Genomic DNA, 43,731 nt, shown 5'->3' with positions numbered 1-43,731 from the left:
ATGGACACCGGCGCGTCGATCGCCCCGTACAACCATTTCGAGCTGGGTCAGCCGATCCTCACCGAGTACGTGTGGGGCCGCCAGGTCGGCGAGAACACCATCAACCCGTAGCCGGCGGCCGCGGTCAGATGCCGGTCCAGGTCTCGTCGAGCTCCTTCGCCACGTCGATCACCTGCGCGGCCTGTGACTGCGGGCTGTCGATCTCGCCGGCGACGTGCGCGGCGATGAAGCGGCGGATCTCGGCGTCGACACCGGCCAGGACGCGCAGCACCTCGCCGCGCATCGACTTCGAGGTCACCCGCACGGCGATGTCGGACGGCCGCGGCTTGTCCACGTCGATGATGAGCAGCAGCGGCTCGGCGGCCTTGGCGACGGCGCGCAGCGAGATCTCGCCGTGGACGGTGAACTTGGGCTTGTCGAGGCGCAGATCGATGGTCATGTCGATGGTGAGCGGGATGCGGATCGCAAAGGTGATCTCGGTGCCGATGTTGCGTCGCACCTTCGGATCGCCGATCTTGACCTTGGCGGTCACCTTGGCGATCTTGCCGGGTCCCTGGGCCATGGGCCCCATGTCGAACGAGTCGCCGGCGATCTCGGCGAACGCCGCGGCGACGCGGTCCTCGGTGACCGCGACCTCGAAGAACCGGCGGCCGAACTCTTCGTAGGTGATGTACTCGTGCGTCTGCATAAGGTCACTACCGTCTCACAACGAAGGGTGAAAGCCGTGGCGGACCGTGTGCTCGACGAACTGGGGTTCTATCTGTTGGCGGGCGCCGGCGGCGACGGGCCCGCCGCGCTGCCGGCGCAGACCCGCCACGGCGAAGCGCTCGGCCTCGGCACGGCCTTCATCTCCGAGCGCTGGAACGTCAAGGAGGCGTCGTCGCTGGTGGGCGCGGCGTGCGCGGTGAGCGAGCGCATGCAGATCGCCACGGCGGCGACGAACCACAACACCCGCCATCCGCTGATCACCGCGTCGTGGGCCACCACCATGCACCGGCTGTCGGGCGGCCGGTTCACGCTGGGCCTGGGCCGCGGAATCGCGGCGATGTACCGGGCGTTCGGGGTGCCCGCGGTCACGACGGCGCAGCTGGAGGACTTCGCGCAGGTGATGCGGCGGCTGTGGCACGGCGAGGTGATCGTCGCCCACGACGGCCCCATCGGCCGCTACGACCTGCTGTTCCTCGACCCCGACTTCGACGAGGACATCCGGCTGGCTGTGGTGGCGTTCGGCCCGCAGACCCTGGCGCTGGGCGGACGGCAGTTCGACGACGTCATCCTGCACACCTATTTCACCCCGGAGACGGTGGTGCGGTGCGTCAAGACCGTCAAGGACGCCGCCGAGCAGGCCGGTCGCGATCCCGCCGACGTGCGGGTGTGGTCCTGTCTCGCCACCGTCGGCGACCACCTGCCCGAAGAGCTGCGGCTCAAGAAGACCGTCGCCAGGCTCGCCACCTACCTGCAGGGCTACGGCGACCTGCTGGTGCGCACCAACGACTGGGATCCGGCTGTGCTGCAACGGTTCCGGGCGGATCCGGTGGTGGCGTCGATCCCCGGCGGCATCGACGCCAAGGCCACTGCCGAGCAGGTCGAGCACATCGCCACGCTGCTGCCCGACGAATGGTTGGCGCCCGCGGCGACCGGCTCGCCGGAGCAGTGCGCGGCCCGCGTCCGCTCCGAACTCGACCACGGCGCCGACGCGGTCATCATGCACGGCGCCACGCCGGCCGAACTGGAGCCCGTCGTGGCGGCGTACCGGGCCGCCGACTGACCGTCAGGCCCGTCGCTGCGCGATCAGGTGGGCGGCGTGGTCGAGGATGCACTGCAGCCCGTATTCGAAGTTGGCGTCGTCGGCCACACCGAGCCGGTGCCCGCGGTGGCTGAGGTCCGCGACGAGCGGTGTGGTGGCGGGATCGATCGGCGACGGTTCGTCGGGAGAGCGGGTGAGCCGGTGCAGGGTGCGGGCCCGCTCGTCGAGCCGGCTGAGCACCACCGAGCCGCGGACGTGCAGCGACACCGCCGAGTAGGTGTCGTAGGCGTCCTCGGGCGACAGCCCCGCCTCGACGAGCCCCGCCACCGCCGCCTCGATGGACCGGACCCCGAGCCGCCGGCCGCTGGCGCTCAGCGCGCCGCGGATCAGCACGAGGTCGGTGAGGATCGCGTTGCTCTTGAAGGTCGAGCGCAGCGCGTGGGCGTGGGCGTGCAGCGACTCCCGCCACTCGGCGGCCGCGACGTGGGGCGCGTCGATGGACACCTGCTGCAGCGCGCGGTCGGCCATGGCGTTGAGCAGGTCGTCCTTGCTGCGGAAGTACCAGTAGATGCTGGTGACGCCCACCGACAGGTGCCGGCCGAGCGCCGGCATGCTGAGGTTGTCGATCGACGTCGTCTGCGCGAGCTCGAACGCTCCGGCGACGATGTCGTCGGGGTTGATCGAGCCCCGCTGCCGGCGTTGCCGTTTGGCCGTGGGTTGCTGTGGGGAGGTTTGCTGCGGGGCGGGTCGCTGCGCCATGGGGCCTCCGTCCGTCGCGGCCGCATGTCGCCCCGCGTGCTGCTGAGACCAGGCACTTTACTCGCCGCGACGACGGGTCGAGCCGCTCACGGTAAGGGGGACGGGAGGGGTCCGGTCGGCGATCGGACGGTCCGCCACGGCGCCGCGGAACACCTGCTGTCGTCCGCCACCATTAGACTGCCGGTCACGAGAGGGAGGCGCACTGTGGGGAGAATCCTTCGGTCCGTGCTGTTGCTGTTGAGCGTCGTGGCGATGAGCTGCGCGGGAACGGCCACCGCCGCGGCGGCGGCGCCGGCGTCGGTCGCGCCGATCGCGTCGGTGTCGCCGTCGGCGGGCGAGTCGGTGGGGGTCGGGCAGCCCATCACCGTCCGCTACGCCGCCCCGGTCGCCGACCGGCCCGCCGCGGAGCGGTCGCTGCGCCTGCCGGCCGCGGCCGGCCCCGGCGAGGTCACCTGGCCCGACAGCCGCACGATGCGCTGGACGCCGCAGCAGTTGTGGCCCGCGCACCACGCGGTCACCTATTCGGTGGGCGGCCTCACCACGAACTTCACCACCCGGTCCGCGGTGGTCGGCGTGGCGGACCTGTCGGCGCACACCTTCACCGTGAGCGTCGACGACCAGGTGCTGCGCGAGATGCCGGCCTCGATGGGCAAGCCCGGGTTCGCCACGCCGATCGGCAACTTCACCGCGCTGGAGAAGCAGAAGTCCGTGGTGATGGACTCCCGCACCATCGGTATCCCGCTGAACTCCCCCAACGGCTACAAGCTGACGGTGCAGGACGCGGTGCGGGTGACGTGGGGTGGGGTGTACGTGCACTCGGCGCCGTGGTCGGTCGGATCGCAGGGTTCGGCCAACGTGAGCCACGGCTGCATCAACCTGAGCCCGGACAACGCGGCCTGGTACTACGACATGGTGAACATCGGCGACCCGATCATCGTCCGCGCCTGACCGGGCCACTGGTGTGTCACGCCACTGCCCGGGATAATTCGTCCCGCAGGTCCGCCGGTTCCGCCGGCGACCCCGACATCGGAGAGTTGCGAACATGACCGCATCGCCGCGCCCCCGTCCGGCCCGCTGGCCGGCGATTTTCGTCGCCGTCCTGGGGCTCTGCGCGGGCTTCCTGGCGCCGAGCGCCGCCGCTGCGCCGATCGGCTCGCCGGGCGCTCCACCGGATGTCGACGCGCTGGTGGCCGCCGTGGCACCCAGCACCGTCGACATCAGCACCAACCTGCGCTACCAGGAGGCGGCGGGCACCGGCACCGGGATCGTGCTGAGCAGCGGCGGGGAGGTGCTCACCAACAACCACGTCGTGGAGGGCGCCACCGATGTCAGTGCCGTGGAGAACGGCACCGGCCGCCGCTTCGGCGTGCAGGTGCTCGGCTACGACCGCAGCCGCGACATCGCGCTGGTGCGGCTGATCGGTGCCGACGGGCTGCGGCCGGCGGCCATCGGTGACTCGGGCGCGGTCGCCCCGGGCGATCCGATCGTGGCGATCGGCAACTCCGACGGCGTCGACGGCACGGTGGCCGCCGCGCCGGGCACCGTCGACGCGCTCAACCAGACCGTCACCGCGTTCTCCGAGCTCAGCGGATACGCCCGCGAGCTGACCGGGCTCATCGAGATCGACGCCGACCTGCGGCCCGGCGACTCGGGCGGTCCGCTGGTGAACGCCGCCGGGCAGGTCATCGGCGTCAACGCCGCCGGCAACGCCAACTTCGAGGTGGGCCGGCGCGGAACGGGATTCGCGATCCCGATCAGCCAGGCGCTGGGCATCGCGAACCAGATCCGCGCCGGGGTTCCGTCCGACACGGTCCACATCGGGCCCACGCCGTTCCTCGGCATCGCCGGCACCGGCCTCGACGACGTCAACGTGCCCGGCGTGCTGGTGCGCGACGTCCTCCCGGACACGCCCGCGGCGGCGCTGGGGCTGCGCGGCGGCGACGTGATCGTCTCCTTCGACAACCAGCCGGTCGACAACCCGACGACGCTGGCCACGCTGATCGACCGGCACGTCCCGGGCGACCGCGTGACCGTCGGCTGGATCGACCCGAGCGGCGCGGCGCGCAGCGGCGACGTGGTGCTGGTCGCCGGGCCGGTCGGCTGAGGCCGGTTCAACCCCGCCAGGACGTCCAGCGCGTCACGCTCACCGCGATCACCGGACCGGTCAGCGAGACCGTTCGGTATTGCGGATACTTCGCCCGCAGGGCGGCATAGCCCGCCGCCAGCCCCGATCCGGCGGCGTGGATGGCGGCGGTGCCGTCGGCGCGCACCCACCACAGCGCCGACCAGTCGTCGTGGTATTCGTCGACCAACAGGCTGACGTGCGGGTTGCGCTCGATGTTCCGCAGCCGCCGCAGCCGCGGTGTCGTCTTGGGTTTGGCGTCGACGGCGGTGTAGACGACGTCGCCGGCGTCGCTGCGCTGCAGGGCGAACACCACCGGCACCAGGTGCGGGGCGTCGGCGCCGCAGGTTGCCAGCCGCGCGACGGGCGCCGCACCGAAGGCGGCCGCGGGATCGTCGGTCGACGCCGGTGCATCCATGGTTTCGACAGTACGAGCGACACGCGGACCGCAATCAGATCGGCTTCTTGGAGATCGGCGGCGAGATCGGCGTGCGCGTCGAGCGCGTGAGCCGCGGCTGGCGCCGACCGCGCCTGCAGACCGTGATCGAGCAGAAGCTGCTCTAACGCACTTCCATGCGGTCGCGCAGCCGGGACAGCGCCCGCGCCAGTAGCCGGGAGACGTGCATCTGGGACACCCCGATCTGGGCGGCGATCTGCGACTGCGTCTGCTGTTCGAAGAAGCGCAGCACCAGGATCCGACGTTCCCGCTCGGGCAGCGATTCGAGCAGCGGCAGCAGCGCCTGCCGGTTCTCGACGTGGTCGAGCCGGACATCCGGTCCGCCGATGCGGTCGGCGATGCCGGGCATGTCGTCGTCATCGCCACCGTTGTTGAAGATCGACGACGCGTTGTACGAGGTGCCCGCGACGAGCCCTTCGATCACCTGCTCGCGCGGCAGCTCGAGTTCGGCGGCGAGTTCGGACGGTGTCGGCGCCCGGCCCAGCCGCTGCGACATCTCGGCGGTCGTCACCCCGATCCGCAGGTGCAGTTCCTTCAACCGGCGCGGCACGGACAGCGACCAGCCGAAGTCGCGGAAGTGGCGGCGGACCTCACCCATGATGGTCGGCACCGCAAAGGACAGGAAGTCAGAGCCGTTGCCGACGTCATAGCGGTTGACGGCGTTCACCAGACCCAGCCGGGCCACCTGCAGCAGGTCCTCGTGCGGTTCGCCGCGGCCGTCGAACCGGCGCGCGATGTGTTCGGCGAGCGGCAGGCACCGCTCGGTGATGCGGTCACGCTGCCGTCGGTACTGCGGCGAATCCGGCGCCAGGCGCTCGAGCTCGCGGAACATGTCCGGGACGTCGGCGTACTCCCCGGAGCGCCGCGCTCGCGGCGGAGTCATCATCGTGGTCATGCGGCCAACCTCACCCGACCCGGTGACGGGTCGACTAGCTGTGCCCCGAGCGCTGTGAACGCACGCGGCTAAGCAGGAGTCGAGCGGACGGCTTCACTCGCGGATGGACAGCTCGCACCCCGCAGCGGCTGTGGCGGGAATCTGCTTACCCTGGTGACCGGCGCGAAGAGGTGCTCATTCGGCCCGGTCCGGTGCGGAGCTCGGAAGCTGCCCTCACTCTAGCCGGTGCGGCCGGTTCATGCAGCTCCCTCCCCAGATCACAGCCGTCCTGCCGATTACGCCTGCAACCCAGCGGGTACCAAGCGCGACATGCCCGAATCGAAGGAGACATCCGAGCTCGACGACGACGGACCGGCACGCCGCACCGCACACGAGCGCGAGGTGGTCGGCGCCGACGCCCCGGACGTCGAGGCATAATCCGCCGATGGCCCGGGTCGATGTCACCGTCACGTCCGATCTGCGCCCGATGGAGGCTTGGGCGATGGCCTCGGACCTGGAGCGGTTCGACGAGTGGATGACGATCTTCGGCGGCTGGCGCAGCCCGCTGCCGGCGCAGATCGAAGAGGGCACCCGTGTGTCGTCGCTCATCAAGGTCAAGGGCTTCCGCAACGTGATCCATTGGGAGGTCACGCGTTTCGAGGTGCCCACCGCCATCGCGATGACGGGTCACGGCCGCGGCGGCGTTCGCATCACGCTGACCATGTTGATCGCCGAGCGGGATCCGGGGACAGAGTTCCACCTGCTGGCCGACTTCTCCGGTGGCCTGCTCAACACGAAGATCGGTGACCTGACCGCCCGCGTCCTCGAATCCGACGTCCGGAAGTCGGTGCGGAACCTGGCGGCGCTGCGCTGACCGCCGCTCAGCGGGCGCGTCGGGTGAGTTCCACCGCGGCCGAACGCAATTCGTCGATCGACGACAGCGCGCGGCCGTAGCCGGCGCGGGTGTACGCGGGGCCGCGCGGTGTGGTGACCCGCAGGTCGAGGCCGTACCGGTCCGCGCCCTCGCACACCGCCGCGGTGGCGTCGGGATAGCCGCCCAGCCGCTGCGCAATCGCCAGCAGCGCACCGGCGTGGTCGTCGTTCAGGTGGGCCACCGCCGGCGCCGCGTGCGGCCGCACCGGGTCGGGTTCGGCGGCCGAATACTGCTCTGCGGTGGCCGATTCCATGCGGCCGTAACCGCCGACCCAGCGGACCCGCTGCACCCGGAGCACCCAGACCGTGAAGTCGCTGTAGTCGACGTAGTACCGCGCGGCGGGTACGGCCGCGACGTGCGCGGCGCGGGCCGCCGCCAGCTCGTCACCCGCCGGCTGCTCGACCACCCCGGCCAGCGTGATGCGCGGGTTCGCCAGCGGATCGGTCGAGGCGCCGGCCGCCACGATCGCGAGGCTGGCGCGCGGATCGGCGGCGAGGTTGCGGCCGTGTTCGGCCAGCTGCGACACACACAGCACCGGAGCACCGCCCAGCAGCCCGTAGGTGACGAACGACGCCCACGGATCACCGGCGCCGGTCAGGCTCGCCAGGGTCGCGGCGTTGGTGGCGGCGGCGATGGTGCGGGCCTCCTCGGCAGCCGAGGGCCGGGACGGGTCCGCGACGTCGGTCAGCGGCGGTGCCATGGTGGGCGCATCGCCCGGATCGCCGTGGTCGCGTGGCATCGCCGCACCTTACCGCTCCGGCGCCGCCGGCCCGTCGCCCTTCTCGAACGACACCTTCACCCGTTCGAAACCCTTGGCCTGCTGCGCTTTCGCGAGCCCGGCGTAGGTGCGGCGGTCGCCGGCGGTGAGATCGACGTCGTCGGTGAACGGTGTGAGCAGCGCCCGCGGATACAGCCGGTTCACGCGAACGGCGTTGAGCTCCGCGGTCAGCACCAGGGACACCGCCACCAGGTACAAAAAGGCCAGCAGGCCCAGCACGAGCGCGAAGATGCTGTTGGTGACCGAGGCGCCGCGCACCACGTTGCCGACGTAGACGGCGCCGAACCACTGCAGCAGCTGCCACACCAGCGCCGCGCACACGGCGCCGGGCAGGATCTCCCGGAACGCGAGCCGGCGCGGCGTCGCCACCCGGAACGCCACCGCGCAGACCGCGGTGTTGATCAGCAGCGCCGCCGCGATCAGCCCCACCTTGGCCGGCGCCACCGCCGACGAGGCCCGTCCCACCGCGGCGAGCAGGGTCGTGCCGAGCAGCGCCGAACCGAGCACCAGCAGCAGCAGCAGGCTGCGCAGCCGTGACCGGATGGGGTCGGGCCGGGAGCTGCGCGGCACCGCCCACACGGTCGCCATCGCGTTCTGTGTGGCCTGTCCGGCGCCCAGGCCGCCGTAGAGCGCCAGCGCGATGCCGATCGCGACGCCGGAGGCCCCGCCGCTGAGCTGGCGGGGCTGACCGAGCTGGCTGCCGATGACCGGGAACTGCGCCAGCGCCGAGTCCAGGATGGCCTCCTGCAGGTCGGGCCGGTCCGCGAGCACCAGTCCGAGCACGGTCGTCAGCAGGAGCAGCAGCGGGAACAGGGACAGGAATGCGTAGTAGGCGATGAGCGCCGCAAGGTAGTAACCCTGGTCGTCGGCGTACTTGTAGACGACCGCGATGACGAACCCGGCCGCGCGGGAGCGGCGTTGGAGCCGATCAAGCCACCCGACCATGCCGCACTCCGCCCGACCTTGTGTGTGCCCGACTCGATGTTCGAGCAGGTGATACCCGACGCGCACCAGCGGTAATCGCCGTGCCGGACAGCGGAAACGCGATGCCGCACCGCGCCACTCGGTTCAGCTCGTGGCGAGTGGGTAGTTTGATCCTGATGGACCCGACGAGAGACCGTGACGCACCCGCCGAGCACGATCCCGCAGCGGGCAGCCATGTCGAGGACGGGGTCGTCGAACACCCGACGGCCGACGACTTCGGGCATGCGCGCATCCTGCCCACCGACCGCACCTGGTACAAGCGTGCCGTTTTCTACGAGGTGCTGGTCCGCGCGTTCTACGACTCGAACTCCGACGGGTCGGGGGATCTGCGCGGCCTGATCGACCGGCTGGACTACCTCAAGTGGCTCGGTGTCGACTGCCTGTGGCTGCCGCCGTTCTACGACTCACCGCTGCGCGACGGCGGCTACGACATCCGCGACTTCTATCGGGTGCTGCCCGAATTCGGCACCGTCGAGGACTTCGTCGCGCTGCTCGACGCGGCCCACCGGCGCGGCATCCGCGTCATCACCGACCTCGTCATGAACCACACCTCGGATTCGCACGAGTGGTTCCAGGAGTCGCGCCGCAACCCCGACGGCCCTTACGGCGACTACTACGTGTGGAGTGACACCAGCCAGAAGTACTCCGACGCGCGGATCATCTTCGTCGACACCGAGGAGTCCAACTGGACCTTCGACCCGGTGCGCAAGCAGTTCTACTGGCACCGGTTCTTCAGCCATCAGCCCGACCTGAACTACGACAACCCCGCGGTTCAGGAAGCGATGATCGACGTGCTGCGCTTCTGGCTGGACCTCGGCATCGACGGCTTCCGGCTCGACGCGGTGCCCTACCTGTTCGAGCGCGAGGGCACCAACTGCGAGAACCTGCCCGAGACGCATGCGTTCCTCAAGCACTGCCGCAAGGTGATCGACGACGAGTATCCCGGCCGCGTGTTGTTGGCCGAGGCCAACCAGTGGCCGGCCGACGTCGTCGAGTACTTCGGCGACCCCGACACCGGCGGCGACGAATGCCACATGGCCTTCCACTTCCCGCTGATGCCGCGCATCTTCATGGCCGTCCGCCGCGAATCCCGGTTCCCGATCTCAGAGATCCTCGCCAACACCCCCAACATCCCGGAGATGGCGCAGTGGGGGATCTTCCTGCGCAACCACGACGAGCTGACGCTGGAGATGGTCACCGACGAAGAGCGCGACTACATGTACGCCGAGTACGCCAAGGATCCGCGGATGAAGGCGAACGTCGGCATCCGGCGGCGGCTCGCGCCGCTGCTGGAGAACGACCGCAACCAGATCGAGCTGTTCACCGCGCTGCTGCTCAGCCTCCCCGGATCGCCGGTGCTGTACTACGGCGACGAGATCGGGATGGGCGACATCATCTGGCTGGGCGACCGCGACGGCGTGCGCACCCCGATGCAGTGGACGCCAGACCGCAACGCCGGGTTCTCCACCGCCACCCCGGGTCGGCTCTACCTGCCGCCCAACCAGGACGCCATCTACGGCTACCAGGCGGTGAACGTCGAAGCGCAGCGCGACATCTCGAACTCGCTGCTGAACTGGACGCGCACCATGCTCGCGGTCCGGCGCCGGCACGACGCCTTTGCGATCGGCGACTTCCGGGAGTTGGGCGGGTCCAACCCGTCGGTGCTGGCCTACCTCCGCGAAGCGGGCAACGACGTGGTGCTCTGCGTCAACAACCTGTCGCGCTTCCCGCAGCCCATCGAGCTGAACCTGCAGCACTGGAGCGGCTACACGCCGGTGGAGCTCACCGGCCACGTCGACTTCCCACGCATCGGACAGCTGCCGTACCTGCTGACGCTCCCCGGGCACGGTTTCTACTGGTTCCGGTTGGATCCGTCGGAGGAGGTGCCGGCATGAGCCTGCCCTTCGCCGAATGGCTTCCGCAGCAACGGTGGTATGCGGGCCGCACCCGCACGTTGACGTCGGCCGAGCCCGCCACCGTCGTACCGCTGCGCGACGACCTCGACCTGTATCTCGTCGACGCCGCGTATGTCGACGGCACCGTCGAGCGCTACCAGGTGCTGGTGCGGTGGGACACCGCGCCCGTCGAGGAGTACAGCACCGTCGCCACCATCGGGACCGACGGGAACCGCACCGGCTACGACGCCCTCTACGACCCGGCCGCGGCGACCTTTCTGCTGTCGCTGATCGATTCCTCCGGCAGCATCGGCGATCTGACGTTCACCAAGGAGCCGGGCGTCGAGCTGCCGCTCGAGGCGATGCCGTGGGTGGCCAGCGCCGAGCAGAGCAACACCAGCGTCATCTTCGAGGAGCGCGCGATCCTCAAAGTGTTCCGCCGCGTCACGGTCGGCGTCAATCCGGACATCGAGCTGAACCGGGTGCTGGGGCGCGCCGGAAACCCGCACGTGGCCAAGCTCTACGGGTCCTATGAGTTGACGGTCGACGGCGAGCCTGCGTCGCTGGGCATGGTGACCGCCTACGCCACCAACAGTGCCGAGGGCTGGGACATGGCGACCGCCAGCGCCCGCGACCTGTTCGCCGAGGGCGACCTGTACGCCGACGAGGTGGGCGGCGACTTCGCCGCCGAGTCCTACCGGCTGGGCGAGGCGGTGGCCTCCGTGCACGCCGAGCTCGCCCGGTCGCTGGGGACCTCGACGGCGCCGTTCCCGGTCGAGGCCATGCTGAACCGGCTGTCGAACGCCGCGGCCACCGTCTCGGAGCTGTCCGAGTACGTGCCCGCGCTCGAGGAGCGGTTCCGGGCGCTCGACGGCCGGGAGATCACCGTCCAGCGCATGCACGGCGACCTGCACCTCGGGCAGGTGCTCCGCACACCCGAACGGTGGTTGCTCATCGACTTCGAGGGCGAGCCCGGACAGCCCCTGGCCGAACGCCGCAAGCCGGACTCGCCGCTGCGCGACGTGGCGGGCGTGCTGCGCTCCTACGAGTACGCGGCCTATCAGCGGCTGGTCGACCAGCCGCCGGAGCAGGAACGGCAGCTCGCCGCCCGGGCGCGGGAATGGGTGCAGCGCAACTGCGAATCCTTCTGCGACGGGTACGCCGCCGGCGCCGACGCCGATCCGCGCGAGTCGTCGGACGTGCTGGCGGCCTACGAGCTGGACAAGGCCGTCTACGAAGCGGCGTACGAGGCGCGCTACCGGCCGAGCTGGCTACGCATCCCGCTGCGGTCCATCGCCAAGCTCGTCGGCTGACACGCCGTCGGGGTCCGGGTCGTCGCGGGTCCACGCCAGGATCGCGGCCGGCGTGGCGCCGCCGATCATCAGCGTGGTGAGCGCGAGCAGGCCGCCGGCGTAGGCCATGTTCTCGTCGGTGCCGTGCGTGATCACCCCGCCGACGATCAGGTAGGCGACGGGCAGCATCGTCAGGTACTGCGTCACGGTCAGCCCGATGGACCGCGCGCTGTTGCGCTGCTGCATCTCGTACTCGTCGAGGGCGGTCGCCGGGGCGTCGGCCTGGCGGGAGACCACCACCTGCAGCATGGTCCACAGTGCGGCGAAGGCGAGGGTGGCCGGCAGCCAGATCAGGGGCGCCCAGCGCAGGCCGGCGGCGGTCAGCACGCCGACGGCGAGCATCACGGCGAAGGTCAGCCCGAGCGCGACGACCAGCGTCCGGCGGCGCCGGCGCGTCCGCCAGCTGGGCAGCCACGTCGACCAGGCGGCCTCCTGCCGCAGGAAGCGCCGGGTGCGGTAGTCCTGGTAGCTCTCGATGACGGTGGCGGATCGACGGTCAGCCATGCGGGGTGCCTCCTTGCGGCGGTCGCCGGTAGTACTCCGTGGACAGCGGTGCGAATTCGGTCCGCGAGAACACCGCCTCGACCGGGAGGTCGAAGACCTCGCAGATGCGCAGCGCCAGGTCGAGGCTGGGGTAGTGGTCGCCGCGCTCCAGTGCGCCGACCGTCTGCGGGTTGACGTCGATGAGCGCGGCGAGCTGCGCGCGACTCATCCGGCGTTCCGCCCGCAGGACGGCGATCCGGTTGAAGATGGGGCGGCTGCCACCCCGGCGGACCGGACTCACCTAATCAAGTGTTGGAAAAACATAACGACTTGTCAAGTTTGATTGCCTGACGGGGGTGTCGGGGACACGACGAAGCTCCCGGCCGCTGCGGCGACCGGGAGCTTCGTGGTGGTGGGCGTCAGACCGTCGGCGCGGCCCCCAGCACACGCTGCAGGTCGGGCTTCATGGCCTGCAGTTGCTGGCCCCAGTAACCCCAGCTGTGCGTGCCGTTGGCGGGGAAGTTGAACACCCCGTTGCGGCCGCCGGCGGCCAGGTAGTTGTCCTTGAAGGTCACGTTGGTGCGCAGCGTGAACCCTTCGAGGAACTGGGCGGCCATCAGGTTGTTGCCCGGCGTGCCGCTGTCGAGCTCCGACGGGGTGCCGGTGCCGCAGTACACCCAGATGCGGGTGTTGTTGGCGACGAGCCGCGGGATGTTGACCATCGGGTCGTTGCGCCGCCAGGCCGGGTCGCTCGACGGGCCCCACATGCTGGTGGCGTTGTAGCCGCCGGCGTCGTTCATCGCCAGCCCGATCAACATCGGCCACCAGCCCTCGGACGGGTTGAGGAAGCCCGACAGCGACGCGGCGTAGACGAACTTCTGCGGGTACCAGGTCGCGAGGGTCAGCGCCGCGCCGCCTGCCATCGAAAGGCCCACGGCCGCATTGCCGTTCGGGTCGACGCCCTTGTTGGCCTGCAGGTAGGCGGGCAGCTCCTGGGTGAGGAAGGTCTCCCACTTGTAGGTGTAGGTCTGACCGTTGCCCTGCGACGGCTGGTACCAGTCGGTGTAGAAGCTCGACTGCCCGCCGACGGGCATCACCGTCGACAGCCCCGAGCCGTAGAACCACTCGAACGCCGGGGTGTTGATGTCCCAGCCGTTGAAGTCGTCCTGGGCGCGCAGGCCGTCGAGCAGATAGACCGCGTGCGGTCCGCCGCCCTGGAACTGCACCTTGATCTCGCGTCCCATCGACGGCGACGGCACCATCAGGTACTCGACGGGCAGGCCGGGCCGCGAGAAGGCGCCGGCCGTCGCGGTTTGGCCCGCGAAACCGATCAGGCCCGGGATCGCGGCCGCTGCGACCGCGGCAACCGCCAGCCGCCTAATCCGCGCCTTTGCCGAACGTCGTAACTTGCCACCGATAGTCACGGTTGTCTCCTCTGTCGCGTCTCGTGAGCCGCACCAGGCGGTCGGTACCACTGCACCAGAAGTGAAGCATGGGGCAGATGTGACTCCAGGGGTGTGCGTGCGCATGTCTGATCGCGGTTCGACAACGGTTGGGCGACGCCGCCGTATCGGCGATCACTGCCCGCGAGCGTGCGCGGAGTGCACGCACTTTGCGGCGCGCCGCCGTACAGACACGCACGCTCGCGGAACCGAGGCGAGGGCTTACCAGCGGTTGGTGAGGCGCATGCGGACGGGACGGCCGTCGGGGTCGTAGAACATCCGGTAGACCGGCGTGGCCCACAGCCGGGTGAAGCGGCGCAGCGACTCCGGCTTGTGGGGCCGCAGCCGGCCGGGCGGCCGCGGTCCGCTGCGGCCGGCGCGGTACCACTCGTCGAGCGCCGCGGCCGACGCGGTGACGGCCTCCACCGCGTCGGCCGGGTCGATCAGCCCGTCGTCGGAGTCGGCGTCGAGGTGCTCGCGCATGAGATGCAGCCGCAGCTCGCGGGCGAACACCCGAGCGCCGTCACCGAGCCCGGCCGGGTCGGCGGGCGGCCGGGCGTCGCGGGTGTTGTCGAGCACGGCACACGAGAGCTCGCTGTCGTGGGTCCAGGATCGGCGGTTGAAATTGTCGCTGCCGACCGACGCCCACACGTCGTCGATGACGCAGACCTTTGCGTGCACGTACACCGGTGTGCCGGAATGATTCTCGACGTCGAAGATGTGCACGCGGCCCGGGTCGGCGCGCCGGCACACCTCGATCGCCTGCTGGCGGCCGACCTGGTTGGGCGGCAGCGACAGCTTGCCGTCGACGTCGGGATACCGCGGCACCACCGCGATCAGGTGCAGCTGCGGGTGTTCGCGCAGCGCGGCCGCGAACAGCTTCGCGACGTCGGTGGACCACAGGTACTGGTCTTCGAGATAGATGAGCCGGCGCGCCCGTCGCACCGCCTTGGTGTAGCCGCGGGCGATGCTGCGCTCGCCGTCGGGTGCGAAGCTGACCTTGCGCCGGGTGTCGGGATAGGTGCGCAGCGGCTGGACGGCGTGCGGTCCGCACTCCGGCGGGTCGGGAGGCTGCGGCGGCAGCGGATCGGGCACCAGGTCGGCGCCGCGGATCTTGTCCTGCAGCCAGGCGATCGGGGAGTTGAGGTCCAGCGACGCCGGGTCCTCCCACCGCTCACGGAACGTCAGATCGAGCGCGCCGACCACCGGCCCCCGCACCGCGAGCTGGACGTCGTGCCACGGCGGGGTGTCGCCGTAGTGCGGCGACATCTGCACAGCCTGCGGATCCCCCTGGTGCGTGGCGTCGTCGCGGCGGCTGTGGCACAGGTCGATCCCGCCGACGAAGGCCACGTCGCGTTCGGGCGCGCTCGGGTGGCGGATCACGACGAGCTTCTGGTGATGCGAGCCGCCGAACTTCACCCGCTGATCGAGCAGCACCTCGCCGCCGGCCGCCTCGATGGCCTCGCCGAGGTGCTGGTTCTCCTGCTCGCTGTAGGCGAACGTGTCGAGATGCGATCGCCACACCAGGCCCTTGACGACGACCCCGCGCGCCGCGGCGCCGCTGAACAGCTCACGGATGGTCGGCCCGTCGGGGCGCAGGCGTTCGTCGGGATCGCCCCGCCAGTCCGTGAAGAAGACGCAGTCGCCGGGCGCGCAGGCCTCGACCTCGTCGACCAGCCGATCGAAATAGGTGGCGCCGTGCACCAGCGGCTCGACGCGATTGCCCGTACGCCACGCCGGGATGTCCGACGCCGGGTTGCCGCGCTCCTCGCCGGTCAGGAACCAGTCGGTGACCTCGGGCGCCGCCATCGCGGCGGGTCAGCGGCGACGACGGCGGTAGACCACCAACCCGATGACGAGGGCGGCGACGGCGACGACCGCGGCCGCCGGGACCGCCGGCTGCTGCTTGGCCCGATGCGAGACCGCCTGCGCCTTGTCGGCGACCTGCTGCTTCTTCTCGTCGACCTTCGCCTGCGCCTGGCCCTTGACGTCCAATTTGGCGCTGAGCGCCTCGACGGTCTGGCCGAGCTCGGCGCGGGTGTTCTCGATGTCGGCCTGGATCGCGTCGACGTCGGCGTCGGGACCCGGCTCGGAGTGTGCGCCGTCAGGTCCGGTCATGTCGCGCCTCCTGTACCTCTTTGATGTCCTGCTTGACGCTTGCCACCGTGCGTTCCGGCGTGGGGGAGGCCTGCTCGACCTCCTTCTTGCTGAACAGCCCGGCGATGCCGGCGATGATGAACAGGACCGCCGCGACGATCAACGCGGCCGCCCACACCGGCACCACTTCCGACAACCCCGCCACCGCGGCGGCGATCAGCGTCGCCAGCCCGAACAGCGACAGCAACCCGGCCGCGCTCAGCAGCCCGGCGCCGACACCGGCGTGCTTCGCCGACTCCGTGAATTCCTTTTGCGCCAACCGCATCTCGTCGCGCACCAGCCGCGACGTCTGCTCCGAGAGCTGGCTCAGCAGCTCACCTACCGACGCCTCGGACGTCGGCTTCGGCTCGATACTCATCTCCGGCAACCTTCCCGCACAGGTCGACTCCAGTCGCTCATGTAGTCGCAGTGCCCGAAGCGCCGACGGGCGAAACATCGCCGGGTCAGCCGCCGCAGCGCCGACCCGGCGGTGGCGCTCAGCTGTCGTTGCTGCGGGCCTCGGCGCCGCTCTGCTCGTCGTCGAACGACTCGTCCTCGAAGGTCCGGCCGACGTATTCGCCGCCGCCGTCGGACTTCCCGTCGCGCGAACCGGCGACCTTGTTGTCCTGGTTGACGTCTGATTCGGACTTCTCGCCGTGGGGATCGCTCATCTGCCCACCTTTCTGTTCGCGCCAGGACTACCCCCGCCGTCGCGGCGCTTAACCCCCGGCGTTGCGCACCCGTCCAGCTTCGCCGACCGCGCCCGTCCGTGGGGCGAGCTGGTATCAATCAACCGTGTCCGATTCGTCCGCCCGGAGCGTGACGCGCCCGCTCGCCGGGGTGCGCGTCGTCGAGATGTCCAGCTTCGTGGCGGTGCCGCTGGCCGGCATGACGCTCGCCCAGCTGGGCGCCGAGGTGGTGCGCGTCGACCCGATCGGCGGCGCCGCCGACTACCGCCGCTGGCCGCTGGCCGACGGCGGCGCGAGCATCTACTGGGCCGGGCTCAACAAGGGCAAGCGCTCGGTGGCCGCGGACCTGCGCTCGCCCGCGGGGCAGCAGCTGGTGCAGCGCCTCATCGTCGCGGCGGGAGTGCTGATCACGAACGTGGCGGGGCGCCCGTGGCATTCCTACGCCGAGCTCTCGGCGCGGCGGCCGGACCTGATCCACCTGGAGGTCACCGGCCGGGCCGACGGCTCCACCGGCGTCGACTACACCGTCAACGCCGGTACGGGCTTTCCGCTGGTGACCGGCCCGGCCGACCTGCGCTCGCCGGTGAACTCGGTGCTGCCGGCGTGGGATGTGTCCTGCGGGCTCTACGCGGCGCTCGGGGTGGCAGCCGCCGTGCGGCACCGCGACGCCACCGGCGAGGGCGCCCAGCTGCGGCTGCCGCTGGAGAACGTCGCGCTCGCCACCGCCAGCACCCTCGGCTTCCTCACCGAGCCGATGATCGCCGGGACGCAGCGGCCGCGGATCGGCAACAGCATCTACGGGCAGTACGGGCAGACGTTCACCAGCAGCGACGGCGTGTACTTCATGGTGGTGGCGCTGATCGGCCGGCACTTCCGTGATCTCACCGACGTCACCGGAACCGCGAAAGCCGTTGCGGCGCTGCAGGAGTCGTTGTGGGCCGACTTCACCGACGAGGGGCAGCGCTACCGCCACCGCGACGCGCTCACCGGGTTGTTCACCGTGTGGTTCAGCGGTCACACCAGCGACGAGATCGGTGATGCGCTGTCGTCGACCTCGGTGCTCTGGGAGCGCTACCGCACCTTCGCCGAGGCCGCGGCCGACGAACGGGTCACCGGCAACCCGATGTTCCGCAGGCTGGCGCAGCCCCGCGTCGGCGAGCATCTGGCAGCAGGGTTGCCGATGTCGGTGGCCGGTGAGTACGCCGCGCCGCAGCCCGCCCCCGCGCTCGGCGACGACACCGTGAGCGTGCTGCGCGACTGGCTGGCGTTGCCCGCGGCCGACGTCGACGGACTGCTCGCGGCGGGCACGGTGGCGGCCGAAGCGTGACGGCGGGGGTGCTGCGGTCGCTGCTCGACGTCATCCCGGGCGGCGGCGGCTCCTGGACCGGACCCGCCTACGGCCCGGCGGGCAAGCGGGCCTACGGCGGTCAGCTCGCGGCGCAGTCGCTGGCGGTGGCGGGCCGGACGGTGGATCCGGCCAAGCGGCCGACCAGCATGCACGTGCAGTTCCTGCGCGGCGGCGACGCCGGCGAACCCGTCGACTATGTCGTCGACGAGGTGTACGACGGGCGCACCGCCGCGACCCGGCGGGTCGGCGCCTATCAGGCCGGCCGGTTGCTCACCGCCACGACGGCGTCGTTCGCCGCGCCGCTGCCGGGCGTCGAACACGGCCACCGCGAGCTCGGCACCGATCCCGATGCGCTGCCGCGCACCGGGCCGCCGGGGCCCGCGCCGTCGATGCCGTCCGACGAGGTCGACATCCGTATCGCCGACACCGGTGCGGGTGGGGCTTTCCGCCGCGCGCTGTGGTGGCGGGTCACGGCACCGCTGCCCGACGATCCGCTGCTGCACGCCTGCCTCGTCGCGTTCGTCACCGACATCTACGGCATCGACCCGGTGCTGCGGGTGCACGGCCACTCGATGGCTGCCCGCACGCATCGCACGGCCACCACCGACGCGGCGATCTGGTTCCACCGGCGCGTCCACGCCGACCGCTGGAACCTGCTCGACGCGACGTCGCCGGCGGCGAGCCAGGGCCGCGGCGTCATGACCGCCGCCCTCGTCGGCGCCGACGGGACCGTCACCGCGACCCTCGTGCAAGAAGGTCTGGTGGCGTCCCGAGAATGAAGCGAAAGATGAACGCGAAAGGAAGCACGCATGCGCACATTCGGATCCGTCTCCGAGCTCACCGCCACCGTCGGTGAGGAGATCGGCGCCAGCGACTGGCGGACGATCACCCAGGAAAGTGTCAACCAGTTCGCCGACGCCACCGGCGACCACCAGTGGATCCACGTCGACCCGGAGCGCGCCGCGAGCGGGCCGTTCGGCACCACCATCGCCCACGGCTTCCTGACGCTGTCGCTGCTGCCGGTGTTGATGCACGACATCTTCACCGTCGACGGCATCAAGCTGGCGGTGAACTACGGCCTCAACAAGGTGCGTTTCCCGGCGCCGGTACCCGTCGGCGCCAGGGTCCGCGGAGTCACCAAGGTGGTGAACGTCGACGACCTGGGCGGAGGAACGGTGCAGGTCACGATGTCGACGACGGTCGAGATCGACGGCGGCGCCAAGCCCGCGTGTGTGGCCGAGAGCATCGTCCGCTACATGTCCTGACGCCGGCCCCGGCCCGCGAGGGGCCTTGCGCTCGCAACTAATCGTCTGGCGTCTTGGCCGTAGCGCCCTAGAACGGCTCTGATCGGGTGGACACTGCCCGCGGGTAGACCTGTGACTTTGGGGCGGCACATGACAGCAGCAGCGGCAGCTTTGCCTGCGCACGCGCGCGATCGATCCCGTCGGATAGCGAGCAGCGGAGATGAGTGATACCCAGCCGTCAGCGCCCGCCGACGTCGTCGACGACGACCGATCCGACTGGCGGATAGCGTTCTACGAGTCACAGCGCGCCCGGGCAGACGACATCGCCAAAGACGAGGACGCTGCCGTCGAGAACATCCGCAAGCGAGCCGACAATTGGGGAAAAGGCGCACTGGCGGTCGGCTCGACGGCGCTCACCGCGGTCAGCATCGGCAAGCTCAGCGATTACGTCCCGGACGGTCACTGGCTGGCCGCGAGCATCGTCATCGGTGGCCTCACGGTGGCGGTTCTCTGCCTGATCTTCGTCGCCACCCGGCTGACGAAGGTCAGCACACCCATCGTCATGAAAACCGATATCAGCACCATGGACGACTTCACCGCGGGGAGTCGCCTGCGGGCCGCGCAACGCAAGCGCGAGAGGAAGACGGTCGACGACATCTACACCCGCTCCGCGCGCCTCAACGGGAAGTCGTCGCTGCACGAGTATGCCGTCGTCGCTACGGTCATCGAGGCGACGTTCACCCGCCTCATCGACGGTTCGTACGCCGTCGCGCCGCTCGAGCCCGCCGACCGCTTGAAGAAATTCCAGCAGGCCGTGCTCAGCGGTTTCGGTGAGAAGTACCTCCCGACGCCGCAACCGCCCCCCAGCGGTGACGCAATGGCCGGGTACCACAACCTCATCACCTTCGCGCTCAAGCACCGCGACCTCGCCGAAGCCAGGGCAGAGCTGGTCCGTGCGGAGGTCAGGGCCGTCATGGCGCGTGCGTCGACGGCCGTGGTCCGACAACGCATGGTCCGGGCGACGACGAGTCTCACAACGTGCGCGGCGCTCTTCGCCATCCCCGCTGCCGTGATCGTCGCGCTGCTGTTGGCGCAGACGGCACAATCCCCGCACGAACAGACCGAACAGTTGCGGACCGACCAGCAGTCATGCGTCGAGATCGCGTCGGCGATCACCGAACACGGTTTGCCCTACCGGGTTCCGCAGTGCGATGCGCTGGAGTCGGCGCCCGGTCCCCGAGCGTGAGCCGGCCGACCTGCCCGCGACCGCCCGCGGCGACGCTGCCGCCGTCAGCGCCCGCGAGGGTGCACCGTTGTCCGCCCGCCACGGCGTGTCGGCGTACCGGCGCGCACGCTCGCGGTGGGAGGGGGGAAAGGGGTAGACACGTGGGCATGAAGACTCATCTCAACTGCCCCTGCGGTGAATCGATCGTCGGCAAGGACGAGGACGACCTGGTCGAGAAGACCCAGGCGCACCTCAAGGAGAACCACCCGGGCCACGAGTACTCGCGCGACGAGATCCTCTTCATCGCGTTCTAGGCGAACGTCTGACGCAGCCGCTCCAACGTCTGCTCGATGCCGGTGGCGTTGCGCTTGGCGAAGCCGGTGCGCTCGTAGTAGCGCAGCCGGTCCTTGAGCGGACCGGTGTCGCGGTAGTCGAACGTCTCGGTGACGCGGGTCCGCTGGTCGTCGAGCGGCTCGAACTCGAACCGCCAATGGTGGCCGAACGGATGCCGCCACTCGACCAGCGCATTCGGCTTGAGCGCGGTGATCGTGCTGGTGATCCGGTACGGGATCTTGAACATCGTCATCCTGGTGGTGAACCGGCTGCCGGCCACCGGGCGCTCCGGTGCGCTGACGTTGCCCCGCACGGTTCCGGAGCCGTCGAACTCGGCGTGCCGACGGGGATCCGCCACCAGGCCGAACACCTCGGCGACGGGCGCATCGACCACCACCGACCGGCTCACCTGCCCCGGCCCGGCGTCGACGACGGTGACAGTCATGAGCTGGCTCCTTCCTCCTCGGCCGCGAGCTGTGCGGTGCAGCGCTCCCACAACCGCTGACACCGGCCCGCGTCGTAGGCGCGACGGTTCGCGCGGCCGACGCGGTGACGGCGGTAGTACTCGCCGGATACCCAGTCGACATCCGGACGTGCGGACGCAAGCCACACCAATTCGTCGGATCCCTCCTCGGGTGTGAGCACCATGCTGCGCAGCGGCGTCCGGTACAGCGTCGTCAGCAGCGGGGATTCGGCCGTCGTGGCGATGTTCGACGCAACGAGGCCGGGATGGAACGCCGCCGTGGTGAGGCCCGACGCGTGATGGCGCCGGTGCAGCTCGCGGGTGAGCATCACGACCGCGAGCTTGGCGTCGGCGTAGGCCCGGGCCGCCCGGTAGGGCCCGTCGCGCGGCGGGTCGGCGTACTCGCGGCCCAGCCGGTTCGCCGAGCTCGTGGTGTTGAGGACCGCGGCCCGCGACGCGATGAGCCGATCGAGCAGCAGGCGGGTCAGCAGGAACGGCGCCAGCACGTTCAGCTGGAACGTCAGCTCGTGGCCGTCGACGGTGGTCCGGTGCCGAGACGCCAGGCCGCCGGCGTTGTTGGCCAGCACGTCGATGCGGGGATAGCGCGCGAGCAGGGTGCGGGCGAGCGCTCGCACCGAGGACAGCTCGGCGTAGTCGACCAGCGCGCAGTCGACGCCCAGCCGGTCGGCCAGCGCCTGCGTCTTGTGCGGTGAGCGGCCGACGATGACCACCTGCTCGCCACTGCGGTGCAGCCGCTGCGCGGCCGCGGCGCCGATGCCGTCGCTGGCGCCGGTGATGACAATCGTGCGTCCCGCCACGCCCCGAGCGTAGCGAGCGCCGAAAACCGAGGTAACGATTCGATCACCAAGTGGTCACCCGCGGAGCTCGACGAGATCACGGCGAATTAAGGACTCTGCGCAGGCCCTTAATTTCCTGCGGCCGCGCTTATCGGTCTGGTCATTGTCTCAACGAACTCAACCTTTATTGAGGTCAACCTCACAGGACACCGCCGTAACGCGTCTGCCTGCCCGGTTGCCGCCACCGGCGACGCGGATTGGCGCCCGATGCGGCCGGGTACGTTGTCAACGGGCGGGGGGAATCGCCCACTCGCAATACGAAGGAAAATCGATCACATGAATTCCAGTGGTATCTCCATGCGCCGCACCATGGCCGGTGTGCTCGCCGGTGGCGTGATGGCCGGCGCGGCCGTCGCGACCCTTGCGGCGCCGACCGCCGCGGCCGCTCCCGCGCCGTGCACCGCAGCCGGGGTGACGGGCACGATCAGCTCGGTGTCGGGCTCGGCCAGCCAGTACCTGGCCGCGCACCCGGGGGCGGATCGCGTGCTCACCGACGCGGCGAACAAGCCGTACAACGAGGCCGAGGCTTCGGTCCGGGCGTACTTCGAGGCGAACCCCAACGAGTACTACGACCTGAAGAACATCACCCGGCCGCTGGTGGACCTGCAGAACCAGTGCGGCACCAACATCACGCCGGCGCAGGCCGTGCAGGCCTTCGAGGCGTTCCAGCGCGGCTGACCCGTAGCCGCCAGACACCGCCGCCGCAGCGTCACCGCTGCGGCGGCGGTGTGCTGTTTCGGGGCGGCAGCTGGTGCAGCCGTACGTCGGCGAGCCGGCCGTCGTCCGCCGTCGCGGTCATATAGGTGCAGAACGGCTGGCGGCGGCGGTCGGTGGGCGACCCCGGATTGAGCAGTCGCAACCCGCTCGAAGCCGTGGTGTCCCAGGGGATGTGGCTGTGCCCGAACACCAGCACGTCGGTGTCGGGATAAGCCGCCGCCATCCGGGCGTCCCGGCCGGCCGCGGAACCGGTCTCGTGGACCACCGTGAACCGCACGCTGCCGAGGGTGACGTCGGCCCGCTCCGGAAGCCGGGCGCGAAGCTCCGCGCCGTCGTTGTTCCCCCAGCAGCCGACGAGCCGCCGGGAGCGCGCCGCAAGTGCGTCGAGCAGCGCGACGTCCACCCAGTCGCCGGCGTGGACGACGACGTCGGCGCGCTCGACCTCGTCCCAGACCGCGGCCGGCAGGTCGCGGGCCCGCTTCGGCACGTGGGTGTCGGCGATCAGCAGCAGTCGCACGCCGCCAACGTACGTCACCCCACCTCGGCGGGGACGGGTGTGTCGCGGGCGCCGCCGCGCGCCGCACCCATGCCGGCCGCCACCACCGAGACGATGCCGGCGAACCCGGTGAGCGTCGGGACCTGCGCCAAGAGGGCCCAGCCGATGAGGAGGGCGAACGCCGGCTCCAGACACATCAGCGTGCCGAAGGCCGCAGTCGTCAACCGCCGCAACGCCAGCAGCTCGAACGTGAAGGGCAGCACCGGGAGCAGGATGGCCAACCCGAGCCCGACGATCAGCAGGTCCGGCGTCAGTCGGTCGAACACCAGGTGGCCGACCGCGGCCGTCGTCACCACGGCCGCCACGGGCATGGACACCGCCAGCCCGGTCACGCCGGTCACCGCGTCACCGACGCGTTGCGTCAACAGGATGTACGCGGCCCAGCAGCAGGCGGCGGCCAGCGCGAACAGCACGCCTACCGCGTCGACCGCACCAGTCCACGGTTCGGTGAGCAGCAGCACACCACCGGCCGCCACCACCGGCCACACCAGCGTGCGGCCGCGGCTCTGCACGACGGCGACGCCGAGCGGACCGAGGAACTCCAGGGCGCTCGCCGTCCCCAACGGGATGCGTGCCAGCGCCGCCATGAACAACACCGTGATGCCGGCGGTGACCAGCCCGAGCAGCGCACAGGTGAGAAAGGTCCGGCGGGTGAATCCCGACGGCCGCGGCCGCACCACCACGAGCAGGATGACCCCGGCCCACGCCAGCCGGAGCCACGCCGTGCCCTCCGCGCCGATCCGGTCGATCAGCCCGACCGACACCGCAAGCCCGAGCTGAACGCACAGCATCGCAACGACCGCGAGTGCTGCGCCGGTCCGGGTGCCGCCGCCGACTCTCACACCGGACATTGAACGCCGGTGTCGTCGGGCAGCTGTCAGCCGGTCAGGTGGATGGCGCCGTCGCGGATCTCGACGGGGAAGGTCCGCAGCTTGGCGCGCTCGCCGAACGTCTTGATCATCGACGAGTACGGCTTGAAGCCGAAGATCCGGCCTTTCGGGCCGTTGACCATCGTGCCGTCGGACACGTCGTAATCGGCGCGGTGCCACGGGCATTGCAGACAGCCGTCGTCGGTGACGCGACCGCGGCCCAGCTTGGCGAACTGGTGGCGGCAGATGTTGCTCACCGCGAACGGAGTGCCGTCCGGGGTGACGCCGACCGCAAGCACGCCGTGCTCGTCGGTGCGGACCTCGACGACCCGGCGCTCGTCGAGCTGGTCGACGCGCACGAGCATCCGGCCGCGCGCCTGCACCGGGTTGTCGTGGGTGATCGGGGGGATCAGGCTGCCGGTGTTGACACCGGGTTCGTGCGGAGAGTTGCGGAGTGAGGGCATGGTCGTGGATTCCCGTCGCTCCCGGCCACTAACCAACCCGCCAGGCCCCGTCACTGTCTCGTCTCGTCCCCGTCCCGTTCCCGCGAGCGTGCGCGGACGGCACGCGGATGGCGGCGTGTCGGCGTACAAACACGCACGCTCGCGGAACGAGGTACGGGGCTAATCGGGGTTGATCTGCAGCACCAGGGTGGAGCGGGCCTCCACGCGGACTGCGGTGCCGGCCTTGATCACCTCGGGCTCGGCGGGCTCGCCCGTCCGCGTGGTGGTGTCGAGCACCGGTAGCCAGCTCGGCCCGAACGGCTCCGGCGGCAGCGTGAAGTCGATGGCCTCGTGGTGGGCGTTGAAGCACAGCACGAAGGAGTCGTCGGTCACGCGCTGACCGCGGGCATCGAGGTCCGGGATGCCCTGGCCGTTGAGGTACACCGCGATGGACTTGCCGAACCCGGAGTCCCAGTCCTCGTCGCTCATCTCCGAGCCGTCGGGCCGGAACCACGAGATGTCGGGAATGCCTTCGGAGCCGCGGCGCCGGACGACGGGCCGGCCGGTGAAGAAACGGCGCCGACGGAACACCGGGTGCTCGGCCCGCAGCGCCGAGAGCCGGCTGGTGAACTCGAGCAACCCCTCGTCGGCGTTGGCCCAGTCGATCCAGGTGATCTCGTTGTCCTGGCAGTAGCCGTTGTTGTTGCCGCCCTGGGTGCGGCCGAGCTCGTCGCCGTGACAGATCATCGGCACGCCCTGGCTCAACAGCGTGGTCGCGAGGAAGTTGCGCTCCTGCCGCGAGCGCAGCGCGTTGATCTCCGGGTCGTCGGTCGGACCCTCGACGCCGCAGTTCCACGACCGGTTGTGGCTCTCACCGTCGTTGTTGTTCTCGCCGTTGGCTTCGTTGTGCTTCTCGTTGTAGGACACCAGGTCCCGCAGCGTGAACCCGTCATGGGCGACGACGAAGTTGATGGATGCGACGGGCCGGCGGGCGGTGTGCTCGTAGAGGTCGGCCGAGCCGGTGAGCCGCGACGCGAACTCGCCGAGGCTGGCGTCCTCGCCGCGCCAGAAGTCGCGCACGGTGTCGCGGAACTTCCCGTTCCACTCCGTCCACTGCGGCGGGAAGTTGCCGACCTGGTAGCCGCCCGGGCCGACGTCCCACGGCTCGGCGATCAGCTTCACCTGGCTGACCGTCGGGTCCTGCTGCACGAGCTCGAAGAACGCCGCCAGCCGGTCGACGTCGTAGAACTCGCGCGCCAGCGTCGAGGCGAGGTCGAAGCGGAACCCGTCGACGTGCATCTCGGTCACCCAGTACCGCAGCGAGTCCATGATCAGCTGCAGCGTGTGCGGGTGGCCGACATTGAGCGTGTTGCCCGTGCCGGTGTAGTCCATGTAGTACCGCTTGTCGCCGTCGACCAGCCGGTAGTAGGCCGCGTTGTCGATTCCCCGGAACGACAGCGTCGGGCCCAGGTGGTTGCCCTCGGCGGTGTGGTTGTAGACGACGTCCAGGATCACCTCGATGCCCGCCTCGTGGAGCGTGCGGACCATCGCCTTGAACTCCTGCACCTGCCCGCCGGGGTTGTTGCTCGACGTGTACTTGCTGTCCGGGGCGAAGAACCCGATGGTGTTGTAGCCCCAGTAGTTCGACAGGCCCTTCTCGATGAGCGTCGCGTCGTTGGCGAAGTGGTGCACGGGCATCAGCTCGATCGCCGTGGCCCCCACCTTCTTCAGGTGGTCGATGATCACCGGGTGCGCGATCGCCGAGTAGGTGCCGCGCATCTGCTCCGGGATCTCCGGATGCGTCTGCGTCAGTCCCTTGACGTGCGCCTCGTAGATGACGGTGTCGGCGTACTCCCGCTGCGGGGGCCGATCGACACCCCAGTCGAAGAAGGGGTTGATGACGACCGACTTCGGCATGTGCGCCGCGGAGTCGTCGTCGTTGCGGCTGTCGGGGTCGCCGAAGTTGTAGGAGAACATCGACTGGTCCCAGTCGAAGGTGCCGTCGATGGCTTTGGCGTACGGATCGAGCAGCAGCTTGTTCGGGTTGCAGCGCAGGCCGTTGGCGGGATCGTAGGGGCCGTGGATGCGGTAGCCGTACCGCTGCCCGGGCTCCACCTCGGGCAGGAAGCCGTGCCAGACGAAGCCGTCGACCTCGGGCAGCGGCACGCAGGTCTCGACGGGCCGTCCCGCTTCATCGTTGGAGTACAGGCACAGGACCACCTGCTCGGCGACCTCACTGAACACCGCGAAGTTCGTGCCGTAGCCGTCGTAGGTGGCGCCCAGCGGATAGGCCTTTCCCGGCCACACCTGCCTGTCAAGGGGTGCGCTACCGGCCGGCTCGATGACTGTCATGGCCTTACCGTTACCCGCGAAGCGGGCAGCCGCAACCGTGCCGTCGGTCGCCTCACACCGGGTTCTCGTTCGCGACCGCCCGATAGCCCTTCGCGGCGGTGCGGTCGATGGCGGCCTTGACCACGCCGAACACCAGCCCGTGCACCGCGGCGCTGAGGATGGCTTCCTTGCCGGAGCGATCGAGATCCTTCGGGTTGGGCGGTTCCTCGTCGGTGGGGCTGATCCGCTGCCAGATCTCGGTGAAGATCTTGCCCGCGACGACGCCACCCAGAACGCTGATGCCGACCGAGATCGGCTTGTAGAGGTTTCTCGTGACAGCACTCATCGATCTACTCCTTTCGTGCGGTGGTGTGCAGCGTACGCGGCGAGGCCGAACGGTCGACCGCCCCGGCGATGTCGCGACTCATGCGATCCGCTTAGCCGCTCGTCGAGATCGTCAAGCGTCGCCGGCGTCGCCGGCGTCACTGCGCCAGCCCGCGAGCCCGACCAGCACCATCCGCATCTGCGTCACGGCGGCCCGCTCGATGGCGGCCAGCGCGTCGTCGTCCTCGGCGTCCTCGATGGCCTCGGCGGTCACGATCATCGCGTTGACGAACAGCCCGGCGAGGATGTTGCGGTCCTCGACGCTCCACCGGCTCAGCCGGGGGAAGCGGGCGAGGTCCTCGGCGAGTTCGGAGGTGATGCGGGCGATCTCGTCGCGGATGGCGTGGCGCAGCACCGGCACGCCGCTGGACCGCTCGCGGCTGATGAACCGCCAGTGTTCCCGTTGCTGCGCCACGCTGTCGACGAGGATCTCGACCGACGACTCGATGACCCGGTTCGGGTCGAGCTTTCCCGCGCGCGCCTGGCGCAGCATCTCACGCAGCGACGAGAAGGACTCGTCGATCAGGACGAGGCCCAGCGCCTCCATCGACTCGAAGTGGCGGTAGAAGGCGGTGGGCACGATGCCGACCTCGCGGGTGACCTCGCGCAGGCTCAGCGCCGCGAAGCTGTCGGTGGCGAGCAGCTTCAGGGCCGCGGCGATGATGGCCCGCCGGGTGCCCTCCTTGCGCTCGATGCGGGTGGGCTTGCCCCGGCCACGCCGCCGCGCAGGACGCGACGAGGTGCCCGGAGTGCTCATCCGCCGAGCGTACCCACCCCCGACCAGCGGTCAGGTCAGCTCGCCGATGGGTGAATCGGCGAGCCGCTCGGCGAGCTCGGCGGCGTTTTCGTACACCGCGACGGCGCCGGCCGTCTCCAGCTCCTCGCGGGAGACGCCGCCGCTCTGCAGGCCGATGGTGGCGACGCCCGCGCGGTTGGCGGCCTCGACGTCCCACACGCTGTCACCGACGAACACCGCGCGATCGGCGGGCACGCCCGCGCGTTCCAGCGCGATCTCCACGATGGCCGGTTCGGGTTTGGCGGTCTCGACGTCCCCGGAAGACGTCAGCGTCGAGTAGACGTCCTCGCGGTCGAGCAGGTCGCGCAGGATCGCCAGCTCGTCCTCCGGCGCCGACGTCGCGAGCACCACCTGCAGGCCGAGGTCGGCGACGCGCTGCAAGACGTCGCGGCCGCCCGGCAGCACCCGCAGCAGGCCCGTCGTCTCCTGGTAGTAGGTCGAGTGCCGATCCTTGAGCTGCGAGCGGGTGTCGTCGTCGGCGTCGGGCGCCAGGTTCTCCAAGAGCGTCCCCCCGTCGACGCCGATCGCGCGGTGGATGCGCCACGCCTCGATCGGCACGTCGACCTCGCGGAACGCCCGTATCCAGGCGTGGACGTGGAGGTAGTTGGAATCGACGAGCGTGCCGTCGATGTCGAACAGCACAGCGGGGCGGTTGTCGCTCATGGCTCTCTTCCATACCCGCTGCGCCGAACTCGCATTCCCGGTCGCTCTCGACGCCGAATTACGACCGGGAATGCGGTTTCGCGGAGGGGAAGGGCTATTTGCGCGGCGGCTGCAGCACCTTCATCGCGCCGCGCATCACCGGTGCGGGCACCCGGTCCTTCCACGACAGCGCGGCGTCGGCGAGCCGGCCGCGCGCCGGCGTACCGCGGCCGAACATCCGGTTGAAGGGGCCGCCGGACGGTTCGAGTTCGATGTGCAACGGCGGCGCACCGTCGCCGGCGCCGAGCGCGCGGGAGATGACGACCCGCTGGATCTCGCTGGTGCCCTCGAAGATGGTGTACAGCTTGGCGTCTCGATACCACTTCTCGACCGGGTGATCGCTGATGTAGCCCCAGCCGCCCATGGTCTGGATGGCCCGCTCGGTGGTCTTGACCGCCACCTCGCTGGCCGCCAGCTTGGACATCGACCCCTCGCCGCGCTCGAACGGCACGCCCGACGCCGCCATCCACGACGCCCGCCAGGTGAGCAGCCGCGCCGCGTCGATCTGCGTCGCGAGGTCGGCCAGCGGGAACGAGATGCCCTGGTTGTCGATGATCGGGCCGCCGAACGCCTCGCGCCGGTTGGCGTAGGCGGTGACGTATTCCAGTGCGGCGCGGGCGATCCCGAGGGCCTGCGCGGCGACCATCGGCCGGGTCTGCTCGAAGGTGCCGAGCGCGGTGGAGCCGGAGTGCTTGGCGCCCTCGACCGCCTCGCGGGCCTTGGCGAGCTTGTGCTCCAGCTTCTCCTCACCGCCCAGCAGGTGGTCGCCGGGCACCCGCACGCCGTCGAACTTCAGCTCCGCGGTGTGCGACGCCCGGCAGCCCAGCTTGTCGAGCTTGCGCACCAGCTCCAGGCCCGGCGTGCCGCCGGGCACGATGAACATGGCCTGGCCCTTGTGCCCGAGCTCGGGGTCCACGACGGCGTTGACGACGTGCACGTCGGCGATGCCGCCGTTGCCGATCCACATCTTGTGGCCGTCGATGACCCAGTCGCTCCCGTCGCGGCGGGCGGTGGTCCGCAGGTTGCGGACGTCGCTGCCGCCCTCGGGTTCGGAGATCGCCAGCGCGGCCAGCTTGAGGTCGCCCGGCGTGCCGAAGCATTCGGGAGCCCACTGCAGCATCTGCTCGGGCGAGGCGGCCTGGCCGATGGCCGACAGCGCGAGGGCGGGCATGACGATCGCGAGCCCGATGCCGGCGCAGCCCCAGAACAGCTCCTCCATGAACATCGGCAGGCTCAGGCCCGTCGGATCGCCGATGAGGTCGCGGTAGAACAGCGGGCTGTAGAACCCCCGCTGCGCCGCTTCCTGGAGCACCGGCCACGGGAATTCCTGCCGCTTGTCATAGTCGGCGGCGACCGGCCGGATCACGTTCTCGGCGAAGTCGTGCGCCCGCTGGGCGAGGTCGTGCTGCGCGGGCGTGGGCGTCAGATCGAACGGCATGCAGGCTCCTCGGCGAGACGTTGCAGCGTACAGGTGTTCACTCAAATTACCCGGTACCCGCGGTCGCGCATGGATAATCGTGGGGTCGCGTCCGAAAGCTAGGGTTGACGCCATGTCTCCCCGATTCGCGACGGCTGACCGCGTCGACCTTTCGGGGCTGCTCGACTTCGTGCGGCCCCGTCACCACCTGGTGCTCACCACGTGGCGAGCGGACGGCTCGCCGAACTCCTCGCCGGTGACCGGCGGCGTCGACGACCAGGGCCGCATCGTGATCGCCAGCTATCCGCAGCGGGCGAAGAGCCGCAACATCCGCCGCCGGCCGGAGGCCACCGTGCTGGTGCTCTCCGACGACTTCAACGGGCCCTACGTGCAGGTCGACGGCGACGCCGAGGTGATCGACCCGCCGGACGCCGTCGAGCCGCTGGTCGACTACTACCGCGCGATCGCCGGCGAACACCCGGACTGGGACGACTATCGCCGGGCGATGGTGTCGCAGGGGAAGTGCCTGATCCGGGTCACGCCGAGGCGGTGGGGGCCGGTCGCGACGGGCGGGTTCCCGCCACCTCAGTGATGCCTGCGCCCTTGCCGGTGAACTCCGCGAGCGCCGCGGCGTTGGCGGCCGATCCCATCAGCTCGGCGAAGTAGGCGTTCTCCCGTTCGCGCGCCTCGGCGACGGCGGGCAATGTCGGCGCGACGATCGTGCGCTTGACGGCCTGCAGGCTTGCGATGGGCCGCGACGCCAGCACGTCGGCGTGCCGGCGCGTCTCGGCCAGCAGGTCGTCGGGCTCACAGACCTTCCACGCCAGCCCCATGCGCTGCGCCTCGTCGGCCTCGATCCACTCCGAGCTCAGCAGCAGCCAGGCCGCGTTCTGCCGGCCCACCAGTTGGGGGAGCAGGTACGACGACGCCGCCTCCGGCGCCACGCCCAGGCTGGTGAACGGGCATTTCAGCCGGGCGGTGCGGGCGATGAAGACCAAATCGGCGTAGCCGAGGATCGTCGTCCCGATGCCCAGCCCCAGCCCGTTGACCGCGCACAGGAGCGGCTTGGGAAAGGCGGTGAGCGCGTCGATCAGCCCGAGGAAGCCGTGCCGGCCGGGCGTGAAGCCGGGGTCGGTGATGCGGGCCTGCATCTCGGCGAGATCGGTGCCGGCCGAGAAGGCCCGGCCGGCACCGGTCAGCACGACGACCGCCACCTCGTCGTCGGCGGCGGCCGCCAGCAGCGCGTCGGCGGTGGCGTCGTAGAGCGCCTCGTTGAACGCGTTGAGCGCCTCGGGGCGGTTCAACGTGAGCGTGCGGACCTTGCCCGCGTCGGAGATCCGGAGGAGCACCGGGCAGCTAGCGGTCGGCGTCGGTGTACCGGATGACGCCGCGGATGTTGCGGCCCTCGAGCATGTCGCGGTAGCCCTCGTTGATCTGCTCGAGCTGGTACTGCCGCGTCACCATGTCGTCGAGGTTCAGGCGGCCGGCCTGGTACATCGCCAGCAGCTGCGGGATGTCGTAGTGCGGGTTGCCGCCGCCGAAGATGGTGCCCTGCAGGCGCTTCTGCAGCAGCGTCAGCATCGACAGGTTGAGCTTCACATCGTTGCTGGCCATGTTCGCCACCGCGGTCGCGACCACCGTGCCGCCCTTGGCGGTGATGTTCATGTAGTCGTCGATGTCCTCGCCCTTGAGTTCACCGACCGTGACGATGGTCTTGTGCGCCATGCGGCCCTGGGTGACCTCGGCGACGCCGGCCATCGCGCTGTAGATGTCGGGGTAGGCGTGGGTGGCGCCGAACTTGAGCGCGGTGTCGCGCTTGAACTCCACCGGGTCGACCACGAAGATGTTGCGGGCCCCGGCGTTGAGGGCGCCCTGCAGCGCGCCGGTGCCGACGCCGCCGACGCCGACGATCACCACGTCCTGGCCGGGACGGACGTCGCCGCTGCGGACCGCGGACCCGTAGCCGGTGGTGACGCCGCAGCCCACCAGGCACGCCACCTCGAAGGGGATGGTCGGGTCGATCTTCACCACGGAGCTCTTGTGCACCACCATGTACGGGCTGAAGGTGCCGAGCAGCGTCATCGGGATGACGGGCTGGCCGTTCTTGGCCGCGTGGATGCGGTAGCTGCCGTCGGAGACCGCGGTGCCGGCGAGCAGCCCGGCGCCCAGGTCGCAAAGGTTGCGGAGCCCCTCCTGGCAGGCGGGACATTCGCCGCAGGACGGGATGAACGACAGCACCACGTGGTCGCCCGGGGCGATGTGCTCGACGCCGGGGCCCACCTCGGTGACGACGCCCGCGCCTTCGTGGCCGCCGAGCACCGGGAAGCCGGCCATCGGGATGTCCCCGGTCACCAGGTGATGATCCGAGTGGCACATGCCCGACGCTTCCATCTGGATCTTGACCTCGTCCTTGACGGGGTCGCCGATCTCGATCTCCTCGATCGACCAGGGCTGGTTGAACTCCCAGAGCAGGGCGCCTTTGGTCTTCATGTTCTGCCTTCCGTGTGTGCGGCGGGTTGGTGATCGGGGCTCGGCAGCAGCAGGCCGCCCAGCAGGGTGCCGGCCAGGTGGTCGACGAGCGCGTCGCCGGTCAGCGTCGGGTTGGCGAGGGTGTGCATCATGACCGCCCCGCGGACGGTGTCCACGAGCGCGCTGCCGTCGACGCCGGGCCGGACAACGCCCTGGGCGACGCCGCCGGCCACGGCCTCGACGTAGAGCGCCCGGACGTCGGCGACGTAGCGGTCCTCGACGCGGCGCACCAGGTCGGGCCGGTGCACCATCTCCGCGACGAGCCCGGGCAGGCCGGCGAGAAACGCGGGATCCGACTGGATGCGGACCATGGTGGCGATGAGCTCGACGAAGGTCTGGGCGAAGGGGCGACCCGGGTCGACCGGCGGATGCCGGTCGTAGACCGCGAAGATGGCCTCCTCGACCAGGGCGAACTTCGACCCCCACCGCTGGTAGACGTAGGGCCGGGAGACCCGCGCGCGGCGGGCGACGTGCGCCAGGGTCAGGTGCTCGTACCCGTCGAGAACCAGCAGGTCGCGGGTCGCCTCGAGCACCGCCCGGTGGCGCTGCGGGTCGCGGGGACGGCCCAGCGGGTGAGTCACGTCACAGACCTTACAACTCGTCAACAAAGTGGGGACCGGGGCATCGGCGGTGGACGGGACACCGGCGCCGTGGCGCCATAGCTGGCCGCAGCGGCCGTCGGCGCGTTGCGTCGCCCTACCGTGCGAACTATAGTCCGGACACATGTCCAGTCTGCGGCGGATCCGCGAATGAACGCCTTCTGACATGCGGATCGCGCTGCTGTCCTACCGGAGCAAGACCCACTGCGGCGGGCAGGGGGTGTACGTCCGCTATCTCAGCCAGGGGCTGGTCGAGCTCGGCCACCAGGTCGAGGTGTTCTCCGGCCAGCCCTACCCGGAGGTGCTCGACGAGCGGGTGACGCTGACGGAGGTGCCCAGCCTGGACCTCTACCGCGAGCCCGATCCGTTCCGCGTGCCGCGGCCGAGCGAGATCCGCGACTGGATCGACCTGCTCGAGCTCGGCACCACCTGGACCGCCGGCTTCCCGGAGCCCCGCACCTTCACCCTGCGGGTCGCGCGGATGCTGGCGCGGCGGCGCGACGACTTCGACGTCGTGCACGACAACCAGAGCCTCGGCACCGGCCTGCGCAAGATCGCGGCGAGCGGCCTGCCGGTGGTGGCGACCGTGCACCACCCGATCACCCGCGACCGCCTCGTCGACCTGGCCGCCGCGCCGTGGTGGCGCAAGCCGCTGGTGCACCGCTGGTACGGCTTCGCCACCATGCAGGCCGACGTCGCCCAGGACATCCCCGAACTGCTCACCGTCTCGTCGACCTCGGCCGCCGACATCCGCGAGGACTTCGGCGTGCGTCCCGAGCAGCTGCACGTGGTGCCGCTCGGCGTCGACACCGACGTCTTCGCGCCGCGCGCCGCGCCGCGCGTGCCGGGGCGGATCATCGCGATCGCGAGCGCCGACCGGCCGTTGAAGGGCATCAGCCATCTGCTGCAGGCCGTCGCCAAGCTGCGGATCGAGCACGACATCGACCTGCAGCTGGTCGCGAAGCTGGAGCCCAACGGGCCGACCGAGAAGCTGATCGCCGAGCTGGGGATCTCCGACATCGTGCACAGCTCGTCGGGGCTGTCCGACACCGAGCTCGCCGACTTGCTGGCGTCGGCCGAGCTCGCCTGCATCCCGTCGCTGTACGAGGGCTTCTCGCTGCCGGCCGTCGAGGCGATGGCCAGCGGTACGCCGATCGTCGCGAGCCGCGCCGGCGCGTTGCCCGAGGTGCTGGGCGACGACGGGACGTGCGCGGAGCTCGTCGAACCCGCCGACGTCGAAGGGCTGATCCGGGTGATCGGCGGCCTGCTCGAATCGCCGGACCGGCTGCGCAGCCTCGGGGCCGCCGGCCGGCGCCGCGCGGTCGAGGTGTTCAGCTGGGAGTCGGTGGCCGCGCAGACCGCGCAGGTGTACCGCCGGGCCATCGAGCGCGTCGGCAACCGCGGCGGTGTGACGTGCTGACCGTCGACTTCGACCGGCTCGGCATCGGGCCCGGCAGCAAGGTCATCGACGTCGGCTGCGGCGCGGGCCGCCACGCGTTCGAGGCGTACCGCCGCGGCGCCGACGTCATCGCGTTCGACCAGGACGAGGCCGAACTCGCGGGCGTCGAGGCGATCCTGCGCGGCATGGCCGAGGAAGGCCAGGCGCCGGCCTCGGCGACCGCCGAGGTGCGGGCCGGCGACGCGCTGGCGCTGCCGTACGACGACGAGACGTTCGACGTGGTCATCGCCTCGGAGATCCTCGAGCACGTGCCGGCCGACGACGTCGCGATCGCCGAGCTCACCCGCGTGCTGAAAACCGGTGGGACACTGGTGGTCACCGTGCCGCGCTGGCTGCCTGAACGCATCTGCTGGCTGCTCTCCGACTCCTACCACGCCAACGAGGGCGGCCACATCCGCATCTACCGCGCCGACCGGCTGCGCAGCAAGATCGCCTCGCGCGGAATGCGGTTCGTCCACACCCACCACGCGCACGCGCTGCACTCGCCGTTCTGGTGGCTGAAATGCGCTGTGGGCGTCGATAATCCGGATCACCCGGCGGTGACGGCCTACCACAAGTTGCTGGTATGGGACATGATGCGGCGGCCGTGGCTGACCCGGGTGGCCGAGTCGCTGCTCAATCCGCTGGTGGGCAAGAGCGTCGCACTCTACTTCGAGAAGCCGGAGGCTCGTGTCGCGCTCGTATGACGCACCGGGCGTGCCGGGCGTACTGACCTCGCAGCAGTGCCTGGCCACGGCGCTGTCTATCGCGGCAACCCAGGAACCCTCGGGCGCGCTGCCGTGGTTCGCCGGCGGCCACACCGATCCGTGGGACCACGTGGAGAACGCGATGGCGCTCACGGCGGCCGGGCTGTACGAGCCGGCGCTCGCCGCCTACGAATGGTCGCGGCGGACCCAGCGCGCCGACGGCACCTGGCCCATCCAGTTCCGCGCCGGCGTCGTCGAGGACCCCCACAGCGACAGCAATTTCTGCGCCTACATCGCCACCGGCGTGTGGCACCACGTGCTCGTGACCGGCGACGGCGCCTTCGCCGAGCGGATGTGGCCGGTGGTCAGCCGGGCGGTCGACTTCGTGCTCGGGCTCCAGCTGCCCGGCGGCGAGATGGCCTGGGCGGCAGGGCCGCACGGTCCGGCCGACCGCGCGCTCACCACCGGCTCGGCGAGCATCCACCACAGCCTGCGCTGCGCGCTGGCACTGGCCGACCACGTCGGCGAGGCGCAGCCGGAGTGGGAGCTCGCGGTCGGTCGGCTGGGCCACGCGCTCGCCAGCCATCCGGAAGCCTTCGATGACGAGGGCCGGCACTCGATGGACTGGTACTACCCGATCCTGGGCGGCGCGGTGCGCGGCGACGCGGCCGCCGAACGCGTCGACGCCCGCTGGGACGAGTTCGTCGTCGCCGGCCTCGGCATCCGCTGCGTGATCGACCGGCCGTGGGTCACCGGCGCCGAGACCTGCGAGTTCGTGATGGCCCTCGACGCGATGGGCGCCCGTGACCGGGCGCTGGAGCAGTTCGCCGCGATGCAGCACCTGCGCGAGCGCGACGGCTCCTACTGGACCGGCCTGGTGTACGCGGACGGCAAGCGGTGGCCCGTCGAACGCACGACGTGGACGGGCGCGGCGATGGTGCTCGCGGCGGACGCGCTGTCCTCGACCACGCCGGGCGCGGGCCTGTTTCGCGGTGACGACCTGCCGCGCGGGCTGGAAGGCGAATTCGACTGCGACTGCAGTTCGATCGCCACGTGACCCGTCAGTCGGGTGCGGTGCCGGCGTCGCCGGAGACCCGCTCGAGCACCCGCAGCGTCTTGGTCACCGACACCTCGGCGAATGCGCCGCTGTCGATCGCCCGCCGGTAGATCTGGTAGGGCGCCTGCCCGCCGTCGCGCGGGTCCGGGAACACATCGTGGATCACCAGCGCGCCGCCGTGCGACACCCAGCGAGCCCAGCCGTCGAAGTCGCGGTGCGCGGCCGCCTCGGTGTGCCCGCCGTCGATGAACAACAGCCGCAACGGGATGCGCCAGGTGCGGGCCACCACCGGCGACTTGGCGACCACCGCGACGACGTGGTCGTCGAGTGCAGCGGCGTCGAGGGTGTGGCGGAACGTCGGCAGGGTGTCGAACAGGCCCGTCACCGGGTCGACCTTCGACGCGTCGTGGTACTCCCAGCCGGGCTGGTGCTCCTCAGACCCGTGGTGGTGGTCGATGGTGTACAGCACGCTGTCGGTGGCCTGCGCCGCGGCGCCCAGCAGCACCGTCGACTTGCCGCAGTAGGTGCCGATCTCGACGCCGACCCCGCCCGCGAGGTAGCGGACTGCGGCGTCGTGCAGCGCCCGGCCCTCGTCGTCGGGCATGAAGCCCTCGATGGTCGAGGCCAGCTCGAACAGGTGCGCCGTGCGCTCGTCCGCGGTCGGGCTGCTCATCCGCCGAACGTAGCCGGTCGGCGCGCTGTTGCTGGTCATCGGGGGGTGTAGTAGCGTCCGGACATGTGTCCGACGCGGCCCTGGAGGCGACTCGGCGCCGCCTGACCCCCAAGCAGGCCGACACCGTCGAACGGCTCGGCCGGGCCGCCGTCGAGGTGCTGGGCCAGCAGGGTTTCGCCGGGCTCTCCATCCGCACCGTCGCCGCGCACGCAGGCGTCGGCGCCGCCACGGCCTACACCTACTTCTCGTCCAAGGAGCACCTGATCGCCGAGGTGTTCTGGCGGCGGTTGGTGTCCGAACCGCCGCCCGATGCCGACGCCACCGACCCGTGCGCTCGGGTGGTCGCGGTGCTCCGACACATCGCGATGCTGATCTCCGACGAACCCGAATTCGCCGGGGCGGTGACCAATGCGCTGCTCGGGCGCGACCCCGACGTCGAACACCTGCGGGTGCGCATCGCCGGCGACATCCACGACCGGCTGACCGCGGCCGTGGGCGCCGACGCGGATCCCGACGTCATCGCGGCGCTGGAGTTGCTGTACGCGGGCGCGCTGGTGCGGGCAGGTGTGGGATACGAGACCTACGCCGAGATCGCCGACCGGCTGGAGAAGTCGGTGCGGCTGGTGCTCCGCTAGCTTTTCGTCCACGCCGCGGGTTTCGACCCTGCCGCAGCGGGCATGGCTTTGCGCATGCGAGCAGTGACATGGCAGGGCAAGCGCAAGATGTCCGTCGAGAACGTTCCCGACCCCGTCATCCAGGAACCCACCGACGCCATCGTGCGCGTCACGAGCACCGGCATCTGCGGGTCCGACCTGCACCTGTACGAGGTGCTCGGCGCCTTCATGAAACCCGGTGACATCGTCGGTCACGAGGCCATGGGCATCGTCGAAGAGGTCGGCCCGCAGGCCGGTGATCTGCGGGTGGGCGACCGGATCGTGGTGCCGTTCAACATCTCCTGCGGGCACTGTTTCATGTGCACCCACGACCTGCAGAGCCAGTGCGAGACCACCCAGAACCGCGATCAGGGCACCGGCGCGGCGCTGTTCGGTTACTCGGAGCTCTACGGCGAGGTGGCCGGCGGACAGGCCGAGTACGTGCGCGTCCCGCAGGCGCAGTACACCCACATCAAGGTGCCGCACGAGGGGCCCGACGACCGTTACGTCTACCTGTCCGACCTGCTGCCCACCGCGTGGCAGGCCGTCGAGTACGCGAATGTGCCCGACGGCGGCACGCTCGTCGTGATCGGTCTCGGGCCGATCGGCGCCATGGCCGCCCGCATCGCGGCGCATCGCGGCTACCGGGTCATCGGGTTGGACCGGGTGACCGAGCGCCTCGACCGCGCCCGGTCCTCCTGCGAGACGGTGTTCGACGTGCGGGAGGTCAAGGACGGCGCCCTGGAGTCCGCGGTGCGTGACCTCACCGACGGCCGCGGCGCCGACTCGGTGATCGACGCCGTCGGCATGGAGGCGCACGGTTCGCCCATCGCCGAGGCCGCGCAAACCGCGACCGGCTTCCTGCCGTCGACGCTCGGCCGGGCGTTGATGCGCAACGCCGGCGTCGACCGGCTGGCGGCCCTGTACACGGCGATCACGCTGGCGCGCCGCGGCGGCACGGTGTCGCTCTCGGGCGTCTACGGCGGCACCGCCGATCCGCTGCCGATGCTCACGATCTTCGACAAGCAGCTCACGCTGCGGATGGGCCAGGCGAACGTCAAGCGCTGGGTGCCGGACATCATGCCGCTGCTCACCGACGACGATCCGCTGGGCGTCGACGATTTCGCCACCCACCGGCTGCCGCTCGAGGACGCGCCGCGCGCCTACGAGACCTTCCAGAAGAAGCAGGACGGCATGATCAAGGTGGTGCTGAAGCCGTAGCGGTCAGCGCCAGTGCCGCGGCCCGGCCAGCGCGGTGCAGGCGTCGACCGCCGGGCCGACGATCTCGCGGACATCGGAGCCGTCCTCGACGGCGACGGCGGTGAGCTCGCGCAACCCGCCGACGATGAGCAACGCGGTGGCGCGGCTCAGCGGCGGCAGCCCCGCCCGCCGGAACCCGGGCCCGTCGGTGAGGGCGATCAGCAGCGCGATCAGTTCTTCCATGCCGCGGCGCTGCAGCGGGCGGGCGACCTCGCCGAGCGCGGGCAGCTCGCGGATCCAGGCCAGCGTGATCGCCGGCCGCTCCTCGATGGCATCGACGTAGGCGGCGACGGCCTGCTCGATCTGGTGCCGCCAGTCGGCTTCGGGGTCGACGGCGCCGCGGATGCGGTCCCGCAGGTCGACGTCCATCAGGAAGAGCAGTTCGCCGAAGCACTCCTCCTTGCTGGCGTAGTGCAGGTAGAAGGTGCGTTTCGACGTGCCGGCGTGGCGAACGATGTCGGCGATGGTGGTGCTGCGGTATCCGCGTTCCTCGATCGACGCGGCCAGACCGTCGACGAGGCGGCGACGGAACGGATCGGCCGCGTTCTCCGCGCCCGGCCCGCTGGTCACGACGGACATGGCTCCCTCCCGAACCACCATTTTGGCACCACCCCCTTGTCAGCCGTGGTACCGGCGAGTACCGTAACGTGGATCACATGGTACGCAGCGGTACCAACCGAGGAGGCGCTATGAGCGAGACGGTGATCGACCTGCATCACGCCACTCCGCCCCGCTCGAAGGTGCCGTCGCCCATTCAGGCGGCCGCCTTCGTTTTCACCCGTCGGATGATGCTGCACACGCTGGCCAAGCGGTACGGCCCGATCTTCCAGCTGCGCCTGCCCGTCTTCGGCAACACCGTGGTGGTGGCAGACCAGGCGATGGCGAAGCAGGTCTTCACCGCCAGCACCGACGACCTCGTCAACGTCCAGCCCAACCTCAGCCGGGTGCTGGGACCTGGATCGGTGTTCGCGCTCGAAGGTGGCGAGCACCGCAAGCGCCGCAAGCTGCTGACGCCGCCGTTCCACGGCAAGAGCATTCGCAACTACGAGAAGATCGTCGAAGAGGAGACGCTCCGCGAAATCGCCGGCTGGCCCGAGGGTGAGGAGATCGAGACCCTCGAGCCGATGATGCGGGTGACGCTGAACATCATCCTGCGCGCGGTGTTCGGCGCCGACGGCGGCGAATTCGACCGGCTCCGCGAGTTGGTGCCGCCGCTGGTCGAACTCGGCTCGAAGATGGCCGCCATCCCGGTGCCCCCGGCCCGGCTGCGACGGTTCACGCCGTGGCACAGGCTCGACCGGCTGAACAAGCAATTCGACGACGTGGTCTTCACGCTCATGGACAAGGCGCAGGCCGACCCCGCGTTCGAGGAGCGCTCCGACATCCTGGCGCTGCTGATGCGCAGCACCTACGAAGACGGCACGCCGATGACCCGCCAGGACATCGCCGACGAGATGCGCACGCTTGTCGGCGCCGGCCACGAGACGACGGCGTCGACGCTGGCGTGGGCGTTCGAGCGGCTGAGCCGGCACCCGAAAGTGCTCGACGAACTGGTCGCCGAGGTCGACTCCGGCGGCTCCGAGCTGCGGCAGGCCACCATCAACGAGGTGCAGCGCACCCGCGCCGTCATCGCCTTCGCCGGCCGGCATGTGCAGGCGAGCGACTTCGAGCTCGGCGGCTACCGGATCCCCAAGGGTTATTCGATCGTCGTCAGCAACTGGCTGATTCACGAGGACGCCGAGACCTATCCCGATCCGCAGCGCTTCGATCCGCACCGGTGGCTCGGCGTCAAGGTGAACCCGTACGCCTGGCTGCCCTACGGCGGCGGAACCCGGCGCTGCGTCGGCGCCGCGTTCGCGAACATGGAGCTCGACGTCGTGCTGCGCACCGTGCTCGGCCACCTGGCCGTCGAGCCGACCGACGCCCCCGATGAACGGTGGCACAGCCGCGGCGTCGCGTTCACCCCGAAGCGCGGTGGCCGCATCACCGTGCGTCGCCGCGTGAGCTGACGCGGCGTTTCGGGTAAACCGGTCGGGACATCGCCGCCGAGCCTGGAGCCGCCATGGATCGCCCCGACACCATCATCGAGATCCATCGCGAGCAGGTCGAAGCGCAGGCGGCCGACGAGTACTCCGGCGGCACGTACCGCGAGGACGTCGGTGGGCTGGGCTATTCGGCGACCGCCACGCTGCACCTCGAGCTGTCGCGGGTGTGGTTCGTCTCGGATTCGGCGGGCCGGCACTGGCGGGAGGAACGCGACGGCGACGAACGAGAACCGCAGCGCCACTTCGCGATTGAGCTGGCGATCAGGGACTCGAAGATCATCATCGACTCGGTGACGTGCTTTCCGCTGCTGCCGTTGCCGCCGCGCACCGTCACCATCCCGAACGGTCCGCGGGCGGGGGAGAAGCGGCGGATCGGCTACAACGAGATCCCGCTCTTCGGCCGGCTCACCATCCACGACCAGCTGGAGTGCCGCGACGTCCGCGACGGCAAGCAGACCATCGTGCTGGACTTCGGCGCGCAGCCGTCACCGCCGCTCGTCTCAGAACCGGTGTCGGGGCAGCATCCCCCGCAGCTGCACGGGGCGGACGTCGAGCGGCGGCCCGACGGCGTCACGGTGTTCCATGGCGACGACCCCCGCGTCACCTGGGATCTCGACTACGCCGAGGCGTACTGGATCACCCACTCGATCGCCGGTGAGCTGCTGGTGGCGGCCGAGCAGCTGCGGCATCCGGGCATGCCGGACGCAGAAGCGCGGCTCGCGGTGCTCGACTCGTTCGCGGCGCAGATCGCCGACGCGGTGGCACCGGTGGTCGCCCAGCTCGGCGACGACGGCGTGCTGGACCTGCTGCCCGAGCCCGTCGACATCGATCCCGACGCCGACGACGACACCACCTTCAAGGCGTTGGACGCCCGAGTGCAGCAGTTCGTCTCGGCCGACGGTGAGACGCACGAGTCGATGGTGGTGGAGCTCAAGACGATTCGTCAGCTGCCGGTCGGAGAGGACCTCCCGGCGTCGGTGCTGGCGGACCGGCCCGGCGAGCGGGCTGGGCTGGCGGTCACCGGCTACTCGATTCTGCGCGAGGTGCGCGACACCGTGATGAACACGTTCGGGCTCAACGAGATCGACTTCGACCCGGACGTGCCCTGTCTGCTGATCGCGCCCAAGACCGTCGAAATCGGCGGCGCCGAGCGGACGTTGGTGTCGCTGGAGGCCGACATCGTGCCCCGCACCGGTGACGGCCGGCTGGTCATCGACGGCCGGGTGAGCGCCGACACCGCGATGTACGACTTCGACGCCTCCTTCACCGTGAGTTACAGCATGGTGCTCGACGCGATACCCCGCGACGCCGAGCCGTCGGAGCGCCGTTCCGAGACCGGCGAGACACTCGAAGATCTGCAGCGCTGCCTGGCCGACGCCTCGCTGCAGCGCCGGCAGGGCGTGCGGAGCGGCGACGAGTACGAGGCCGAGGTGAACCGCGTCAACCGGGTGATGCGGACGTTGCCGCGCACGGTCGGCGTGCAGCCGGTGGCCGAGGGCGAGCCGGCCGTGGACGCCGACTTCCGGCTCACCACCGCCGGCAAGGCAGCCACCGCCGTGGGCGCTGCCGCCACCGCCGGCCTGCTGGCGCTGCCGGCCACCTGGATCGCCGGCGCCGCGGGAATTTCTGCGCTGACCGCCGGCGGGGTGCTGGGCGCGGCGATCGTCGAGTATTTGGGGATCGTCGTCGGCCTCGGCTGGGCCGGTTCGGGTATCGGGTCGCGCCAGGTGCAGCAGGCGCTGGGCAACCAGCCCGACGGGACGCTGCTGCCGACGCTCGGCATCCCCGTGATCGCCGACCTCGACCGGCAGCGGCTCGCGGTCTACTTCCGGCAGGTGCCGCAGCGGCTGCCCGTCACGTTCGTGCGCAAGGACTCCGAGACCGGCGAGGTGGTGATGGTCGGCGGGCCGTGGCCCACCGACGGCACGCCGTACGTCATGTCGCACGACGACGCGGCGCTGCTGCTCGACGCCGGCGCGCTGGAGCTGGTGGTCAAGCACGGCAACTCCGCCGGGCTGCCGGTGCGCGTCATGCCGGGGCCGCGGGGACGGCGCGTGCTCGTCACCGAACCCGACAGTCCGGGCGAGCGGGCGGTCGAGCTGGCCGACCTGCCCGAGGAGTGACGCGGCGCGTACCTCGTGTGGAGGATCGCAGGCCAGCCGCCGCTTCGCCATTCGGACTGGACGGTCAGCAGCGGATTTGTCGCCGCGAACGCACGAAGCAACGACAGCACCAGCTCAGCCTCTAAAGACACGCGCAGATTTCACGCGGCGACTTCTTAGAAGAGCTGATTGCAGCGTCTTCGCGCGTACAGCACGTTGTTCGACTAACGGATCAGTCGCTCCGCTCGGCGCGAAACGGTTCGTACCACCACCAGTTGGCGCGTTCTCCTGATGGCCCGTTCCAGGGTGGGATGTCGGGTGGGGGTTCGGT

At 70.4% G+C, this 43,731-nt stretch carries 49 protein-coding genes; 21 read left to right on the top strand and 28 right to left on the bottom strand.

Features of this window, described 5'->3' with window-relative positions; all coding sequences use genetic code 11:
* Positions 1-111 (top strand): hypothetical protein (locus LV457_RS19385; RefSeq protein WP_232170416.1); only part of this gene is annotated, 111 nt, incomplete at its 5' end.
* 13 nt (positions 112-124) lie between these two features.
* Here LV457_RS19385 and LV457_RS19380 read toward each other — a convergent pair.
* A complete protein-coding gene (locus tag LV457_RS19380) occupies positions 125-688 on the bottom strand; it encodes a hypothetical protein (RefSeq protein WP_232173171.1) in 564 nt (187 codons plus the stop codon).
* Positions 689-724: 36 nt separating this feature from the next.
* Here LV457_RS19380 and LV457_RS19375 point away from each other — a divergent pair, with 36 nt between their 5' ends.
* The gene (locus tag LV457_RS19375) at positions 725-1,768 is read left to right on the top strand and encodes a TIGR03857 family LLM class F420-dependent oxidoreductase (protein ID WP_232173170.1); all 1,044 of its coding nucleotides are present in this window, start codon (positions 725-727) and stop codon (positions 1,766-1,768) included.
* A gap of 3 nt (positions 1,769-1,771) precedes the next feature.
* On the opposite strand, the gene LV457_RS19370 is transcribed toward LV457_RS19375, so the two are convergent.
* Complete coding sequence (locus LV457_RS19370) at positions 1,772-2,506, bottom strand: TetR/AcrR family transcriptional regulator (protein WP_232173169.1); 735 nt, start codon at positions 2,504-2,506, stop codon at positions 1,772-1,774.
* A gap of 225 nt (positions 2,507-2,731) precedes the next feature.
* Between LV457_RS19370 and LV457_RS19365 the strand changes: the two genes are divergently transcribed.
* Positions 2,732-3,454, top strand: a complete 723-nt coding sequence (locus tag LV457_RS19365; protein ID WP_308192228.1) for a L,D-transpeptidase — start codon at positions 2,732-2,734, stop codon at positions 3,452-3,454.
* Positions 3,455-3,548: 94 nt separating this feature from the next.
* On the top strand, positions 3,549-4,610 hold the full coding sequence (locus LV457_RS19360) for a S1C family serine protease (protein ID WP_232173168.1): 1,062 nt from the start codon (positions 3,549-3,551) through the stop codon (positions 4,608-4,610).
* Positions 4,611-4,617: 7 nt separating this feature from the next.
* Here the strand turns inward: LV457_RS19360 and LV457_RS19355 are convergent, their stop codons facing one another.
* Both LV457_RS19355 and LV457_RS19350 read right to left on the bottom strand, forming a co-directional pair.
* Complete coding sequence (locus tag LV457_RS19355) at positions 4,618-5,046, bottom strand: TIGR03668 family PPOX class F420-dependent oxidoreductase (protein ID WP_232173167.1); 429 nt, start codon at positions 5,044-5,046, stop codon at positions 4,618-4,620.
* 142 nt (positions 5,047-5,188) lie between these two features.
* On the bottom strand, positions 5,189-5,980 hold the full coding sequence (locus LV457_RS19350; protein WP_232173166.1) for a SigB/SigF/SigG family RNA polymerase sigma factor: 792 nt from the start codon (positions 5,978-5,980) through the stop codon (positions 5,189-5,191).
* A gap of 424 nt (positions 5,981-6,404) precedes the next feature.
* Here LV457_RS19350 and LV457_RS19345 point away from each other — a divergent pair, with 424 nt between their 5' ends.
* Complete coding sequence (locus tag LV457_RS19345; protein WP_232173165.1) at positions 6,405-6,833, top strand: SRPBCC family protein; 429 nt, start codon at positions 6,405-6,407, stop codon at positions 6,831-6,833.
* A gap of 7 nt (positions 6,834-6,840) precedes the next feature.
* Here LV457_RS19345 and LV457_RS19340 read toward each other — a convergent pair whose 3' ends face one another.
* Entirely contained in the window at positions 6,841-7,632 is a 792-nt protein-coding gene (locus LV457_RS19340; RefSeq protein ID WP_232173164.1) for a HugZ family protein, read from the bottom strand.
* A gap of 9 nt (positions 7,633-7,641) precedes the next feature.
* Positions 7,642-8,616, bottom strand: a complete 975-nt coding sequence (locus LV457_RS19335; protein WP_232173163.1) for a YihY/virulence factor BrkB family protein — start codon at positions 8,614-8,616, stop codon at positions 7,642-7,644.
* Between the two features lie 155 nt (positions 8,617-8,771).
* On the opposite strand from LV457_RS19335, the gene treS reads away from it, so the two are divergent.
* Together treS and LV457_RS19325 are read left to right on the top strand one after the other, a co-directional pair.
* Positions 8,772-10,550 (top strand): maltose alpha-D-glucosyltransferase, encoded by a 1,779-nt coding sequence (treS, locus tag LV457_RS19330; protein WP_232173162.1) that lies wholly within the window; start codon positions 8,772-8,774, stop codon positions 10,548-10,550.
* A complete protein-coding gene (locus LV457_RS19325; protein WP_232173161.1) occupies positions 10,547-11,863 on the top strand; it encodes a maltokinase in 1,317 nt (438 codons plus the stop codon). Before treS ends, LV457_RS19325 begins: the two co-directional genes overlap by 4 nt.
* Here LV457_RS19325 and LV457_RS19320 read toward each other — a convergent pair.
* From LV457_RS19320 to LV457_RS19290, 7 genes are all read right to left on the bottom strand, one after another.
* On the bottom strand, positions 11,822-12,406 hold the full coding sequence (locus LV457_RS19320) for a hypothetical protein (protein ID WP_232173160.1): 585 nt from the start codon (positions 12,404-12,406) through the stop codon (positions 11,822-11,824). The genes LV457_RS19325 and LV457_RS19320 overlap by 42 nt on opposite strands.
* Entirely contained in the window at positions 12,399-12,686 is a 288-nt protein-coding gene (locus tag LV457_RS19315) for a helix-turn-helix transcriptional regulator (protein ID WP_232173159.1), read from the bottom strand. Before LV457_RS19315 ends, LV457_RS19320 begins: the two co-directional genes overlap by 8 nt.
* A gap of 118 nt (positions 12,687-12,804) precedes the next feature.
* The gene (locus LV457_RS19310) at positions 12,805-13,809 is read right to left on the bottom strand and encodes an esterase family protein (RefSeq protein WP_232173158.1); all 1,005 of its coding nucleotides are present in this window, start codon (positions 13,807-13,809) and stop codon (positions 12,805-12,807) included.
* Between the two features lie 240 nt (positions 13,810-14,049).
* The gene (locus LV457_RS19305) at positions 14,050-15,636 is read right to left on the bottom strand and encodes a phospholipase D-like domain-containing protein (RefSeq protein WP_232173157.1); all 1,587 of its coding nucleotides are present in this window, start codon (positions 15,634-15,636) and stop codon (positions 14,050-14,052) included.
* Positions 15,637-15,645: 9 nt separating this feature from the next.
* The gene (locus LV457_RS19300) at positions 15,646-15,945 is read right to left on the bottom strand and encodes a DUF3618 domain-containing protein (protein ID WP_232173156.1); all 300 of its coding nucleotides are present in this window, start codon (positions 15,943-15,945) and stop codon (positions 15,646-15,648) included.
* Positions 15,932-16,342: a phage holin family protein gene (locus tag LV457_RS19295; RefSeq protein WP_232173155.1), complete on the bottom strand. Its 411-nt coding sequence runs from the start codon at positions 16,340-16,342 to the stop codon at positions 15,932-15,934. Before LV457_RS19295 ends, LV457_RS19300 begins: the two co-directional genes overlap by 14 nt.
* 118 nt (positions 16,343-16,460) lie before the next feature.
* Complete coding sequence (locus LV457_RS19290) at positions 16,461-16,634, bottom strand: hypothetical protein (protein WP_232173154.1); 174 nt, start codon at positions 16,632-16,634, stop codon at positions 16,461-16,463.
* A 124-nt stretch (positions 16,635-16,758) separates the two neighbouring features.
* Between LV457_RS19290 and LV457_RS19285 the strand changes: the two genes are divergently transcribed.
* From LV457_RS19285 to LV457_RS19265, 5 genes are all read left to right on the top strand, one after another.
* Complete coding sequence (locus LV457_RS19285) at positions 16,759-17,979, top strand: CoA transferase (protein WP_308192227.1); 1,221 nt, start codon at positions 16,759-16,761, stop codon at positions 17,977-17,979.
* Positions 17,976-18,779, top strand: coding sequence for an acyl-CoA thioesterase II (locus tag LV457_RS19280; RefSeq protein WP_232173153.1), 804 nt, complete (start codon positions 17,976-17,978; stop codon positions 18,777-18,779). Before LV457_RS19285 ends, LV457_RS19280 begins: the two co-directional genes overlap by 4 nt.
* Before the next feature lie 30 nt (positions 18,780-18,809).
* The gene (locus LV457_RS19275) at positions 18,810-19,265 is read left to right on the top strand and encodes a MaoC family dehydratase (RefSeq protein ID WP_232173152.1); all 456 of its coding nucleotides are present in this window, start codon (positions 18,810-18,812) and stop codon (positions 19,263-19,265) included.
* A gap of 199 nt (positions 19,266-19,464) precedes the next feature.
* Positions 19,465-20,490, top strand: coding sequence for a hypothetical protein (locus tag LV457_RS19270; protein WP_232173151.1), 1,026 nt, complete (start codon positions 19,465-19,467; stop codon positions 20,488-20,490).
* Positions 20,491-20,636: 146 nt separating this feature from the next.
* Positions 20,637-20,783: a DUF1059 domain-containing protein gene (locus LV457_RS19265; RefSeq protein ID WP_232173150.1), complete on the top strand. Its 147-nt coding sequence runs from the start codon at positions 20,637-20,639 to the stop codon at positions 20,781-20,783.
* Here the strand turns inward: LV457_RS19265 and LV457_RS19260 are convergent.
* Positions 20,780-21,247 carry an SRPBCC family protein gene (locus tag LV457_RS19260; RefSeq protein WP_232173149.1) on the bottom strand — a complete coding sequence of 156 codons (468 nt, stop codon included), beginning with the start codon at positions 21,245-21,247 and terminating at the stop codon, positions 20,780-20,782. The two genes, LV457_RS19265 and LV457_RS19260, sit on opposite strands and share 4 nt — an antisense overlap.
* On the bottom strand, positions 21,244-22,083 hold the full coding sequence (locus LV457_RS19255) for an SDR family NAD(P)-dependent oxidoreductase (protein WP_232173148.1): 840 nt from the start codon (positions 22,081-22,083) through the stop codon (positions 21,244-21,246). The genes LV457_RS19260 and LV457_RS19255 overlap by 4 nt, the downstream gene beginning before the upstream one ends.
* 315 nt (positions 22,084-22,398) lie before the next feature.
* On the opposite strand from LV457_RS19255, the gene LV457_RS19250 reads away from it, so the two are divergent.
* Positions 22,399-22,800 (top strand): heme-binding protein, encoded by a 402-nt coding sequence (locus LV457_RS19250; RefSeq protein WP_232173147.1) that lies wholly within the window; start codon positions 22,399-22,401, stop codon positions 22,798-22,800.
* Positions 22,801-22,831: 31 nt separating this feature from the next.
* On the opposite strand, the gene LV457_RS19245 is transcribed toward LV457_RS19250, so the two are convergent.
* From LV457_RS19245 to LV457_RS19210, 8 genes are all read right to left on the bottom strand, one after another.
* Positions 22,832-23,356, bottom strand: coding sequence for a metallophosphoesterase (locus tag LV457_RS19245; protein ID WP_232173146.1), 525 nt, complete (start codon positions 23,354-23,356; stop codon positions 22,832-22,834).
* A gap of 14 nt (positions 23,357-23,370) precedes the next feature.
* Positions 23,371-24,186, bottom strand: coding sequence for a DMT family transporter (locus tag LV457_RS19240; protein ID WP_232173172.1), 816 nt, complete (start codon positions 24,184-24,186; stop codon positions 23,371-23,373).
* A gap of 86 nt (positions 24,187-24,272) precedes the next feature.
* Entirely contained in the window at positions 24,273-24,728 is a 456-nt protein-coding gene (locus LV457_RS19235; protein ID WP_232173145.1) for a Rieske 2Fe-2S domain-containing protein, read from the bottom strand.
* A 159-nt stretch (positions 24,729-24,887) separates the two neighbouring features.
* Positions 24,888-27,059, bottom strand: coding sequence for a glycogen debranching protein GlgX (gene glgX / locus LV457_RS19230; RefSeq protein ID WP_232173144.1), 2,172 nt, complete (start codon positions 27,057-27,059; stop codon positions 24,888-24,890).
* Positions 27,060-27,111: 52 nt separating this feature from the next.
* Complete coding sequence (locus LV457_RS19225; protein WP_232173143.1) at positions 27,112-27,384, bottom strand: DUF4235 domain-containing protein; 273 nt, start codon at positions 27,382-27,384, stop codon at positions 27,112-27,114.
* A 111-nt stretch (positions 27,385-27,495) separates the two neighbouring features.
* On the bottom strand, positions 27,496-28,179 hold the full coding sequence (locus LV457_RS19220) for a TetR family transcriptional regulator (RefSeq protein ID WP_232173142.1): 684 nt from the start codon (positions 28,177-28,179) through the stop codon (positions 27,496-27,498).
* A gap of 30 nt (positions 28,180-28,209) precedes the next feature.
* Positions 28,210-28,881 carry an HAD family hydrolase gene (locus LV457_RS19215; protein WP_232173141.1) on the bottom strand — a complete coding sequence of 224 codons (672 nt, stop codon included), beginning with the start codon at positions 28,879-28,881 and terminating at the stop codon, positions 28,210-28,212.
* Between the two features lie 94 nt (positions 28,882-28,975).
* Positions 28,976-30,358, bottom strand: a complete 1,383-nt coding sequence (locus LV457_RS19210; protein ID WP_232173140.1) for an acyl-CoA dehydrogenase family protein — start codon at positions 30,356-30,358, stop codon at positions 28,976-28,978.
* A gap of 112 nt (positions 30,359-30,470) precedes the next feature.
* Between LV457_RS19210 and LV457_RS19205 the strand changes: the two genes are divergently transcribed.
* Positions 30,471-30,929: a PPOX class F420-dependent oxidoreductase gene (locus LV457_RS19205; protein WP_232173139.1), complete on the top strand. Its 459-nt coding sequence runs from the start codon at positions 30,471-30,473 to the stop codon at positions 30,927-30,929.
* Here LV457_RS19205 and LV457_RS19200 read toward each other — a convergent pair.
* Genes LV457_RS19200 through LV457_RS19190 form a run of 3 tightly spaced genes read right to left on the bottom strand, consistent with a single transcriptional unit; the run spans position 30,874 to position 33,447 of the window.
* Complete coding sequence (locus LV457_RS19200; protein WP_232173138.1) at positions 30,874-31,686, bottom strand: enoyl-CoA hydratase/isomerase family protein; 813 nt, start codon at positions 31,684-31,686, stop codon at positions 30,874-30,876. The two genes, LV457_RS19205 and LV457_RS19200, sit on opposite strands and share 56 nt — an antisense overlap.
* A gap of 7 nt (positions 31,687-31,693) precedes the next feature.
* Entirely contained in the window at positions 31,694-32,827 is a 1,134-nt protein-coding gene (locus LV457_RS19195; protein WP_232173137.1) for an NDMA-dependent alcohol dehydrogenase, read from the bottom strand.
* Positions 32,824-33,447 (bottom strand): TetR/AcrR family transcriptional regulator, encoded by a 624-nt coding sequence (locus LV457_RS19190; RefSeq protein ID WP_232173136.1) that lies wholly within the window; start codon positions 33,445-33,447, stop codon positions 32,824-32,826. Before LV457_RS19190 ends, LV457_RS19195 begins: the two co-directional genes overlap by 4 nt.
* A 184-nt stretch (positions 33,448-33,631) precedes the next feature.
* Between LV457_RS19190 and LV457_RS19185 the strand changes: the two genes are divergently transcribed.
* From LV457_RS19185 to LV457_RS19175, 3 genes are read left to right on the top strand one after another with little or no spacing between them, the layout of a single operon-like run.
* On the top strand, positions 33,632-34,885 hold the full coding sequence (locus LV457_RS19185) for a glycosyltransferase family 4 protein (RefSeq protein ID WP_232173135.1): 1,254 nt from the start codon (positions 33,632-33,634) through the stop codon (positions 34,883-34,885).
* Positions 34,879-35,610 (top strand): methyltransferase domain-containing protein, encoded by a 732-nt coding sequence (locus tag LV457_RS19180; RefSeq protein WP_232173134.1) that lies wholly within the window; start codon positions 34,879-34,881, stop codon positions 35,608-35,610. Before LV457_RS19185 ends, LV457_RS19180 begins: the two co-directional genes overlap by 7 nt.
* Positions 35,594-36,667 carry a prenyltransferase gene (locus LV457_RS19175; RefSeq protein WP_232173133.1) on the top strand — a complete coding sequence of 358 codons (1,074 nt, stop codon included), beginning with the start codon at positions 35,594-35,596 and terminating at the stop codon, positions 36,665-36,667. The genes LV457_RS19180 and LV457_RS19175 overlap by 17 nt, the downstream gene beginning before the upstream one ends.
* A gap of 4 nt (positions 36,668-36,671) precedes the next feature.
* Here LV457_RS19175 and LV457_RS19170 read toward each other — a convergent pair whose 3' ends face one another.
* Positions 36,672-37,340 carry a class I SAM-dependent methyltransferase gene (locus tag LV457_RS19170; RefSeq protein WP_232173132.1) on the bottom strand — a complete coding sequence of 223 codons (669 nt, stop codon included), beginning with the start codon at positions 37,338-37,340 and terminating at the stop codon, positions 36,672-36,674.
* Between the two features lie 65 nt (positions 37,341-37,405).
* On the opposite strand from LV457_RS19170, the gene LV457_RS19165 reads away from it, so the two are divergent.
* Both LV457_RS19165 and LV457_RS19160 read left to right on the top strand, forming a co-directional pair.
* Positions 37,406-37,975 (top strand): TetR/AcrR family transcriptional regulator, encoded by a 570-nt coding sequence (locus tag LV457_RS19165; RefSeq protein WP_232173131.1) that lies wholly within the window; start codon positions 37,406-37,408, stop codon positions 37,973-37,975.
* A gap of 54 nt (positions 37,976-38,029) precedes the next feature.
* Positions 38,030-39,214 (top strand): zinc-dependent alcohol dehydrogenase, encoded by a 1,185-nt coding sequence (locus LV457_RS19160; RefSeq protein ID WP_232173130.1) that lies wholly within the window; start codon positions 38,030-38,032, stop codon positions 39,212-39,214.
* A 3-nt stretch (positions 39,215-39,217) separates the two neighbouring features.
* Here LV457_RS19160 and LV457_RS19155 read toward each other — a convergent pair whose 3' ends face one another.
* Positions 39,218-39,832: a TetR/AcrR family transcriptional regulator gene (locus tag LV457_RS19155; RefSeq protein WP_232173129.1), complete on the bottom strand. Its 615-nt coding sequence runs from the start codon at positions 39,830-39,832 to the stop codon at positions 39,218-39,220.
* 110 nt (positions 39,833-39,942) lie between these two features.
* Here LV457_RS19155 and LV457_RS19150 point away from each other — a divergent pair, with 110 nt between their 5' ends.
* A complete protein-coding gene (locus LV457_RS19150; protein ID WP_232173128.1) occupies positions 39,943-41,262 on the top strand; it encodes a cytochrome P450 in 1,320 nt (439 codons plus the stop codon).
* Positions 41,263-41,315: 53 nt separating this feature from the next.
* A complete protein-coding gene (locus LV457_RS19145) occupies positions 41,316-43,421 on the top strand; it encodes a hypothetical protein (RefSeq protein ID WP_232173127.1) in 2,106 nt (701 codons plus the stop codon).
* Positions 43,422-43,731 lie beyond the last annotated feature (310 nt).

It is taken from the genome of Mycobacterium sp. MYCO198283, from assembly GCF_021213805.1.
GTDB lineage: Bacteria > Actinomycetota > Actinomycetes > Mycobacteriales > Mycobacteriaceae > Mycobacterium.
The sequence above is the reverse complement of the archived record's forward strand: the minus strand, read 5'-3'. Positions and strand labels throughout refer to the sequence as shown.

Coding starts and splice junctions, on each gene's coding strand:
- LV457_RS19305 (WP_232173157.1), bottom strand. CDS start 15,636: ATGGCGGCGCCCGAGGTCACCGACTGGTTCCTGACCGGCGAGGAGCGC.
- LV457_RS19325 (WP_232173161.1), top strand. CDS start 10,547: ATGAGCCTGCCCTTCGCCGAATGGCTTCCGCAGCAACGGTGGTATGCG.
- LV457_RS19205 (WP_232173139.1), top strand. CDS start 30,471: ATGTCTCCCCGATTCGCGACGGCTGACCGCGTCGACCTTTCGGGGCTG.
- LV457_RS19290 (WP_232173154.1), bottom strand. CDS start 16,634: ATGAGCGATCCCCACGGCGAGAAGTCCGAATCAGACGTCAACCAGGAC.
- LV457_RS19155 (WP_232173129.1), bottom strand. CDS start 39,832: ATGTCCGTCGTGACCAGCGGGCCGGGCGCGGAGAACGCGGCCGATCCG.
- LV457_RS19345 (WP_232173165.1), top strand. CDS start 6,405: ATGGCCCGGGTCGATGTCACCGTCACGTCCGATCTGCGCCCGATGGAG.
- LV457_RS19160 (WP_232173130.1), top strand. CDS start 38,030: ATGCGAGCAGTGACATGGCAGGGCAAGCGCAAGATGTCCGTCGAGAAC.
- LV457_RS19295 (WP_232173155.1), bottom strand. CDS start 16,342: ATGAGTATCGAGCCGAAGCCGACGTCCGAGGCGTCGGTAGGTGAGCTG.
- LV457_RS19335 (WP_232173163.1), bottom strand. CDS start 8,616: ATGGTCGGGTGGCTTGATCGGCTCCAACGCCGCTCCCGCGCGGCCGGG.
- LV457_RS19260 (WP_232173149.1), bottom strand. CDS start 21,247: ATGACTGTCACCGTCGTCGACGCCGGGCCGGGGCAGGTGAGCCGGTCG.
- LV457_RS19370 (WP_232173169.1), bottom strand. CDS start 2,506: ATGGCGCAGCGACCCGCCCCGCAGCAAACCTCCCCACAGCAACCCACG.
- LV457_RS19145 (WP_232173127.1), top strand. CDS start 41,316: ATGGATCGCCCCGACACCATCATCGAGATCCATCGCGAGCAGGTCGAA.
- LV457_RS19320 (WP_232173160.1), bottom strand. CDS start 12,406: ATGGCTGACCGTCGATCCGCCACCGTCATCGAGAGCTACCAGGACTAC.
- LV457_RS19185 (WP_232173135.1), top strand. CDS start 33,632: ATGCGGATCGCGCTGCTGTCCTACCGGAGCAAGACCCACTGCGGCGGG.
- LV457_RS19250 (WP_232173147.1), top strand. CDS start 22,399: ATGAATTCCAGTGGTATCTCCATGCGCCGCACCATGGCCGGTGTGCTC.
- LV457_RS19350 (WP_232173166.1), bottom strand. CDS start 5,980: ATGACCACGATGATGACTCCGCCGCGAGCGCGGCGCTCCGGGGAGTAC.
- LV457_RS19195 (WP_232173137.1), bottom strand. CDS start 32,827: ATGAAGACCAAAGGCGCCCTGCTCTGGGAGTTCAACCAGCCCTGGTCG.
- LV457_RS19340 (WP_232173164.1), bottom strand. CDS start 7,632: ATGCCACGCGACCACGGCGATCCGGGCGATGCGCCCACCATGGCACCG.
- LV457_RS19215 (WP_232173141.1), bottom strand. CDS start 28,881: ATGAGCGACAACCGCCCCGCTGTGCTGTTCGACATCGACGGCACGCTC.
- LV457_RS19300 (WP_232173156.1), bottom strand. CDS start 15,945: ATGACCGGACCTGACGGCGCACACTCCGAGCCGGGTCCCGACGCCGAC.
- LV457_RS19380 (WP_232173171.1), bottom strand. CDS start 688: ATGCAGACGCACGAGTACATCACCTACGAAGAGTTCGGCCGCCGGTTC.
- LV457_RS19275 (WP_232173152.1), top strand. CDS start 18,810: ATGCGCACATTCGGATCCGTCTCCGAGCTCACCGCCACCGTCGGTGAG.
- LV457_RS19170 (WP_232173132.1), bottom strand. CDS start 37,340: ATGAGCAGCCCGACCGCGGACGAGCGCACGGCGCACCTGTTCGAGCTG.
- LV457_RS19150 (WP_232173128.1), top strand. CDS start 39,943: ATGAGCGAGACGGTGATCGACCTGCATCACGCCACTCCGCCCCGCTCG.
- treS (WP_232173162.1), top strand. CDS start 8,772: ATGGACCCGACGAGAGACCGTGACGCACCCGCCGAGCACGATCCCGCA.
- glgX (WP_232173144.1), bottom strand. CDS start 27,059: ATGACAGTCATCGAGCCGGCCGGTAGCGCACCCCTTGACAGGCAGGTG.
- LV457_RS19265 (WP_232173150.1), top strand. CDS start 20,637: ATGAAGACTCATCTCAACTGCCCCTGCGGTGAATCGATCGTCGGCAAG.
- LV457_RS19355 (WP_232173167.1), bottom strand. CDS start 5,046: ATGGATGCACCGGCGTCGACCGACGATCCCGCGGCCGCCTTCGGTGCG.
- LV457_RS19210 (WP_232173140.1), bottom strand. CDS start 30,358: ATGCCGTTCGATCTGACGCCCACGCCCGCGCAGCACGACCTCGCCCAG.
- LV457_RS19235 (WP_232173145.1), bottom strand. CDS start 24,728: ATGCCCTCACTCCGCAACTCTCCGCACGAACCCGGTGTCAACACCGGC.
- LV457_RS19270 (WP_232173151.1), top strand. CDS start 19,465: ATGAGTGATACCCAGCCGTCAGCGCCCGCCGACGTCGTCGACGACGAC.
- LV457_RS19360 (WP_232173168.1), top strand. CDS start 3,549: ATGACCGCATCGCCGCGCCCCCGTCCGGCCCGCTGGCCGGCGATTTTC.
- LV457_RS19225 (WP_232173143.1), bottom strand. CDS start 27,384: ATGAGTGCTGTCACGAGAAACCTCTACAAGCCGATCTCGGTCGGCATC.
- LV457_RS19220 (WP_232173142.1), bottom strand. CDS start 28,179: ATGAGCACTCCGGGCACCTCGTCGCGTCCTGCGCGGCGGCGTGGCCGG.
- LV457_RS19240 (WP_232173172.1), bottom strand. CDS start 24,186: ATGCTGTGCGTTCAGCTCGGGCTTGCGGTGTCGGTCGGGCTGATCGAC.